The organism is Allobosea sp. Root381 (assembly GCF_001429395.1).
In the GTDB taxonomy this organism is placed as follows: Bacteria; Pseudomonadota; Alphaproteobacteria; order Rhizobiales; family Beijerinckiaceae; genus Allobosea.
Genome location: NZ_LMJT01000021.1, coordinates 1 through 57671, shown reverse-complemented (window position 1 = coordinate 57671; position 57671 = coordinate 1). Strand labels below are relative to the sequence as shown.

The following is a 57671-nucleotide window of genomic DNA, read 5'->3' as shown; positions in this document are numbered from 1 at the left end:
CGTCATGTCGCTGCTCGCGCAGATCCCGGCCGAGCGACGCATCGGCGGGCTGATCATCGACGAGACGGCAGGCCGCCCCTATGCCGAGTTCGCCTATGCCCGGGACTGGCGCGTGATCGCGCGCGAGGCCGGCATTCCCGACAGCGTCTGGAACACCGATGCGCGCGCCGGCGCGATCACCGAGGCCGAGGATGCCGGCGCCGATCTCGACACGATCCGCGGATCTGTCGGCCACGCCCAGGCGACGACCACGGCGCGCTATTCCCGCGGCGCGATCGGCAAGAGCCGCAAGGTGGCGCAGGCGCGAGTCGCGCTGAGAGGCGAGCAGAACAGCCACTGAACAGGCTGGGGAACGCGTTGGGGAACGTGGGGAACGCGAGTTTAGCGGTAGACCGCCATAACATTCTGAAGCTTCAAAGGATTTTGGAGCGGGCGATCGGGATCGAACCGACGACATTCAGCTTGGGAAGCTGACGTTCTACCACTGAACTACGCCCGCATGCCGGTGCGCGGGCAAGGCCAGCCGCCGACGCGGCGATTCATAGCTTCATCCCCGGGGGAAGTCATCACCTATTCGCGCCAAACCGGCGCCTCCGAGAGGATGCGAACAGGGCCCGCGCGCGCGCGTTGCAAAGCTGGATCAGGAGCCCCGCGGCAGCCAAGCCGGGCCGCATTCGCCACAGGGCAAGCTCAATCGTGGAAATGCTTCGAGAGCTTGAGGGCCTGGCCCTGATAGTTCGACTTCAGCCCGGCGCCGTAGAGAGCCTCGGGGCGGCTGGCCATCGCCTCATAGACAAGGCGGCCGACGATCTGGCCGTCCTCGATGATGAAGGGGACGTCGCGCGAGCGCACCTCGAGGACCGCTCGCGCACCCCGGCCGCCGGCGGCGCTGTGGCCGAAGCCCGGATCGAAGAAACCGGCATAGTGGACCCGGAACTCACCGACGAGCGCGTCGAAGGGCGTCATTTCGGCGGCGAAATCGGGCGGAACATGGACCGCTTCCTTCGAGGCCAGGATGTAGAACTGGCCGGGATCGAGGATCAGGGAACGGGATCCGTCCGCAGGGATCGGCTCCCAGAACTCCGAGGCGCGATAGGCGCCGACGCGGTCGACATCGATCAGGGCGGTGTGGTGCTTGCCGCGGTAGCCGATCAACCCGTCGAAGCCGGACAGGTCGACGCTGACGGCGACGCCGCTCTGGAAGGAGGGATCGGCCGCGCTGACCAGCGTCTCGCGCTGGTGCAGCTCGCCCAAGGCCCGGTCGTCGAGCTTCGTCTCGCCGGCGCGGAAGCGGATCTGCGAGAGCCGCGAGCCCGACCGTACCAGCACCGGGAAAGTGCGCGGCGAGATCTCGATGAAGAGCGGGCCTTCATAGCCGTCCTCGATCAGATCGAACTCGCGCGAGCGATCCGTGATGACACGGGTGAAGACGTCTAGCCGCCCGGTCGAGCTCTTGGGGTTGGCGGCGGCGCGAAGGCCAGCCGGCAGCGCAAGACCCTCCATCAGCTCCGCGACATAGACGCAATCGGTTTCCAGGACCGCGCCCCTGGTCAGGTCGATCTCATGCAGCGCGAGCTCGTCGAGCCGCTGGCGGACGGTTCGCTCGGGCCCGGGCAGGAAGCTGGCACGAACGCGATAGGCTTTCTCGCCGAGGCGCAGATCGAGGCTGGCGGGCTGGACCTGCCCCTCGGCCGGCGCATGGGCGAGCCTGATCGCGCCGCCTTCGATAAAGGCGCGGATGCGACTATCTGGCTGGATACCGGGCTTGAAGGGCAGCATGCGATGTCCGGAAAACAATCGGCTACAGCTAGCGAAGCCGGCGACAAAGGCCAAGCTTCGGGCTTCCCCCAATGCGCCCGCGCCAAGGGTTGTCCACGCGAGAATCGAAGGCTTCGCCATTGACCCTGCCGCCGGCCGGTTCATAACAAGGTCCGGAAGCCCCCCGGCCGGGCCATTCAGGGACGGAGCCGTAGCGATGTATCAGGCGGAGACGCATGGCGTGCGCGTGACCGCCGTGCCGAGCTTCATGGAGGCTGAGTCCTCGCATGCGCAGGGCCGCTACTTCTGGGCCTACACCATCGAGATCCTCAATCTCTCGGCGCGCACGGTGCAGCTGATGAGCCGCCACTGGTACATCACCGATGGCCGCGGCGAGGTCCATCAGGTGCGTGGCGACGGCGTCGTCGGGCAGCAGCCCGTACTGCGCCCCGGCGAAAGCTACAGCTACACCTCGGGCTGCCCACTGATGACGCCCGATGGCTCGATGCGGGGCTTCTATGCCATGCTCGGCGAAGACGGCACGATCTTCGATGTCGAGGTTCCGCTTTTCCCGCTCGATTCCCCGTATGTGAAGAAGGTTCTCCATTGACTGCCAGTTCACTGAGCGGGCAGCGCTACGCGCCGCTCGACATGCTCGCCAAGCTCGTCGCCTTCGATACGGTGAGCCACAAATCGAACCTGCCGCTGATCGCCTTCGTCGAGGACTATCTCGCCGGCTGGGGCGTGTCCTCGGTCCGCATCCCCAATGCGGAAGGCGACAAGGCGGCGCTGTTCGCGACGCTCGGTCCGCAGGACAAGGGCGGCATCCTGCTCTCCGGCCACACCGATGTGGTGCCGGTGGAGGGCCAGGCCTGGAGCAGCGATCCGTTCACGCTGCATGTCGCGGATGGAAAAGCCTATGGCCGCGGTGCCGTCGACATGAAGGGCTTCATCGCGCTGGCGCTGGCGCTGGTGCCGGATTTCCTGGCGGCCGACCTGAAGACGCCGATCCACCTGTTCTTCTCCTATGACGAGGAAGTCACCTGCCTGGGCGTGGTCGACGGCATCGCGCGCATGGGCAAGGACCTGCCCAAGCCGCGCGCCGTCATCGTCGGCGAGCCGACCATGCTGGAACTGGCGGACGCGCATAAGGGCATCCGCACCTTCTTCACGACGGTGACCGGCGCGGCGGCTCATTCCTCGAAGCCGCATCTCGGCGCCAGCGCGGTGCATGGCGGCATCCGGCTCTCGGCCGGGCTGGTCTCGCTCGCCGACGAGCGCGAGGCGGAAACCGATGCGAGCGGGCGATATGATCCGCCCTATGACACCGTGCATGTCGGCAAGTTCCATGGCGGCATCGCCCGCAACATCCTGGCGGATCGCTGCGACCTGTCCTGGGAAGTGAGGACCCTGCCAGACTCCGATCCGGAATACGTCCCGGGGCGCTTCGCCGCGCTGTCGCAGGAGGTGCTGGCGCGGATGCAGAAGACGGCTCCGACAGCGAAGATCGAGACGGTGATGAGCTCGGACGTGCCGGGGCTTGCGCCCGATCCCGGTTCGGAGGCCGAGACCCTGGTGATGCGCCTCGCCGAACGCAACCGCACCATCGCCGTCGCCTATGCGACCGAGGCCGGGCATTTCCAGCTGGCGGGGCTGCCGACCATCGTCTGCGGGCCGGGCTCGATAGACCAGGCGCATCAGCCCGACGAATACATCACGCTGGAACAGTTCGCCGCCGGCGAGGCCTTCATGCGTAAGCTGCTGGCGGAGTGCCGGGGACAGGATAGCGCCGCGCCCTCGTTGCGAGCGTGACGCGGGCCGGCCTACCGCGCCGTTTCCGCTTCGATCAGGCGGACCAGTTCATCGAGCGCCGAGAGCCGGGCGATGCGCCGGTAGCGCGGCTCGCCGACCGGCTCCTCGGCATGTTCCAGCACCCAGGTCAGCTCATGGGGGATGTGGACCGCCCATGAGCCGGCCTTCAGCGCCGGCAGGATGTCCGACTTGAGGGAATTCCCCACCATCATCGCGCGCTCCGGCCCGCCGCCATGGCGCGCGAAGATGCGGCGATAGACCTCCGCCGTCTTGTCGCTGACGATTTCCACGCCCTGAAACAGGTCGCCGAGGCCGGATTGCGCGAGCTTGCGCTCCTGATCGAAGAGATCGCCCTTGGTGATCAGTACCAGCCGGTAATTCGTGGCGAGCGCGGCAAGCGTCTCGCGCGCCTGGGGCAACGTCTCGACCGGGTGCGCCGCCATCTCGCGGCCTGCCGCCAGGATCTCGCCGATCACCGAGGCCGGCACCTCGCCGCGCGTGACCTCGATCGCGGTCTCGATCATCGAAAGCACGAAGCCCTTGATGCCGAATCCATAGAAGGCGAGGTTGCGCCGCTCGGCGTCGAGCAGCCGGCCGGAAATCTCCGCCGCCTCGCCATGGGCGCCAAGCAGGGCGACGAAGCGCTCTTCCGTCAGGCGGAAGAACTGCTCGTTCTGCCAGAGCGTATCGTCGGCGTCGAAACCGATCGTGGTGATGCTGCGCGCCATCGTTTTCCCGCTGACGGGTCGCGGACGGTCAGGCGCCGGCGGACAGTCCGGCCTCGACCTCGCTCGCGACGAAGCTGTAGCGCCGCGAGCAGAACTCGCAGGTGACGCCGAGCGTGCCGTCATCCGCCACCATGGCCTGGCGATCCTCGGCCGAGAAGCCGCGCAGCATGCCGAGCACACGTTCGCGCGAACAACGGCAATCCTCACGGACCAGAACGGGGTCGAAGACGCGCGCGCCGCGCTCGTGGAACAGCCGATAGAGCAGCCGCTCGCTTTCCAGCAGCGGATCGAGCAACTCATGGTCCTCGATCGTCTCGACCAGCGAGCGCGCCTCGGCCCAGGCATCGTCGTTGATACCGTCCGGATCGGATGCCTCGAGAATTTCGTGGCCCTTCGGCGCGTCCCCGGGATGCAGGTCGGCGGCGCGCAGCCGGTCGACCGAATGCGGCATGAACTGCACCAGCAGTCCGCCGGCCCGCCATTGCCGCCCGTCCCCGGTCACGACCGAGCCGACACCGAGGCGGACCCGGCTCGGTATCTGCTCCGACTGGCGGAAATACTGGTGCGCGGCCTCCTCGAGCCCCTGTCGCGTCAATACGACGACGCCTTGGTAGCGCGTCGTCGCGGAGCCCTGGTCGACCGTCATGGCGAGATGGCCCTCGCCGAGCAGATCGCCGGTCGAAACCGTGCCTGCGGCGACGGCCTCGGCGACCCTGGCCTCGTCGAAATGCGCGACGGCGCGGTAGACGTCCGGAGCGTTGAAGTCGACGACCAGCATCGAGATCGGCCCGTCGCTCTTGGTCTGGAGCTGGAAGCGGCCCTCGAATTTCAGTGCGGTGCCGAGCATCACGGTCAGCGCCGCCGCCTCGCCCAGCACGCGCGAGACCGCCTCTGGATAGCCGTGACGGGCTAGGACCGTGTCGATCGAGGGCCCGAGGCGGACGACGCGGCCGCGCACGTCGAGATCGGGCACGGTGAACGGCACCACCCGATCGTCGAGCGTCACGCTCGCCGCGGCATTTTCCAGATCGGCCATCAGGCCGCGACTCCACCGAAGCACCAGGCGAGGATGCCCTTCTGCGCATGCAGGCGGTTCTCAGCCTCGTCGAACACGGCCGATTGCGGGCCGTCCATCACGGCGTCGGTTACCTCCTCGCCGCGGCTCGCCGGCAGGCAGTGCATGAAGATCGCATCCTTCTCGGCGCGGCCGAGCAGGCGCTCGTCGACCTGATAGGGACGCAGCAGGTTGTGGCGCGTGCCTTCCTCGTCGCCCATCGAGACCCAGCAATCGGTGATGATGCAGTCGGCGCCCTCGACCGCCGCTTCCGGTCGCGAGGTCAGCGAAATCTTCGCACCCTGCTTCCTCGCCCAGTCGACCAGGGCCGGAGGTGGCGCGAGTTCCTCGGGCGTCGCGATGGCGAGCTCGAAATCGAGCCGGCCGGCGGCATGGACCCAGGAGGTCAGCACGTTGTTGGTGTCGCCGGTCCAGGCGATGCGCTTGCCCTGGATCGGCCCCTTGCGTTCCTCGAAGGTCATGACATCTGCCATGACCTGGCAGGGATGCTGGCGCTTGGTCAGCCCGTTGATCACGGGAACGGTGGCGTATTTCGCCATCTCGACCACGGAATCATGGTCGAGCATGCGGATCATGATCGCGTCGACATAGCGCGAGAGCACGCGGGCGGTATCCGCGATGGTCTCGCGCTCGCCGAGTTCGATCTCGCGCCCGGTCACCATCATCGGCGAACCACCGAGCTCGCGGATGCCGACATCGAAGGAGACGCGGGTGCGCAAGGACGGTTGCTCGAAGACCATGGCGACGACCTTGCCCTCGAGCAGGCGGTCGGCGGCAGCAGCCGGGGTTCGGCGGCGCGCCTTGATCTCGTCGCCGGCACGCAGGATGGCGCGCAGCTCCGTGGCGGAGAAATCGGAAAGGTCGAGGAAATGGCGCGTCACGGGGCGCTTCCTTCGTTTCTCAGGGATGAAGGGGTTTATTCGGCGGCGGGCCGCTTGAGCGTCGCCTCGACCGCGGTCGCGGCGCGATCCAGCCGCGAGACGGCCTCGGCGACGTCGGCATCGCCGATGATCAGCGGCGGCAGCAGGCGCACGACATTGTCGCCGGCGCCGACGACCAGCAGCCCGGCCGCGCGCGCCTCGGTGACGAAATCCGTGTTCGGCGTGTGCAGCTTGAGGCCCAGCATCAGCCCTTCGCCGCGAATCTCGGCGATGATCTCGGGATGCTTGTCCTTGAGCTCGGCCAGGGACTGCTTCAGGCGCAGCGACGTCTTCGCGACATTGTCGATGAATCCCGGGGCCAGGATAACGTCGAGCACGGCGTTGCCGACCGCCATGGCGAGCGGATTGCCGCCGAAGGTCGTGCCGTGCGTGCCGAGCGTCATGCCCGAGGCTGCTTCTTCGGTCGCGAGGCAGACGCCCATCGGGAAGCCGCCGCCGATGCCCTTGGCGACCGACATGATGTCCGGCGCCACGCCCGAAAGCTCATAGGCGAAGAACTTGCCGCTGCGGCCGACGCCGGTCTGGATCTCATCGAAGATCAGCAGCAGGCCGTGCTCGTCGCAGAGTTCGCGCAGCAGCTTGAGGAAGCGCGGCGGCGCCGAGCGCAAGCCCCCCTCGCCCTGGATCGGCTCCACCATCAGCGCCGCCGTCTCCGGCCCGATCGCTGCGCGCAGCGCGGCCTCGTTGTCGAACGGCACCTGGTCGAAGCCCTCGACCTTCGGGCCGAAGCCGTCGATGTATTTCTGCTGCCCGCCGGCGGCGATGGTCGCCAGCGTGCGGCCATGGAAGGCGCCCTCGAAGGTGACGATCCGATAGCGCTCGGGCTGGCCTTTCGCGGCGTGATACTTGCGCGCCATCTTGATCGCGCATTCGTTCGCCTCGGCGCCCGAATTGGTGAAGAAGGCGCGCTCGGCGAAGGTCGCCTCGCAGAGCCGGCGCGCGAGCCGCTCGCCTTCCGGCATCGTGTAGAGGTTCGAGGTGTGCCAGATCTTGCCGGCCTGCGCGCTCAGCGCCTTGACCAGATGCGGATGGGCGTGGCCGAGCGAATTGACGGCGATGCCAGCGCCGAAATCGAGATAGCGCGTACCGTCCGCCGTGATCGCCCAGGCGCCTTCGCCGCGCTCGAAGGCGACGGGTGCGCGGGCATAGGTCGGCAACAGGACGGATGAATCGGCGGAAACAGAGGCGGAGGCCATGGGATGCGATCCTCGCAACGGGCGATGTGGAGATAAGGATTGGCGCTGGACTGAAAACGGTGGTCCGGGGCTGGCCGGTCCGTGCTGCCTGCCAGCTGCACAGCCTGCGGCCCGGCGACGACGTTTATCGTCGCTGCCAGCTCCCGACATCTCGTCGCACCGTCTTCCGCATCGTCGGAAAGCCCTGATCCAAAAACATAAGCGCCGCCCGGAAGGGCGGCGAAGCTGCACAGGGACTATGCTGAACGGTGCCGCCCCTGTCAATTCCGCTGCCCTCGCGGAAGTGTTGCCGAAAGGATTCGCTTGACCTGCGATCGATCAATCGGCTGGGGAAAAGGCTATTTCCGATTCGGCGACTCTTGTGGCCGAGTCCGGGCATCTTGTATGGTCGGCTTCGTCAGATACGACATTTCGTGCGGCGACCCCTGTACCATCAGTCTCGGCTGGAGCGGCTTCCGTTTTTGTGACGGACGCCGAGGGTATCGGATTCCGCCACGAACCCGCCCACGGGCCGGAGCCGCAAGGAACCGGCCGAGAAGACAGGTGAGCCCGATGAACGAAGCCGGAGCATGGACGGAAGAGCGCGTCGAGCTTCTCAAGAAGCTCTGGAGCGACGGCCTGAGCGCCAGCCAGATTGCGGCCGAACTCGGCAGCGTCACGCGCAACGCCGTGATCGGAAAGGTGCATCGCCTCGGCCTTTCGGGGCGCGCCAAGAACCCCGCCACCGCCAGCACCCCACGCGCCAGCGCGCCGCGCAAGGCCCCGCCCCGTTCCCCCAGCCATCCGATGAGCAACCAGGGCGCGGGCGCCGGCCCGATGACGCGCGGCGCCAATGCGCTCGCGCCGCAATATGCCCCGGAGATCGAAGCCGAGACCGCGCGCGAGCCGATGCCGTCCGAGGATGTGGTGATCCCGTTCTCGGAGCGCGTCACCATCATGGACCTGCGGGAGTACATGTGCCGCTGGCCGATGGGCGACCCGACGACGGCCGAATTCCGCTTCTGCGGCGGCCGCTCGGTCACCGGCATGCCCTATTGCGGTTACCACGCCCGCATTGCCTACCAGCCCGCCGCCGACCGCCGGCGCGATCGCAGTCGCGTCCGGGCCTGAAGCGCGCCCCCTAACGATTTTGAGAAAGCCGGCTTTAGAGCCGGCTTTTTTATGCCGCGAGCAGAGGCGAACGCGGCGGCGTCAGCGATGCATGCGGCGCCCGAGCGTCTCGAGATGACGGCTCCAGCGCGAGAGCGCGAAGCAGATCAGCCAGTAGATGCTGCCCGAGAAGACATAAGCCTCCATGTTCATGCCGACCCAGTTCGGATCGGCCAGCGAGGCCTGGGCGATGCCGAGCAGATCGAGGATCGAGACAACCAGCACGAGCGTGGTGTTCTTCACCAGCGCGATGAACTCGTTGGTCATCGCCGGCAGCGAGATACGCAGCGCCTGCGGCAGGATGACGAGGCCGGTCGCCTTCCAGTAGGTCAAGCCGAGAGCGGTTGCCGCCTCGCGCTGGCCGGGCGGCAGGGCCTGGAGGCCGCCGCGCACCGCTTCGGCCATATAGGCGGCGATGACGAGGCCGAGGCCGATCACCGCGCGGGCGAGCCGGTCAATGCCGATGCCGCCCGGGAGGATCAGAGGCAGCAGCAGCGACGCCAGGAAGATCACCGCGATGATCGGCACGCCGCGCCAGAACTCGATGAACAGCACGCTGATCAGCCGGACGATGCGCAGCTCAGATTGCCGGCCGAGCGCCAGCAGGATGCCGAGCGGGATCGCGATCAGGCTGGCATAGACCGAGATGAACAGGGTGAGCATCAGCCCGCCCCATTCGCGCGTCTCGACATGACGCAGGCCGAAGCCGCCCGAGAGCAGCCAGATGCCGAGCGGCGGCAGGACGACCAGCATCGCGATCGCCGCCTTGAGCCGGAGGCGAGCGGGCGCGAAGACGACTCCCGCGATGCCGAGAACGAAGGCGATGCCGGCGAGATCGGCCCGCCAGCGCTCCTCGACCGGATAAAGCCCGTACATGAACTGGCCGAAGCGCGCGCGGATGAAGACCCAGCAGGCGCCGCCGGCCTGGCAGTCCTCCCGGGTCGAGCCCATCCAGGTCGCGTCGACCAGGGCCCAGCGGATGATCGGGATCGCGATCCAGGCCAGCAGCAGTCCGAGCAGCAGCGTGACGATTCCGGTCGCGGGCGTGCCGAACAGGCGCCGGCGCCAGAGAGGAAGCGTCGCGGGGGTCATCGGGTCACCAACGCGATCCTGGCATTGTACCAGTTCATGAAGGCGGAGACGGCGAGCCCGATGACGAGATAGACGGCAAGCGTCATGGCGATGATCTCGATCGCCTGGCCGGTGTTGTTCAGCGCCGAGCCCATGAACAGGCTGACCACGTCGGGATAGGCGATGGCCGCGCCGAAGGACGAGTTCTTCAGCACGTTGAGATACTGGTTGGTGAGCGGCGGGATCATCACCCGCAGCGCCTGCGGGATCGTGACCAGTGTCAGGATGCGGCGCGGCCGCAGGCCGAGCGCGGAAGCCGCCTCTGTCTGGCCATGCGGCACGGCCTGGATGCCGCCACGCACGATCTCGGCGATGAAGCCGGCGGTATAGGTGACGAGTGCCGCCAGCAGCGCCACGAATTCCGGAATCACGACGAAGCCGCCGCGATAATTGAAGCCGCGCAGGACCGGAATGTCCCAGCGCGTGGCCAGGCTCGCCCAGGTGATGGCCAGCGCCGGCACGACGAGAATCAGGAGAACGCCGATCGCCAGCACCGGCGCGTCCTGGCCTGAGCGCTCCTTGCGGCGGCGGGCCCAGCGCACAGCCAGCCATTGCGCGGCCCAGGAGGCGAGGATCACGAAGGCCGCGATCCGGAAATTGGCCGGCGCATCCGGGAGCGGGATGGTAAGTCCGCGGTTGTTGAGGAAGGCGACGCCGAAGATACCGAGGCTGTCGCGCGGGCCGGGCAAGGCAGCGATGACGCCGAAATACCAGAACAGCACGAAGAACAGCAGCGGGATGTTGCGGACGAACTCGATATAGGCCCCGGCCACGGTCGAGAGCAGCCAGTGCGAGGACAGCCGCGCGATGCCGACGACGAAGCCGAGCAGCGTCGCCAGCACGATCGCCACGACGGTCACCAGCATGGTATTGGCGACGCCGGTCCAGAACAGGCTGAGGATGTTGTCGGCGCGGGTGTAGCCGGTGAGGACAAAGGGAACGTCGATGCCGGAATTGCGCCAGAGGAAGTCGAAGCCGGACGCGATACCGGCCTTGACCATGTTCTCCGAGGCATTGCGCACGAAGAAGACGGTCAGGGCAAGCAGGCCGAGGACGAGCGCGATCTGGTAGAGCCAGTCGCGCACGCGCTTGTCGTTGAGGAGGGCGAAGGCTCTGGTCACAGTGACGGCGCCATGGAGTTCGCGGCGTCATTCTCGGGCTGAGCATCGCTCAGGCCCGAGAATCTCGTGACGCGCAGACTGGTTTCCGAGATGGCCGGGTCAAGCCCGGCCATGACGAGGACTTCTCACTGGAACGGCGGCGTGAACAGCAGGCCGCCCTTGGTCCAGAGCTGGTTCTGGCCGCGCTCGAGCTTCAGGGCCGAACCCATGCCGACGGTGCGCTCGAAGCTCTCGCCGTAATTCCCGACCTGCTTGACGACATTGTACATCCAGTCGTTCGGGAGGCCCATCATGGCGCCGAAATTGCCCTCGACACCGAGCAGGCGGCGCACTTCAGAGTTCTTCGAGCTCGCCTTCATCTCGTCGACATTGGCGGAGGTGACGCCCAGCATCTCGGCGGCGATCTGTCCGTTCAGGACCCAGCGCACGATCAGCTGCCAGCGCTCGTCGCCCCAGCGCGTCACCGGTCCCTGCGGATCGTTGGAGATCGGTTGGGTCAGGATGATGTGGTCGCCCGGGACCTTGAGCTTGGCGCGCTGGCCGGCGAGCGCGCCGACGCCAGCGGTATAGGCGTCGCAGCGGCCGGCATCATAGGCGGCGATGGCGTCGTCATTCTTCTGGAAATTGGTGATCGTGACCTTGAGGTTGCGCTCCAGGAACCAGTCGGAGGCGTTCTTCTCCTCGGTCGAGCCGGCCGCGACGCAGACCGAGGCGCCGTCGAGATCGGCCGCCGTCTTGGCGTTGGTCGACTTGCGGACGATGAAGGTCTGGCCCTCGTAGAAATTGATGCCCTGGAAGTTCAGGCCGAGCGAGGCATTGCGCGAGAAGGTGATGGTCGAGTTGCGCGAGAGCAGGTCGACCTGGCCCGATTGCAGGATCGGCCAGCGCTGCTGCACCGAGGTCGGCGTGAACTTGACCTTTTTGGCGTCGCCGAGCACCGCGGCGGCGAGCGCCTTGCAGTAGTCGACGTCAAGCCCGGTCCATTCGCCCTTGTCGTCGGCGAAGGAAAAGCCCGGAAGGCCGAGATGCACGCCGCATTCGATGTGCCCGCGGGCCTTGACCGCATCGAGCGTCGGGCTCGGCGCCAGTTGCTGCGCGCTCGCCAGCGAAGCGCCCATGACGAGCATCGCTGCCGCCGTCGAAATCGTCGTCTTCATAGTCGTTCTCCCCGGAGCCGTCTGCGGCCCTCTGTGTTGCGGGTGCGACTATGCAACAGACGGGCCGCGAGCGGTAGCGGGGAGAGTGCGCTCGCTTCAGTTGCCGAAGATCGTGTTGAGCTGGCTGCCGACCATGATGAAGGTGGTGCGCTTGGCCATCTCCTTGAGGCGGACCGCACCGATATAGGTCATCGCCGAGCGCACGCCGCCCATCAGCTCCTGCATCGTGCCCTCGACCGGCCCGCGATAGGGCACTTCGACGGTCTTGCCCTCGGACGCCCGGTATTTCGCGACGCCGCCGGAATAGCGCTTCATCGCGGTGTCGGAGGACATGCCGTAGAACGTCATGGCGACCGGCACCTTCTCGCCGCCCTGCTCCTCGTAGCGGATGTCGCCTTCGCATTCGTCATGGCCGGCGAGCATGCCGCCGAGCATCATGAAGTCAGCGCCGCCGCCATAGCCCTTGGCGAGATCGCCCGGCACGGTGACGCCGCCATCGCCGCAAACCAGGCCCTTGAGCCCATGCGCGGCGTCGGCGCATTCGATGATCGCGGAAAGCTGCGGATAGCCGACGCCGGTCATCTTCCGCGTCGTGCAGACCGAACCCGGGCCGATGCCGACCTTGACGATATCGGCGCCGGCCAGGATCAGCGCCTCGGTCATGTCACCTGTGACGACATTGCCGGCCATGATCGTCGCATCGGGATACTCGACCCGCGTCGCCTTGACCGTGTCGACGAATTTCTCGGTATAGCCATTCGCGACGTCGAGGCAGATCTTGTCGATCGGTGACTGGGCGTGGACGCGGGCGAGCTTGTCGTGATCGGCCTCGGTGGTGCCAAGCGAATAGAAGGCGTTGGCCGAGTCCGGCTCGCGGAAGAAGGCGATCAGCTCCTCGGGCCCGTAATGCTTGTGGAGCGCAACCATTGCGCCGTGCCTGAATAGCGCGCGCGCCATCGCCATGGTGCCGACGACGTCCATGTTGGCCGCGATCAGCGGAAAGCCGGTCCAGTCCTTGCCGGTATGGGCGAAGCGGAAGGACCGATGGACGTCGACCTCGGCGCGGCTGCCCAGCGTCGAGCGCTTCGGGCGAATCAGCACGTCGCGGAAGTCGAGCTTGGGATCGTTCTCGATGCGCATAATCAGGGCCTTCGCGGCTGGCTTCGGGCACGCGCGGCGGAGGGATGCGTGCGCCGATTCATAACCGCAGGCACAGAGGCGAGGCAATCCGCCTTGGCCAGGCGGCTCAGCTCGAGGCCGGCCCGGCGGGCAGCGTCCGGGCATTCTTGCGGATGGTGTAGAGCGTCGCCGCGATGACGATCGCCGCCCCGATCCAGGTTGAAAGCGCCGGAATCTCGGCGAAGAACACGAATCCGGTGAAGCTCGCGAGGATCAGGCGGCTGAAATCGAGCGGGGCCAGCGCTGCGGCCTCGCCGACCTGGTAGGCACGGGTGATCAGCCATTGCCCGGCGGTGCCGAACAGGCTGAGCACGATCAGCCAGAACCATTGCACGGCATCGGGCGGCACCCACCAGAGCCAGGCGGGAAAGGCGAGCGCGATGACCAGCACGACGCCCTGCCAGATCAGGATCGTGTCGGTGCGCTCGGTCGTCGCCAGCATGCGCACGCTAACCGTGATGCCCGCGCCGAACAGGGCGCCGCCAACCGACATCAGGGCGTAGAAGTCGAGTCCTTCCGTCGTCGGCCTGAGCATGACGAGCACGCCGATGAAGCCGATGATGGTCGCGGCCCAGCGCCTCGCATCGACGACTTCCTTGAGCACGATGACCGCAGCGATGGTGACGAACAGCACCTGGCTGAAGCCGATCGCCGTCGCCTGGGCGAGCGGGATCTTGATGACGGCCGTGAAGCCGCAGAGCATCGACAGCAGCGTGAGCACCCCGCGGAAGACCTGCAGGCCCGGCCGGGCCGTGCGCATCATCAGCCGGACGCTGCCGACCGAGAAGGCGACGATCACGAGGCTCATGATGATCTGGCGGATCAGCAGGATCTGGACCAGCGGCACCGCGCTGCCGACATGCTTGATGGCTCCGACCATCACCGCATAGACCAGCAGCGCTGACAGCATATAGACCGAACCGCGCAGATTGGGGCTTGCGCCCGTCCACCAGCCGCGCAGGCGCCGCCTGCCGTGCCTGAACGGGCCATCCGGCCTGGGGGGCGCCGATCCGACCGGGGTCACAAGTGTGCTGGCCGTCGCCGCCTCGCCCGCAGCCTCGCTCGCATCCCCGCCGAAGGACGGCGGTGCTTCCGTCTCGGCCGAGCCATCCCCCTCCGCCGTGCGATCCTGCCGCCCGGTCTGCCGTTCTTCGCTCATCGACCTCGACCATCGGCCGAAAGCTCGACGCCTCGCCGCTTCCGTCCCTGTCTGGAATTGATCAAGGAAATCGGCGACTTCCGCCATAGACAGCCGGACATGCCGGGGTTGTGCTGGCGCGATACGCCGGCAGGACAGGCAAGCCATGCCGCATCCGTGCTTTGCTCGCCCCTGTGCGCGGTCTAGGAGAACGCGAACCGTGCCGAGACCCCGAACGACAGCATGATGCTTCTTTCACGCTCCGCCGCATGAGACAGGTGATCTCCGATTTCGCCGAAGGCCTGCGCGGGCTTTCACCGGCGCGCTTCCCCTATCGGCGCTTCGCGCTGGCGCTGCTGCTCGGCGGCCTGGGCGGCTGGCTCTTCGTGCAGGCGCGGCTGCCGCTTCCCTGGATGCTGGGCTCGATGGTGTTCTGCACCGCGGCGGCGCTGCTGCGCTGGCCCGTGGCGGCGCCTTCCGTCATCCGCCCGCCGATGACGATGGTGATCGGCGTGATGCTCGGCGCCGGCTTCAGGCCGGATGTCGTGGCGCAATTGCCGAACTGGCTGCCGACGCTCGCTGGTCTCGTGCTGTTCATGATCGCCTGCGCCGTCATCTGCGTCGGCTATTTCCGCAAGGTCGCCGGATTCGATCCCGTGACGGCCTTCTTCGCCGGCATGCCGGGCGGGTTGATCGAGATGGTCACGGTCGGCGAGGAGAAGGGCGGCGATGCCCGCATCATCGCGCTGATCCATTCAGCCCGCATCCTGCTCGTGGTGATGACCCTGCCCTTCATCGTGCAGTGGATCGGCGGGGTGCCGATCGGCGGCAACCGCATCACCGGCCCGTCGCTGATGCAGACGCCGCTCAGCGCCGAGCTGATCCTGCTCGCCTGCGGCATCGCCGGTATCGTCGTCGGGCACTGGCTGAGGCTGCCGGCCAAGTACCTGCTCGGGCCGATGCTGGTCAGTGCCGGCGTCCATGTCTCGGGCCTCAGCGATTCCGTGCCGCCCTACGAGATCGTCAATGCGGCCCAGCTGATTCTCGGCATCACCATCGGCTGTCGCTTCGTGGGCACCGCGCCCGCCACCATCCTGCGCGTGCTGATGCTCTCGGTCGGCTCGACCGTGATCCTTTTGTCGCTGACGCTCGGCTTCGCCTGGCTGGTCGCGAATGTCTCGGTTCACGGCCATGTGCCGCTGATCCTGGCCTATTCACCGGGGGGCCTCGCCGAGATGAGCCTGATCGCGCTGGCACTCCATACCGAGGTCGCTTTCGTCGCGGCGCACCACATCATCCGTGTCTTCCTGGTGATGATCACCGCCGGCCCGCTGTTCGGGCTGATCCGGCGCCGCCGTACGGAAGCGAGCCCGGCCGAGTAACGCCCGCGACGGCGTCAGCGCCGCGCGACCGCAAGCCCCCGCTCCAATGCGTCGGCAAGCGCCTTGCGCTGCTGCGCCATGAAGGCGGCACCGTCGATACGCTGGCGATCGCCGGCACGGATAGCCACCACCCGCGCGACCAGCGCCTCGGCGAAGGCGGCCGGCGTGTCGGCGCGGGTGACATTGTCGGGCATGCCGGTGAAGCCGCGACAGGACAGTGTCGTCGCCACGGCCGGCAGGCCGAGCTCCAGCGCCTCGACCGTCTTGAGCTGCACGCCGGTGCCGGCCCGGCTCGACAGCGCGACGATCCGGCAGGAGCGCAGGAAAGCGTCGGCAGCCGGCACGCGCCCGAGTAGGGTCACCTGCGGCGGGAGTTGGGCCATCGCGGCAGGCAGACGGCCTGCGACCGCGACGCTGAAGTCCGCCGGCAGCAGCGGGCAGACCTCGCGCAGGAACCAGTCCAGGCCGATGAAGTTGGGCGCCCAACTCCAGGTCCCGATCAGGCCGGCATCATAGGCCGGCTTGAGCTCGTCCCCGGCGGCCGGCGGCGGCTCGCGCCGGTTCGAGACCAGTGGCAGCACGGCCGACTTGGCCGCCAGTTCGGGGCCGAGCCCGGCACGGTCCTCATCGGCGAGCGTCCAGACGAAGTGCGCTTCCCGCCATAGCCGCCGCTCGACCCGTTCCAGCGTCCTGGCCTCGCGCGCGAAAAGGGGCCGCATCAGCGGGTTGCGGGCATGCTCGGCGTTCTGCCGTGCCGAGACGTGCTCGATATTGTGCTCGACCAGCAGGCAGGGCCCGAGAGCCAGCAGTTCGGGGAACGCGCCCGGCAGCATCACCGAATTCAGGACGATGGCATCGAAGGGCCCACGCGCCTTCACCGCCTCGACGAGCCGGCCGTCACCCAGAAGGCGCAGCTTGGCGCAGGCGACAGGCAGGCCGTTGGCCAGCGCCGCAGCGATCCAGCGTAGCTTCTGGCCTGCGCCGACCGCGGCGTTCTCGATATCCGCTTGGGCGATCACCACGGCCTGCTCCGGATCCGCCGGCACCTCGCCCGGTCGCTGGAAGCCGAAGGCGATGACTTCGTGTCCTGCCGCGCGCAGGGCGTCGAGGATCGCGGCATTGGCGATCTCGAAACCGGTATCGGGGCGGGCGACGGGGACCAGCGAGGTGAGGAAGGCTAGGCGCAAATGGGCGGTCTCGTGACGGCGATGGGCAGGCGCGCGTAATGGCAGCAAAGCAAGGCCATCCCGACCGATGCGGGTCAAGCGCGGCTCGCGACCATGCTGAACGCCGTCGCGCGCGAAACGACGCCTTTCACAGGTATCGCGATCACCGAACCTTAAGCCGTCCGGGCCCATTCTGGACGGCATGACCATGACCGAACAGGTGCCGGGCGCGAACGGGAACCGCACGGGAGCAGGCGCTGCGCCTCGTTTCCTGGAGCCCGAGAGCTTCAGCGTCGTCGCGGCCTCGCCCGACAGCGCCCTGGCCGGGATCGAAAGCGTGGTCTGCGTCCCGACCTTCCGGCGTCCCGACCTGCTGGAGGCGACGCTTCGCTCGCTTGCCGCCCAGCGCGGCGGCCATGACTTCGCGATCATCGTCGTCGAGAACGAAGGCGAGGAGCGAGCCGGCGCGCTGCGCGCCGCATCTTTGCTGCAGGCCGGCCTGTTCACGGGGCTCGTCATCGTCGAGCCGCGCCAGGGCAACTGCAAGGCCTACAACGCGGCCTGGCGCTGCGCTTTGACGCGCTTTCCGGCTCTCAGGCAGGTGCTCGGCATCGATGACGACGAGACGGCCGAGCCGCTCTGGCTCGACGCCTTCCTGAAGGCGGTGACCAAGGCGCCGGCGCAGCTTTTCGGTGGTTCGGTGACGCCGGATTTCGAAGACGCCTCGCGTGCCTGGCTGGCGGCCCATCCGGTCTTCCGCTCGCATTATGCCGTTTCGGGCCCGGTCCCGATGCTCTATTCGAGCGCCAACTACCTGATCCGGCGCGAGGTGCTGGAGCGCCTGGGCTTTCCCTTCCTCGACGAGAGCTTCGACTTCACCGGCGGCGGCGATACCGATTTCTTCACACGCGCCAAGGCGGCCGGCTTCGGTTTCGGGTGGGTGCAGGAGGCGGCGCAGCGCGAGACCATGCCGGCGCGGCGCAGCGAATTCAGCTGGATCCAGGCGAGGGCGTTGCGCAACGGCGCGATCTCGGCGGCGATCGAGCGGCGCAGCCGGCCGGGCCTCGCCGGGCGGCTGCGGGTCCTCGCCAAGTCGCTCGCGCTGCTGGCGGCCTCGGGGCCGCGCGGGATCCGCCTGGGGCTAAAGACGGGCTCGGGCCTGATCGGACTGTATCATGCGCAGGTCGCGATCGGGCGACTCCTCTCCGAGATCGGCGTCCGCAACGAGCAGTACCGCAAGCCCGAGAAGAACTAAGGCAAAAGGGCTTTCCGTCCCCGTCGCGGTCAGGCCTCGTTGACGACGAAGCCGCGGAGTTTTGGCGCATTGGGGCCGAGCGCCGCCGTCGCCCGCGCCAGATCGCCATTGCCGATCCCGCCGTCGCGCAGGATGAGGACGATGTCGTCGGCCGCGTCGGCGAAGCGTTGCGCGAGGGCGTCAGTGCCGATCGTCCCGCCATCGATTACGATCGGCCCGAAACGCCGTGCCTTCTCGAAAAAGCCGCTGTCGATTTGCGCCGCAGAGACCTCATCGGCGCGGCCGGCGCGCGGCAGGAAGAACAGCCCCGTGCCCTCGTCCTGCAAGGCCGCCCGCACCAGGCCGACCGAACCGGTCGCGATCTCGTAGAGCCCGGCGCCGGCCTCAGGCGCGAAGACCCCCGTCAGGCTGTCGTCGCCCGTCCCGACATCGACCAGCATGGCCGGCAGGCCCGCCAGCGCGGCATCGAGCGCAAGGTTGAGCGAAAGCGTCGAGGCGCCGGCATCGGGCTTCAGGCCAAAGACGAGGATGCGGCGATGGCTGGCGCCCGAGGACTGGGCAACGAGTGCTTCCCGCGCCGCCCTCACGGCCTTCGCGAAGCCGGCATTGGGCTTGTCGATGGTGTCGACGAGATGGGCCTTGGCCTGGAAGACGGAATGGGCCTCCGTGTCCTGCCGCCGCCAGCGCCGATGCCTGACCACCGGCAGCCGTGCCAGCAGCGGCGCGTCGGCCGTCTGGGCGATTTCGGGCGCGCGCTGGGCCTGTCCGCCCTGAATCGCCAGAAAGCGCCGCCATCCGGCCTTCGGTAAATCCGGCGCTCCGGATATCTCCGCCTTCGCCGCGGCCGGGGCGACCGGCGGGGGCGGGACGGTCGGGGACGGGGGTGCCGCCACGGCTTCGGGCACGGGCGCAACCGCGGCGGCGCTGCCCAGATCCGGCTGCTTGCGCCCCGGCCTGGGGCGCGGCGCGAAGCCGAACAGGGCGAGCCCGAGCGCCAGCACGACACCGAATCCGCCGCCGGCGATGCCGCCGAGCATGGCGAGCGTGCGCCGGCTGACCCCGCTCTTCTGCAATGGTGGCATGGCCGCGCTGATGACGCGGGCATTGGTCGTGTCGATGCCGGCGAGTTCGCCGGTCTCGCGGGCGCGGCGCAGGAAGGCGTCATAGACGACGCGCGAGGATTCGACCTCGCGCTCGAGTTCGCGCAGCTCGACCGAGGCCCGGCCGGCCGCATACTGGTTGGCGGTGAGCTGGTCGCCCCGGCGCGCGATCTGGCGCTCCGCCTCGACGGCGCGGTCGAGCTCTGCCTTGGCGGAGCGAGCGATGCGCGACAGTTCGTCGGCGATCTGGCGACGGGCATCGCGCGTCTGGGCCTGGGCCGCCACGAGCGCCGGGTGACGGGCGCCGAGCGAGGCCAGCAGATCGGCTTCCTTTGCCAGGGCCGCGCCGAGCTGGGAACGCAGCGCCGTCATGGTATTGGACGAGACGGCCTCGGGGATGGCTCCGGCCTCGATGCCGGCGGGACGGGCCGCGATGATCTGATCGTATTTCGCCCGCGCCTCGGCGACGCGGGTTCGCAGGCCGACGAGCTGGGCGCTGTTGAGGGTGAGCTGCTCCTCGGTCATCGACTTGCCGGGGCCGAGGCCGACGATGTTGTTGGCTTCCTTGTAGCGCTCGGCCTTCTCCTCCGCGACGCGCAGGCGGTTGCGCAGCTCCTCGAGGCGCCCGGTCAGGGCGGCCGTGGCGCGCTGCGCCGCATCGGCGCGAACCTCGGCCTGGTTTTCCAGATAGGCGTTGGCCAGGGCATTGGCGATGCGCGCGGCCTTCTCCGGCTCGCGCGCGGTCACCGAGATATCGATGACGAAGGTGCGCTCGCCGCGCCGGACGGCGACGCTGCGGTCGAGCGCCGCCAGTGCGTAGAGCATGCCGTCCCGCGACGGCGACGCATCGCCCGGCAAGAGGGCGCCGAGGATGCGCGACAGGCCGGAGCGCGGCACCTCGCCGCCGAACTCCGGGTCCTTGTCCAACCCCTGGCTTTCGACGACACGCATCTTGATGCTGTCGGAGGCGATGATGCGGGCCTGGCTCTCGAGATAGCTGGTGATCGAGGTCGGGTCCCCGCCCGTGACATTGGGCGAGACCTCGTTCTGGAGTACCCGCAGGTCGCGCGGATCGATGAAGAGCTGCGCGGTCGAGATGTATTTCGGCGCGATCGTCAGGCTTGCCAATGCGCCCAGCACGACGCCGAGGACGGCACAGAGCAGGACTAGCCCCTTCCGCGCCCATAAGGCCCGGAAGAGCCAGGCGGGATCGGTCAGCCGCGCCATCATCGCCTGGGCGGGTGCGGGCGTGGCGCGCCGCTCCCGGCGCTCCTGCACCGGCTCCGGCTCGCCGGCTGCGGTCTTGGTGGTGAACATGACGCTACGCTTCACTCTTCAAGTCCTCGTCTGCACCGTGACGGAGCCGTCGCGGCGCAGGCCTGTCCCGTCTGTGCCCGGCCGAGCCGGTCAGGCACGGCCGCGCCGATAGCGGTCCAGCACCGCCATCATCGGCTTCGGCTTGAAATCGGCATCCAGCGGCAGGGGGCGGGCCTTGGCCTTGTCCTTGCGCGGGAAGGTATCGTGAATCCAGGAATAGCGGTCGCTCAGGCCCCAGGTGACGATCGCCTTGGGCCGGCGCACGGAAACGATAGCGTTCAGGAAGCTTCCGACCAGACTTGCGGCCGCGCGATCACGCGTTCCGGCATCAGCCGGCAGCTTCCAGTCGATGACGTCGAGTTCGGTGATCTCGACGTCGAGGCCGAGCTTGCCGATTTCTACCATGAAGGCCTGGAGGCCGTCGATATCGAGCGAGTTCTCGGCATAGAGATGCGCCTGCATGCCGATCCCGTGAACCGGGATGCCCTTGTCCTTGAGCCGGCGGCAGATATCGAGGGCGACCCTGCGCCGCTCCGCCGTGCCCGGCCAGCCTTCCTCGAAATTGAAATCGTTCAGGACCAGTCGAGCCTTAGGGTCGACGCGCGCCGCGGTGCGGAAGGCGATCTCGACATGCTCCGGCCCGAGCAGGCGCTGCCAGATCGTATCGCGCATCGGCCCGCCTTCGAGCGGATCGAACTTGATGACCTCGTTGACCACGTCCCAGGTCGCGATCCGGCCCTTGTAGCGGTCGACGACGGTCTCGATGTGCTCGACCAGCTCGCGCTCGGCTTCGGCGCGCGTGCTCATTTCCCTCGCCCAGGGGGGAAGGGCCTCGCCCCAGAGCAAAGCGTGGCCGCGCAGCGCCTTGCCGTTGCGCTCGGCGAAGCCGACGAGCTCGTCCGCGCCCGAAAAATCGAAGCGTGAGCGGTCATGGCGGATCGCTTCCCATTTCAGATCGTTCATCGGCACGATGACGTCGCAATAGGTCAGCAGGGCCTGGCGATAGCGCGGATCGGCACGGAACGTCTCGATCTGCGCGGCGGAGCCGAACGGGATCGGCGCAGGCGCCGCCAGCGCCGGCCCCAACGCCGCGGCGGAGGCGAGCCCGGCGGCGGCGGCCAGCGCGTCGCGTCGCGTCAGGCCGGCGGCATTGTCTCGATCGCGTTTGCGCAGTGGCATGGGCCGGGACGATTCCGTTTCGTTTAGGGTCGCTCAACGCCTGTCGGCTTAAGACAGATCGACATGCTGCTCCGGGCAGGCACGCGCCGCGCCAGCCCCCCGCAAGACCAGGCCTGCGCGGCCGGAACGGACTCGATGCTGCCAGACCGCGCCGCCATTCTCGCCTACCTCACCATCCTGAGCGGCTCCGCCGGCCGGCTCGTCATCGCCCTTGTCTACTTCCTCATCGTTGCGAATGCGTTGACCCTCGGTGAATTCGGCCTGTTCGCCACGGCTTCTGCAACAGGGCTGATCCTGTCGCGCCTGCTGGCCTTCGGCTTCATCTCGCCGCTCTACCGCGTCGCCACGGTCAAACCGCGCCTGTTGGGCACCTATCTCGCCGGCTTCGCCGGGCTCGCGGCCTTGTCGCTGCCGTTGATCGCCGGTGTCGCCGCCTGCATCCACCTGCTGCTCTTCGCCGACAGGCTCAGCATTGTCTCCTTCTCGGCGATCATCGTCGCGGAAGTGCTGGGCTGGCGGGTGGTCGAGGTGGTGGCGATCGTCAACAACGGCTTGCGACGCTTTCGGCAGGCCGCCGTGCTGGTGATCATCGGTTCGTCGCTGCGCACGGTTGCGGCACTGCTCTTTATCGCCTTCGGCCATGCCAGCCTCGATGCATGGGCCTTCGCCTATTGCGCGGCAACGCTGGCGAGCGCTGCGATCGCACTCCTCGCCTTCCTGCCGAGTACGCGGTGGCGGTTCGTGCGCCGACTCTATCCGCGCCGCATGGCCGACGCAGTCTTCGCCGGCGCGGCCGACATCGTCTTCTACGTCCAGTCGGAACTCGACAAGCTTCTGGTGCTCGGCCTCGCCGGGGAGCGCATCGCCGGACTTTACGCGATCGCGCTACGGGTGATCGACCTCACCGCGATGCCGGTGCGCAGCTTCAACCAGATGCTGGTGCAGAAGATCATGCAGCAGCGCGCGCTGTGGGGTCTGAAGCGGCTGGCCGTCTTCGAGATCGGCATCGCCGCAGTCTCGGTCGCCGGGCTGCTGGCGGTCGTTCTGGTGCTGAAGCCCTTCCCGGGGCTGCTCGGCCGTAACGTCTCGGAGGCGGCCTATCTGCTGGCGCCAATGCTGCTGGTCCCGGCCTTCAGGAACCTGATCGAATACCATGCCGAACTGCTTTATGCCCGCGAGCGCACAGGGTCGCGGATCCTGCTGCTGTGCCTGGTGACCGCGCTGAAGGCCGCGCTGATTTCGGCCGTCATGATGCATTTCCAACAGGACGGCGCCTGGGCGGCCTGGATGAACGGCGCCTTCGCCGCCGCCTATCTCGTCTCTGCCGGGCTCACCTACCGGCTCCTGGGCACGGCGCGCTGACGCCGATCAGGCGGCCGCTTCCTGCCGTTCCATCAGGGTGCGCAAGCGTTCGAGCGGCTGGTCGATGAAGGACTGCACGGCGACCGCGACCTGCCAGGGCTCGAGCACCTCCTCGAAGGAGGCGACACGGTCGAAGCCCGCGACCTCGTGGTCGAACCAGTAATAGCGGCAGAGCTCGCGCTGATCGGCCCAGTGGCCGGCAGCTTCGAGGCCGAGCACGCGTTCGACGTAATGACCGTAGATCACATATTCGGAGAAGCGGCGGCGGCGCGCCATCGCCGAGACCCAGTCGCGCCCGCTCAGACGCTCGATGCGATCCAGCAGGGAGAGGACGATCCTGCGGCGCCAGCTCACCATGTTGATGTAGTCCGCGCTCGGGAATGCAGGAGGTCCGAGCCCGAGCAGCAGCGAGGCGTTCTCGCACCAGGGCACATGACGCTCCACCATGTCGGCGGTGATGGCGCCGGGCTTGCTGTAGAGCCTGATCGCGCCGTCCCGCTCCAGCGCCTCCAGCGCGAAGGGCCGAGCGAAGATCATGTCGGAATCGGCGAAGAGGAGGACGTCCTCCGAGCAGGTCCTGGCGATCGCGAACTTGCGCAGCTGCTGCGCATGCCAGCCACGCAGCGGCGGCACGCTGCGTGCCAGCGCGCCGAGGCCGGTCCAGACGCGACGGCGGCCGAGGCTCAGAGGATCGGGCCACGACTTGAGCCAGGACGGCAGCAGCTCGGATTCGGCGATGACATGCCGCTGCGGGCCCTCGAGCCCTCTGAACAGTGCGACATCCCGGTCTTCCACCAGCAGGTAGTGCACGGCATGACCGGTGACGAAGCGGTCGATGCTGGCGCAGAGCAGGCGGCAGCGCTCGAGATCGCCGGCATAGCTCGGCGTCGCGATGGCATAGCTTTGGCTCACGGCGGCGATCTGCGGGAGAAAAAGCGCTGCCGCAAGATGCGAAGCAGAAAGGCCGGGTTGCCGAGCACGTAGCGGCGCCAGAGTCGGCGCGGCTCGCGACCAAGCCGATAGACCCATTCGAGCCGGGTCCGCCGGATGAGCTCCGGTGCGCGCGGCACCTCGCCGGCCAGGAAGTCGAACAGCGCGCCGATGCCGGCCGCCACCGCACAATGCTGCGGCCCCAGCCTGTCGGCGATCCAGTTTTCCTGCCGCGGATTGCCGAAGGCGACGAGCAACAGGTCCGGCGGCGCCGCCTTCAGCCGCGCCAGCAGGCCGGCTTCCTCGGACAGTTCGAAATAGCCATGGCTGACGACCTCGAACGCATGCTGCGGGAATTGCTGCCGGAGCTGCGCGGCTGCGCGGTCGGCGACGCCGGGGCGACCACCGATCATGCCCACGCGCAGCGGCCGATGCTCGACGCGCAGCAGAGCGGGGATGAAGTCGCTGCCATTGAGGTTGGCCGGGAAGACGGAGCCGTGCAGCACCCGGCTGCCGATGTCGACGCCGATGCCGTCCGGCAGCACGAGGAAGCCGGCGAGGCGGCGTGACAGCGCCGGGTCGCGGGCGGCGAGATTGACCAGATTGGCGTTGCAGAAAGCGAGCTTGACGTGCCGGCCTATCGCCATCGCCTGCGAAAGCTCGGCTAGCGCACCGGCCTCGGTCAGCACCGCAATGCCGACGCCGCCGACATCGCGCAGCGCGAAGCCCGTCGGAGCCCGGGCCGCAGCTTTGGTCGCGAAGGTGAGGGAGAGGCTGGCAGGCACAGGCGGCAATCCGGACCGGGTTCGTGACAGCGAGGTTCACAGCACCTCATGAAGCAATCGCTGCAAGCGTCAAGCCGAAGCTGGCCGGACGGTGAACGGCTGCTTCAGGGCAAGCGCACTGCGCAATCACCACCCGCAAACACCGGATCGGCCCGAGATTCGATGCGGACGGCCTGCGAAGGCCGAGCCGCGCGCAATGTACCGGTCCGGGACGATCGCAGCGCCTCCGCACCGTTTCGGCACATCCTGCCGTTTTCCGGCACGCGCTTGGCCGGCGGGCAACCCCCGTCGAAGGCGTGGCCACCGACGGGAGACGCAGTCTCCGCGTCTTGTCCATTCTCCCCGACAGCCTCTAGGGTGCGATCAACGTGTCAGGGGCCTGCAATGAACCAGATCGATCTCAAGGGAAGAACCGCCATCGTCACTGGAGGCGCGCAGGGTATCGGCCGTGCCGTCGCCGAACGCTTCGCCGCCAGCGGCGCCACCGTCGCGATCTGGGATCTCGATGCGAAGCTGGCGCAGGACACCGCCGCCGAAATCGGCCATGGCGCAACCGCGCTCGGTATCGACGTCACCGATGCGAAAGCGGTGAAGGCTGCGGCCGATGCGCTGGAGGCCAAGCAGGGCAGCGTCGACATCCTCGTCACCAGCGCCGGAATCGCCGGCGCCAACCACAAGACCTGGGAGTATCCGCTCGACGAATGGGCGCGCGTGATGCGGCTCAATGTCGACGGCACGCTGCATTGCTGCCAGGCGGTGGTGCCCGGCATGATCAAGCGCAATTACGGGCGCATCCTGATGGTGGCCTCGATCGCCGGCAAGGAAGGCAACCCCAACGCCTCGGCCTATTCGGCCTCGAAGGCCGCGGTGATCGCGCTGACCAAGTCGCTCGGCAAGGAGCTGGCGACGCATGACATCGCGGTGAACTGCATCACGCCGGCCGCCGCCCGGACCCGGATCTTCGACCAGATCACGGAAGAGCATATCGGCTACATGCTCGCCAAGATCCCGCGCGGGCGCTTCCTGCTGCCGGACGAGGTCGCCTCGATGGTCGCCTTCCTCGTCTCCGCCGAGAATAGCTTCACCACCGGCGGCGTCTTCGACCTGTCCGGCGGCCGGGCGACCTACTAGAATCATCCCATGACCCAGTCGCTTCCTTCCGCCGGCGTCCTCGGAGCGCGCGCCTTCGCCGCGCTACAGGGCCTCAACCGCTTCACCGACGAGCCCGGAAAGCTGACGCGGCTCTATCTCTCGCCGGCGCACCGGCAGGCGGCGGAATGGACGAAGGGGGCGATGGAGGTCGCGGGCCTCTCCGCCTTCATCGACGCCGCCGGTTCGGTCCAGGGCCGGCGCGAAGGTTCCGCGCCCGGCGCTCCCTGCGTGCTGATCGCCTCCCATATCGACACGGTCAAGGACGGTGGCCGCTTCGACGGCAATCTCGGCGTCGTCGCCGGCATCCTGGCGGCGCAGGCCCTGCGCGACGCCGGCATCGTCCTGCCCTTCGCACTCGAGGTCGTCGCCTTCGGCGACGAGGAGAATGTCCGTTTCCCGACCCATCTCTCGACCTCGGCCGCGCTCGCCGGCGACTACGACCCGGCCTGGCTCGATGCGCGCGACACCGAGGGAACGCGCCTGGGCGACGCGCTCACCGCCTTCGGAGGCAACCCTGCGGGCATCCCCGCGCTCGCGCGCAAGCCCGGCTCGATCAAGGCCTATCTCGAAGTCCATATCGAGCAGGGGCCTGTGCTCGAAGTCGAGAACGAGCCGGTCGGCATCGTCACCACGATCACCGCCCAGAGCCGGGCTCGCATCCGCGTCACCGGCGAGGCCGGCCATGCGGGCACCGTGCCGATGCGGCTGCGCAAGGACGCGCTGGCCGCCAGCGCCGAGATGGCGCTCGCACTCGAGGCTATCGCCTCGGGCCATGAGCAGGCGGTCGGGACGGTCGGCGTGTTCGACGTCGATCCTGGCGCGACCAATGTCGTTCCCGGCGCGGTCGAATTCACCGTCGACTTCCGCAGCCCCTCGAACGAGACGCTCGACGCCATGGAGGCCGCAATCCGCGCCCGCTTTGGTGAGATCGCGGAACGGCGCGGCGTCGGTCTGACGATCACCCCCTATGCGAAGGCGGCGGCGGTGCCGATGGAGCCAGGATTGCAGGATGCGCTCAGCATCGGCGTCGCGCGGACCGGCGCCAATCTGACCGCACGGCGCATCCCCTCCGGCGCCGGCCATGACGCGATGTCGATGGCGGCGATCTGCCCGACCGCCATGCTCTTTGTGCGCAACGAGAAAGGCATCAGCCACTCGCCGCTGGAGAACATGACCGAGGCGGATGCGGGCATCGCCATCCGGGTACTGCTCGAGGCGATCCTGGAGCTGGCCCGCCGCGAAACCTGATCCGCATCAAGGAAGGCCGCGACACCGCGTGCCATTTCCCGCTTCCGGCGCTAGGCTTAGAAAGCGCGCGCCGCAGGAGGCTGGCGATGGATTACGAGACATTCTTCCGGAACGAACTCGACGGCCTGCGCCGCGAAGGCCGCTATCGCGTCTTCGCCGACCTCGAGCGCAAGGCCGGCCGGTTCCCGCGCGCGACCTATCACGGTGAGGATGGCCCCCGCGAGATCACCGTCTGGTGCTCGAACGACTATCTCGGCATGGGCCAGCATCCAAAGGTGCTCGCGGCGATGCGCGAGGCGCTCGATGCGTGCGGTGCCGGCGCAGGCGGCACGCGCAATATCGGCGGCACTAATCATTATCACGTCCTGCTTGAGCAGGAGCTTGCCGCGCTGCACGGCCAGGAATCAGCGCTGCTGTTCAACTCCGGCTACATGTCGAACTGGGCCTCGCTCGGAACGCTGGCCGCGCGGATCCCCGGCTGCGTCGTCCTGACCGACCAGCTCAACCACGCCTCGATGATCGAGGGCATCCGCCATTCGCGGGCCGAGCGGCATATCTTCGCGCATAACGACGCGGACGATTTGCGCCGCAAGCTCCAGGCGATCGACCCGGCGCGGCCGAAGCTGATCGCCTTCGAGTCGGTCTATTCGATGGATGGCGACATCGCGCCGATCGAGACCTTCTGCGACATCGCCGACGAATTCGGTGCGATGACCTATCTCGACGAGGTCCACGCCGTTGGCCTCTACGGCCCGCATGGCGGCGGCATCAGCGAGCGCGAGGGCCTCAGCCAGCGCCTTACCGTGATAGAGGGCACGCTGGCGAAGGCTTTCGGCGTGATGGGCGGCTATATCACCGGCTCGGCGGCGCTCTGCGACTTCATCCGCAGCTTCGCCTCCGGCTTCATCTTTTCCAGCGCGCTGCCGCCGACGGTCGCGGCTGGGGCGCTCGCGGCGATCCGCCATCTCAAGGAAAGCTCGGCCGAGCGCGAGGCGCAACAGGCCAATGTTGCGGCGCTGCGGCGGCTCCTCGATCAGGCCGGCATCCCGCATCTCGACAATCCCAGCCATATCGTGCCGGTGATGGTCGGCGAGGCGGCGGCCTGCAAGCGGATCAGCGACGAACTGCTCGCGCGCTTCGACATCTATGTCCAGCCGATCAACTACCCGACCGTGCCGCGCGGCACCGAGCGGCTGCGGATCACGCCTTCGCCGCTGCATTCGGAAGACGACCTCCGGCGCCTCGTCACGGCGCTGAGCGAGATCTGGAGCCGTTCCGGGCTGAAGCACGCCGCCTGAGGCGACCGCGTTTCACGTGAATCCCTTGCCGCGCGCCGAGGCCGCGCGAGGAGGCGTTCGCTGCGACGCCCCTTGATACCGCGCGCCGGGCTGAACATGTTGACGGCTTCCGCCGCGCCAACCTCCGAGCCCGATTCGCGATGTCAGACACCAGCAACGTTCCCTTGATGCACGCGACCACCATCTTGATGGTGCGCAAGGGCGGGCGGGTCGTGATCGGCGGCGACGGCCAGGTCTCGCTCGGCCAGACGATCATGAAGGGCAATGCCAAGAAGGTCCGCCGCCTCGCCAAGGGCGCAGTGATCGCGGGCTTTGCGGGCGCAACCGCCGATGCTTTCACCTTGTTCGAGCGCCTGGAGAGCAAGCTGGAGCAGTATCCGACGCAATTGCTGCGCGCCTGCGTCGAGCTCGCCAAGGATTGGCGTACCGACCGCTATCTGCGCCGGCTGGAAGCCATGCTGCTCGTCGCCGACAAGGACGTGTCGCTGCTGATCTCCGGCACCGGCGACGTGCTGGAGCCTGAGGCAACCGAGCACGGCGCCGTGATGGCGATCGGTTCGGGCGGCAATTACGCGCTCTCGGCGGCGCGCGCGCTGATCGATGTCGAGGCCGACGCGGAAGCCATCGTGCGCAAGGCGATGAAGATCGCCGGCGACATCTGCGTCTATACCAACCATAGCCTCGTGATCGAGACGCTGGAGGCGGCATGATCGCCGAGGAGGATCTTCAGGCCGCTGTCGCCGAGGGCATCATCGACCAGGCGCAGGCGGTGCGGATCGCGCATCTGGCCAGGCTTCGGCTCGAAGGGCAGGCTTCCGCGCCGCCGCGCCTGGGCGAGAGCGTGGCGGCCGAAGCCCGGCTCGCGATCGATCCCGACGACGAGCGCTTCCGGCTGATCGGCGGCTTCAACGACATCTTCGTCGCGATCGGCGTCGGGCTGCTGGCGAGCGCCCTGCTCGGGCTGTCGCGGATCGTCGGCTTCGGCGACGCCTTTGCGGCGGTGGCTCTGGTCGCCGCCTGGGGGCTGAGCGAGATTTTTGCCCGGCGCATGCGGCTCGCTTTGCCCTCGATCCTGCTCGCGGCGATGTTCTGCGCTGCCGCGGCGCTGCTGATCGCCCAGCTCACGGCCGACCGGGCGCTGCCCTCCATCCTCTATGGCGGCTGGGTCATCGCCGCCGCCGCCTTTTCGGCAGCGGCCTTGTTGCACCACTGGCGCTTTCGCGTTCCGGTGGACATGGCACTGGTGGCCGGCGGGGGCGTCGGCGTGCTGCTCGCCCTGCTCTCGGCGGTCGCCCCCTCGCTGGCGCAGGACTATCTCAATCCGATCCTGCTGATCTGCGGCCTCGTCGTCTTCGTGCTCGCACTCAGGCTGGACATGCGCGACCCGCGACGCCTGACCCGCCGTTCCGACGCCGCGTTCTGGATGCACCTGCTCGCGGCCGGGCTGATCGTCCATCCGCTCTTCAGCGGCATGGTCGGTGCGCAGGCGAGCTTCGGCACGGCCAAATCCCTTATCATCCTCGGCGTCTTCGTGGTGATCGGCATCGTCGCGCTGGTCATCGACAGGCGCGCGCTGCTCGTCTCGGCGCTGAGCTATGCCGGCATCGCCGTCGCCTTCCTGATCTCGCAGAGCGTCTCGCAAAATCTCAGCCTGCCGCTGACGCTGCTCGGCCTGGCCGTGCTGGTGCTGGCGCTCTCCGCCGGCTGGCGTGGCTTGCGCGGCGCCCTGCTCGCGGTGCTGCCGCTCGGCCGCTGGCGCGACAGGCTGCCGCCGGTTTCGCCCGCGTGACCGCGCCCGACATCGACGCCGTCGCGTTCCGTCCGGTGATACCGGGGGATCTGCCGATGCTCGGCGAATGGATGGCGCGCCCGCATTGGCAGGAATGGTGGGGCGAGCCGCAGACCGAGCTCGGCTATATCAGCGACATGATCGAGGGGCGCGACCCGACCTGCCGGCCCTATCTCTTCCTGCTCGGCGGCGAACCGGCCGGGTACATCCAGGTCTGGCAGGTCGCGCCGCACCAGACACCGGAATGGGCAGGAGACAATCCCTGGCTCATGGAATTGCCGGCGGATGCCGTCGGCGTCGACCTCTCGCTCGCGGACGGAGCCAGCCTGTCGCGAGGCATCGGCTCGGCCGTGCTGCGCCGTTTCGCCGAGGATCTGACGGCGCAGGGCCACAGGACCATCATCATCGATCCCGATCCCGGCAATGCGCGGGCCGTGGCGGCCTATCGCAAGGCGGGCTTCCGCCCGCTACCCGGCGTCACAGCCGGCGCCGACAAGGCGCTCATCATGCAGTTTCATCCGGACATGGCGTTGCAATGACCAGCTTTTCCCCCCGCGAGATCGTTTCCGAACTCGACCGCTTCATCGTCGGCCAACACGACGCCAAGCGCGCCGTCGCCATCGCGCTGCGCAATCGCTGGCGGCGCCAGCAGCTCGAAGGACCGCTGCGCGAGGAGGTCTCGCCGAAGAACATCCTGATGATCGGGCCGACCGGCTGCGGCAAGACCGAGATCGCGCGGCGCCTCGCCAAGCTCGCCAACGCCCCCTTCCTGAAGGTCGAGGCGACCAAGTTCACCGAGGTCGGCTATGTCGGCCGCGACGTGGAATCGATCGTGCGCGACCTCGTCGAGGTGGCGATCGCGCTGGTACGCGAAAGCCGGCGCAAGGATGTGCAGGCCAAGGCCCATCTCGCCGCCGAGGACCGCGTGCTCGATGCGCTGGTCGGCGCCACCGCTTCGGCCGCGACCCGCGATTCCTTCCGCCGCAAGCTGCGCGCCAACGAACTCGACGACAAGGAGATCGAGATCGAGGTCGCCTCCGGCGGCAGCGCCGCGCCGATGTTCGAGGTCCCCGGCATGCCCGGCGCCTCGATCGGCGCGATCAACCTCTCCGACATGTTCGGCAAGGCCTTCGGCCAGAAGGGCAAGCCCCGGCGCGTCCAGGTCAAGGACGCCTATGCGCCGCTCCTGACCGAGGAAAGCGACAAGCTGATCGACCAGGAGGCGATCGTGCAGGCCGCGATCCGCGAGGTCGAGGAGAACGGCATCGTCTTCCTCGACGAGATCGACAAGATCTGCGCTCGCGAGGGCAAGGGCGGCGCCGATGTTTCGCGCGAGGGCGTGCAGCGCGATCTGCTGCCGCTGATCGAGGGCACGACCGTCGCGACGAAGCACGGCGCGGTGAAGAGCGACCATATCCTGTTCATTGCGTCCGGTGCCTTCCACGTCTCGCGGCCATCGGACCTGCTGCCCGAGTTGCAGGGGCGGCTGCCGATCCGCGTCGAACTCAACCCGCTCGACATCGAGGACTTCAAGCGCATCCTGACCGAGACGGAAGCCAGCCTGATCAAGCAGTCGGTGGCGCTGATGGCGACGGAGGAGGTCACCGTCGCGTTCACGCCCGATGCGATCGACGCGATCGCGCGCATCGCCGTCGATGTGAACTCGACCGTCGAGAACATCGGGGCGCGCCGCCTCCAGACCGTCATCGAGCGCATCCTCGACGATATCTCGTTCACGGCGCCAGACCGCTCGGGCGAGGCCGTGACGATCGATGCCGCCTATGTGCAGGCGCGCATCGGCGACCTGGCCAAGAACGCCGATCTCAGCCGGTTTATTCTGTAGCGCCCTTCCGTCATTGCGAGCGCAGCGAAGCAATCCAGCGGGCTCGCTCGCCGCTTCCTGGATTGCTTCGCTGCGCTCGCAATGACGATATGCTCAGGCAACCAACTCAAGCCATGAGCGGCCGGCGGAAAGAACGCGCTTGAACGAGACTTCGCCGCCACCGCCCTCTCGCCTCGCCGGCGATTCGCTTATCGTCGGCGCAGCCACGATCCTGTCGCGGCTGCTCGGCTTCGCGCGCGACGTGCTGATCGCGCGGCTTCTCGGCGCTGGGCCGGTGGCGGATGCCTTCCTGGCGGCGCTGCGCCTGCCCAATCTCGTTCGGCGGGTGCTCGGCGAGGGTGGGCTGAATGCCCCCTTCGTGCCGCTCTATCTCGCGATCAAGGAGGAGAGCGGCGACGGTGAGGCGAAGCGGTTCGCGGGCGACGCGCTCGGCCAGCTCGCGCTGCTGTTGCTGGTGCTGGTCGGGCTCGGCGAGCTCTTCGCCCCTTGGGTCGTGCTCGGCCTCGCCGGCGGTTTCGCCGCTGAACCGCAGACGCTGGCGCTGGCGGCCGATTACACCCGGCTGATGCTGCCCTTCCTGCTGCTGACCGCGCTGGCGGCGATGCTGGCGGCGATGCTCAACGCCGAACGGCGCTTCGCGATGGCAGCGCTGGCGCCGGCCCTGATGAACGCGATCCTCATCGCGATCCTGCTGGTGCAGCTGCTTCAGGGCACGGAACCGGCGCTGGCTGCGCGATGGCAGGCGATCGCGGTCAGTGCGACCGGGCTCGCCCATCTCGCGCTCGTGCTGGTCGCGCTGCGGCGGATCGGCCTGCCGCGGCCGCGATTGCGCTGGTCGCCCGCGATGACGCGCCTCGTCACCACCGGCGGCGCGACCCTGCTGGCGGCGTCGAGCGCCCAGCTCGTGCTCCTCGTCGCGACGCAGATCGCCTCGACCGAGCCGGGCGCGATCTCCGCGCTCTATTACGCCGACCGGGTCTTCCAGCTGCCGCTCGGCTTCGTCGGCGTGGCGATGGGCACGGTCGTGCTCTCCGACATGGCCCGCGCGAGCGGCACAGAGAACGACGCGATGCTCGGGCAGGCTCTCGCTCTCGGACTGGCGCTGGCCCTTCCGGCCGCCCTCGCGCTGATTGTCCTGGCGCAGCCGATCGTCTCCGTCCTGTTCGAGCATGGCCGCTTCGATGCCGACGATCGGGAGCGCACCGCGGCTGCGCTCGCAGGCTTCGCCGCGGGCCTGCCCTTCGCCGTCGTCGCAAAGGTATTCGGGCAGGTCTATTTCGCCCGGCAGCGGCCGCACCTGCCGCTGCTAACCGGCTGCCTTGCCGTCGGCGTCGCAGCAGTTGCGGGCCTTGCCTTGGCGCGCGGTGGCAACGCGGCCCCGATGGCGGCTCTCGCCGCCAGTATCGCCTTCGCGCTGCAGGCGGTCCTCCTCGGGGTGAAGCTCGCCGGCGAGGGGCTCTGGCGGCCCGGCGCCGCGCTACGCCCGCTCGCGCGGACGGCGCTGGCCAGCCTGGCCATGCTCGGCATTCTCGTCTGGCTGCAGCCACTTCTCGCGCCGGCCATGGCCCAGGACCAGCCGACGCTCTGGCGAGCGGCGGCGCTGGCGCTGCTCTGCGGCGCCGGACTCGGTGGCTATGGCGTGGCAGGCCTCCTGTTCGGTGCCTTCGGGCCTCGGATCGTACCCCGCATCTTGCCGCGCTTCTCGCCCTCCCCCTTGCGCAACCGGCGGGGTTGAGCCAGAAGCCCCCCTTTCCTTCCCGTTCGTGACGACGGAGCGCCCCGATGGCGAGTTTTCACCAGCGCGTCTTCTCCGGCATGCAGCCGACCTCGACGCTGCATCTCGGCAATTATCTGGGCGCGCTGACCAATTGGGTGGCGATGCAGGAGACGCATGAGTGCATCTACTGCGTCGTCGACATGCACGCGATCACGATGTGGCAGGACCCGGCCGATCTGAAGCGGGCCATCCGCGAGGTCACGGCGGCCTATGTCGCGGCCGGAATCGACACCAAGAAGAGCATCATCTTCAACCAGAGCCAGGTCTCCGGCCATGCCGAGCTCGCCTGGATCACCAATTGCGTGGTGCGGCTGGGCTGGATGAACCGCATGACCCAGTTCAAGGAAAAGGCCGGCAAGGACAAGGAGAACGCCTCGCTGGGGCTCTACGCCTATCCAAGCCTGATGGCCGCCGACATCCTGCTCTACAAGGCGACGCATGTCCCCGTCGGCGAGGACCAGAAGCAGCATCTCGAGCTGACACGCGACACCGCCCAGAAGTTCAACAACGACTTCGCGGCGCAGATCGCCGGGCTCGAACTCGGCACCGGCGATCTTGGCTTCTTCCCGCTGCCGGAGCCGATGACGCAAGGCCCGGCGCCGCGCGTGATGAGCCTGCGCGACGGCACCAAGAAGATGTCGAAATCCGACGCCTCCGACAATTCGCGCATCAACCTGACCGATGACGCCGAGACGATCGCAACTAAGATCCGCAAGGCCAAGACCGATCCCGACGCCCTGCCTTCCGAGGAAAAGGGCCTGGAAGGCCGGGCCGAGGCCGAGAACCTCGTCGGGATCTATGCCGGGCTGAACGGCCAGACCAAGACGCAGGTGTTGGCCGAATTCGGCGGCAGCCAGTTCTCCGGCTTCAAGGCGGCGCTTGTCGATCTCGCGGTCGCCAAGCTCAGCCCCATCGCCGGCGAGATGCGCCGCCTGCTGGACGACGTCAGCCATATCGACGCCATCCTCGGTCGGGGAGCAGAGCGGGCGGAGGCCATCGCGGCGCCGATCATGCGCGACGTCAAGGACATCGTCGGCTTCGTGAGGCGCGGTTGATGCTGTGCGCGCCATCGCTGCGACATCAGCAGGCTTGCGCTGACGTTGCGGTGAGGGCCACGATGGCCCCTCCTGAGGCGGCGGCAGGGCGAGCGACATGGTGAAGCGACGGCGGTCCTATGAAACGGGCCATCGCCCGAAATTCCTCGCGGTCGTGGACGACAGCGCCGAATGCGCCAAGGCCGTGCGCTTCGCCGCGCGACGCTGCGCGCGCGTCGGCGCGGCGATGGTGCTGCTCGGCGTGGTCACGCCGCCCGAGCACGAAACCTGGCTCGGCGTCGGCGAGGTGATGCAGGCCGAAGCCGAGGCCGAAGCCGAGAAGCTGATCGAGGGCGCGGCGGCAGCCGTCCGCAGCCTCGCCGGGCTCGAGCCCGAGCGCGTCGTCCGCACCGGCGACAAGGCCGACGAGGTCGTCAAGCTGATCGAGGCGGACGAGGACATCTCGCTGCTCGTGCTGGCGGCCGGCACGGGCCGCGACGGGCCCGGCCCGCTGGTCAGCGCGCTGGCCGGCAAATCGGCGGCGAGCTTCCCGATCCCGGTCGCGATCGTTCCCGGCCATCTCGAGGACGAGGAAATCGACGCGCTGGCCTGACCGCGGCCAAACGCCCGGCGGGTGACCACGCTTCGCGCTGGAATGATTCCACGCAGGCGCCTATATCGAAGCTTGGAACGGCGGCCTTGAACCGTCCGGAACCGGAGATTCGACCATGTTCATCCAGACCGAAGCCACACCCAATCCCGCGACGCTGAAATTCCTGCCCGGCCGCGCCGTGATGCCGGAAGGCACGCTTGAGCTGCGCGATGCCGAGCAGGCCGAGCGCTCCCCGCTGGCGCAGCGCCTGTTCGGCGTGAACGGCGTCTCCGGCGTCTTCCTCGGCGCGGATTTCATCACGGTGACGAAGTCGGATGGCGAATGGCCGCATCTGAAACCCGCGATCCTCGGCGCGATCATGGAGCATTTCATGTCGGGCGCGCCGGTGCTCGCGAACGGCTCGCAGGCGGATGTCATCGAGGAGGGCGAGTTCTTCGCTCCCGAGGACGCGCAGACCGTCGAGACGATCAAGGACCTGCTCGAGACCCGCATCCGCCCGGCGGTCGCGGGCGACGGCGGCGACATCACCTTCCGCGGCTTCAAGGACGGCACCGTCTATCTCGCGATGAAGGGCTCCTGCTCCGGCTGCCCCTCCTCGACCGCGACGCTGAAGCACGGCATCCAGAACCTGCTGCGCCACTTCCTGCCGGATGTGCGCGAGGTCGAAGCGATTTGAGGAGCCCAAGCCTGTTTCGGCTTGATTGGTCCTTGATTATGGCTTTGGTGGAATTCCCATCCGCGCCGTCATTCCGGGTGCAGCGAAGCGGCGCTGGTCCGGAACGACGGCGCGTTCCTATTGGCGTCCTGACTGGTTGACCCGAACCTGATGCGTATCCTCGCGATCGACACTGCGCTCGGCGCCTGTTCGGCCTGTGTGCTCGACGCGGGCAGGCCTGAGCCGCTCGCCATCGAGCAGACCGCGATGGACCGCGGTCATGCCGAGGCGCTGATGCCGATGATCGAGCGCGTCATGAGTGCGGTCGAGGGCGGCTTCTCCTCGCTCGACCGCGTCGCGGTAACTATCGGGCCCGGCAGCTATACGGGCCTGCGCGTCGGCGTCAGCGCCGCGCGCGCCATCGCGCTGGCGGCCGAAATTCCCGCCGTCGGGGTCACCACGGTCGCCGCCTGCGCCGCCCCGCTGGTCGGGCGCGAATCGGGCCGGGTGATCGCCGCGGCGCTCGACGCCAAGCACGGGCAGGTCTGGTTCCAGGCGCTGAGTTCGGAAGGCAGGCAGATCGTGGCGTTGCGCCAGGTCAGCTATCGCGACGCCGCGCGCGCCATCGGGGCCGGACCGGTCAGCCTGGTCGGCTCGGCGGCGCTTTCGGTCGCCAACGAGGCCTGGGCGATCGGGCTCGACGCGCTGGTGCTCGACGATGCGCGGGCGCCCGACGTCACCTGGGTGGCCCGGCTCGGCATAATCGCCGACCCGCAATCCGCACCGGCGCGACCGCTCTATCTCAAGGCGCCGGAGACGACGCCGCAGGACCGCGCCCGCCTGCCCCGGCGCTGATCTTGGGTATTGCTGGGCCATACGGGGCTTGCCAGCCGGCGCGGCTGTGCCATCAAGCGGCATGAACTGGTTGCAGAGATTGCTCCACCCGACCGCGACCCCGGCCCGGATCGCCCATCTCGATGCACGCCATGCCCGCGACGTCGCGGCGCTGCACCAGCAGGGCGGCTTCGCTCGCGGCTGGGAGCCCGGCGAATGCGCCGCCCTGCTGGCCGATGCCAGCGTCGCGGGCGACGGCGTCTTTCCCGGTCAGGCCTCGCGACCGGCCGGCTTCGTGATGTCGCGCAAGGCGGCCGACGAGGCCGAAATCCTCTCGATCGTGATCGCGCCCGGCCATCGCCGCAGCGGGCTGGCGGCGATCCTGCTCGGTACCCATCTGTCGCGGCTCGCCGGCAGCGGCGTCGCCCAGGTCTTCCTCGAGGTTGAGGATGGCAATGTCGCGGCCGAGCGACTTTATCGGCATCTCGGTTTCCGGGAAGTAGGCCGCCGCAAGGGCTACTATCCCAAGCCGGACGGCAGCCGCGTGGCGGCGATCGCGATGCGGCTCGATCTCGGGTGAGCGAGGGACGACGCGAATGAAAGGGTTCTCTCCCGGCGCGATCCTGCGGCTCTCGCTCCTGAGCCTGGGCACTGCAGCGCTGATACCGGCGCAGCTTCTCGTGATGCGACTGGCACCGAAGCACGGCACCAGGCTCCCCCTGTTGTTCCACCGGCTGACCTGCCGCTGTCTCGGCGTGAAGCGCCGCGTCCGGGGCACGCCGCCGCCGCCCGGCAGCAGCGGGCTGATCGTCGCGAACCATGTCTCCTGGCTGGACATCTCGGTGCTCGGAGCCGAGCGGCCGGTCTGTTTCGTCGCGAAAAGAGAGGTGGAGGGCTGGCCGGTGATTGGCTTTCTCGCCGATCTGCAACGCACGCTCTATATCGACCGCTCGCGCCGCGCGGCGACCGCCGATGTCGCAGCCCAGATGGGCGCGCGCCTCTCGGACGGGGAAGCGGTCGTTCTGTTCGCCGAAGGAACGACCGGCGACGGCACGCGGATCCTGCAGCTGCGCTCCTCGCTACTGGGAGCGGCTCATGAGGCTCTCGGACGGGGCGAAAGCGGGCAGGACGGGGAAGCGGATATCGCGGTCTATCCACTGACGATCAGTTATACCGGCTTCCATGGCATGGCCGGCGGGCGGTTCGAGCGCAGCGCGCTGGCCTGGTATGGCGATACGGAACTCGGCCCCCATCTCAAGACGGTGCTCGGCATCGGCGCAATCGATGTCGAGCTGGCCTGGGGCGCACCGATCACGATGGGCCGCCAGACCTCACGCAAGGAGGCGACGCGGCTCGCCGCGGCGGCGATCCGCAAGGCCCGCCAGGAAACCGTGAGCGGATGGCCGCCGATCGCTTGACCGAAGGATGAGGCGGGCGGACATTTCCACAGGCCGCGATCCGGAGTAAGGAGACGGTTTGGAGACCAGACCCGGCGCAATGAAGAAAGTCCACATCAAGTCCTTCGGCTGCCAGATGAACGTCTATGACGGGCAGCGCATGGCCGACATCCTGGGCGAGCAGGGTTTCGAGGAAACGGCGACGCCGGAAGGCGCGGACCTGATCCTGCTCAACACCTGCCATATCCGGGACCGGGCGGTTCAGAAGGTCTACACCGAGCTCGGCAAGCTGCGGGACATCAAGAACGCGCAGAAGGCCGAGGGGCAGGACACGCGCATCGTCGTCGCCGGCTGCGTCGCGCAGGCCGAAGGCGCGGAGATCCAGAAGCGCCAGCCAGCAGTGGATCTCGTCGTCGGCCCGCAGGCCTATCATCGCCTGCCGGAACTGCTTGAGCAGGCGCGCAGGGCCCGCGTGGTCGATACCGACCTGCCGATCGACGACAAGTTCGGGCATCTTCCGGCACCGCGGCCCCAAGTGATCCGCCAGCGCGGCATCTCCGCCTTCGTCACGGTGCAGGAAGGCTGCGACAAGTTCTGCGCCTTCTGCGTCGTGCCGTATACCCGCGGCGCCGAATTCTCCCGGCCGGTCGATCAGGTCATGGCCGAGATCGAGCGGCTTGCGGGGGCGGGCGTGCAGGACGTCACGCTGATCGGCCAGAACGTCAACGCCTATCACGGCGAGGGGCCGGACGGGCGCGTCTGGGGGCTGGCGCGGTTGATGCATCGCGTCGCCGATGTCCCCGGCATCAACCGCATCCGCTACACCACCAGCCATCCGCGTGACATGGACGACGATCTGATCGCCGCCCATCGCGACTTGGCCCAGGTGATGCCGTTCCTGCATCTGCCGGTGCAGGCGGGGTCCGACCGCATTCTCGCGGCGATGAACCGCAAGCACACCGCCGACGAGTATCGCCGGCTGATCGGGCGCATCCGCGAGGCCAGGCCCGACATCGCGCTGTCCTCCGATTTCATCGTCGGTTTCCCCGGCGAGAGCGATGCTGATTTCGAGGACACGATCCGTCTCGTCGACGAGATCGGCTTCGCCTCGAGCTATTCGTTTAAATACTCGTCGCGGCCGGGCACCCCGGCTTCCGATTTCGGCGATCAGGTTCCGTCGGCGGTGATGGACGAGCGGCTCTATCGCCTGCAGGAGCGTATCGAGCATCACCGGCAGGCCTTCAACCATGCCATGGTCGGGCGCACCATCGAGATCCTGCTCGAGCGGGCCGGGCGTCATCCGGGACAGCTTGCGGGAAAATCGCCCTACCTTCAGGCTGTGCAGATCGAGACGCAGACGAATCAGATCGGCGACAGGGTTCAGGTGGTGATCGAGCGGGCGGGGTCCAACTCGCTGTTCGGCCGCAAGGCCGACGCGGAACCGGCAGTTCAGCCGTCTGGAGCGGAGGCATCGCCGCGGCAGGGCTCGGCCAAGGAGATGGCCGCTTGATCGCCCTCCAGACGTGCAAGCCGGCCGCGGCGGTCGATGCCTGGACTTCCTGTCATCAGGCTGAAACCGACGCAGCCGCTGATAATGACGACGCTTCCGCCAGACCACCCGGCCCCACAATTCCGTCCGGCCGGAACAGGCGCCAGGGAGACGACGCTTTTGGCACAGCCTGACTCCCCCAATCCAAGGCCGGAACGCGGATCGCGGCGCGATCTCGCCCCTGCGACCATGGACGTGCTGACCCGCGAGGGCCTGCCGGCGACCGAGGTCCTGCTCTCCTTCGATGACAACCGGCTGGCGAGCCTGGTCTTCGGCCATTACGACCAGAATCTCGCGCATCTCGAACGCCGGCTCGGCGTGGTGATCAGCCCGAACGGCAACCATGTCACCGTCAAGGGGCCGCGCGAGACTGCCGAGCAGGCCGGCCGCGTCCTGAAAACGCTCTATGCCCGGGCCAAGGCCGGCGCCTCTGTCACGCTGGGCGAAGTCGACGGCGCAATCGAGGAGAGCAATGTCCAACGCTCGCTCTTCCCGGCCGCCGACACCGGAAAGGCCTCGTTCGACGCCATCGTGACGCGCAAGCGCGGCCCGGTAAGGGCGCGCAACGCGGCGCAGGACGCCTATTTGCGCCAGCTCAAGCGTAACGAGCTCGTGCTCGCGGAAGGCCCGGCCGGCACCGGAAAGACCTGGCTCGCGGTCGGCCACGCCGTCTCGCTGATCGAGCAGGGCGTGGTCGAGCGGATGATTCTGTCGCGCCCGGCGGTGGAGGCCGGCGAACGGCTCGGCTTCCTGCCGGGCGACATGCGCGAGAAGGTCGATCCCTATCTCCGGCCGATCTACGACGCGCTCAACGACTTCATGGAGGCGCGGCATCTCGAGCGCGCGCTGCAGACCGGCATGATCGAGATCGCGCCGCTCGCCTTCATGCGCGGCCGCACCCTGACCAACGCCGTCGTCCTGCTCGACGAGGCGCAGAACGCGACCTCGGTCCAGATGAAGATGTTCCTGACCCGCCTCGGCGAGGGCTCGCGCATGATCATCACCGGCGACCCGTCGCAGATCGACCTGCCGCCGGGCCAGCGCTCGGGGCTGATCGAGGCGGTGAAGCTGCTCTCCGGCGTCGAGGGCGTCGGCCATGCCCGGTTCGAGGAAGGCGATGTCGTGCGCCACGATCTCGTGCGCCGCATCGTCATGGCCTATGAGGGCGCGGCCCGGCGCGAACGCGACGAACGGGAAGAACGGATGCGCAGCGCCGCGAGCGACACCCCGCTCGAAGGCGACGCCGAGGGGCTGAAACGAACCCTCTCGCGGGAGCGCCCGCGATGACCGACCGACCTCGCGCGCGGCGTCAGGCGCCGCGCCCCGAGACCCCGCTGCCCAGCCTCGCCGTTGCGCTCCGGGTGCAGTCGCGTAAATGGCGCGCGCTGGGCGACACGGCGGCTTTGCGCCAGTGCGCGCTCCAGGCGATCCAGGCCGCGCTGGCGGTCGCGCCCGTGCGGCCGAGCGAGGGCGCCGAACTCAGCCTGCTCCTGACCGACGACAAGCGCATCCGCGTCGTCAACCGCGACTGGCGCGGCTTCGACAAGGCGACCAACGTGCTGTCCTTCCCTGCCGCGCCGCCCGCCCGGATCGCGACCAGCCCGGTCCTTGGCGACATCGTGATCGCCTATGAGACCGTCGAGCGCGAGGCGCAGGCCGAAGGCAAGAGCCTGAGCGACCATTTCAGCCATCTCGTCATCCATGGCCTGCTGCATCTGCTCGGCGAAGATCACGAGACCGACGCCGAAGCCGAGCGGATGGAGGGCCTCGAGATCGCGGCCCTCGCCGAGCTCGGCATCGCCGACCCCTATGCGGAGGGCGAACTCGTCGCCCACCCTGCCGCCCCAGCGGCTTCCAACCCAGCCCCTTCCGGAAACCAGTCCCCCAGATCATGAGCGACGACAGTCGACAATCCCCGAACGAAGCCGGTCGCGGCCTCTCCCATTGGCTCGGCCAGTTCCTCGACAGGCTCGGCCTGCGCGGCGGCGGCACCATCCGCGAGGACATCACCGAGGCGCTCGCCCAGAACAGCGACCAGCTTGCCGATCTGAGTACGCAGGAGCGCGCCATGCTCTCCAATGTGCTGAGCCTGCGCGAACGGCGCGTCGGCGACGTGATGGTCCCTCGGGCAGACATCATCGCGGTCCCGGCCGATGCGACGCTCGACGAGCTTCTGGCACTCTTCAGGACGGCCGGGCATTCGCGGCTGCCGGTTTTCGACGATTCCCTCGATGACCCCCGCGGCATGGTCCATATCCGCGACTTCCTCGAGTTCATCGCCGGCCAAGCCAAGGCCGAGTCCACCGCCGGACTGTCGGAGCCGGCCTTACACGACCTCTCCGCCGTCGATCTCTCGATGATGCTGGCCGACACCAAGATCCTGCGCCCCGTTCTCTATGTGCCGCCCTCGATGCCCGCGGTCGACCTGTTGGTGCGGATGCAGGCGACGCGGACGCATATCGCGCTGGTGATCGACGAATATGGCGGCACGGACGGGCTGGTCACCATCGAGGACCTGATCGAGATCGTCGTCGGCGACATCGAGGACGAGCATGATCAGGAGGAAGCGCCGGCGATCGCACCGGCCGAGGACGGTGTCTACATGGCCGATGCCCGCGCGACGCTCGAAGATTTGAAGCTCGCGACCGGAATCGACCTGTCGGAGACGGCGATCGCCGAGGATGTCGATACGCTCGGCGGCCTGATCGTGACGCTGGCCGGCCATGTCCCGGCGCAGGGCGAGATCGTCGACGGCCCCGAAGGGCTGAGCTTCGCCATCGTCGAGGCCGATCAGCGGCGCGTGAAGCGCCTGAGCATCCGCCACGGCGCCCCCGCACCATCCGAAACTCCAGAGCCGGCGGAACGCGATTGATGCGCATCGCTGCGCTGGCCGACAGCGTCATCCTCGCCTGGGGCTGGCGAAAATGGCTGATCGCGCTCGTGGCCGGAGCCTGCGGCGCACTCGCCTTGCCGCCGCTCGATCTCTGGCCGCTGCTCGTCGTGCCGATGACGATGGCCGTCTGGCTTATCGACGGCGCCGTGGGCACGAGCAGGGCGGCTCGTTTCCGCGCCGCGGCGGTCGTCGGCTGGTGGTGGGGGTTCGGCTTCTTCCTCGCCGGCTTCTGGTGGCTGGGGGCAGCCTTTCTGGTCGAGGCCGATAAATTCGCCTGGGCGATGCCGCTCGGCGTCGTCGCGCTGCCGGCCGGTCTTGCCATCTTCCCGGCGCTGGCGTTCGGTTGCTCGCGGCTCGCCTGGCCGGCCGGGGCGGGGCGCATCCTCGTACTGGCGGTCGTGCTTTCGCTCAGCGAGTGGCTGCGCGGCCATGTGCTGACGGGCTTCCCCTGGAACGTCTACGGCATGATGCTGGCGGGACAATTCCAGATTGCGCAGTTCGCCTCGATCGCGGGGCTCTACGGGCTGACGCTCGTCGCGATCGCGATCGGTGCCGCACCGGCGACGCTGGGAACCGCGGAAACCCGCGCCGGCCGCTGGCGCGCGCCGGCCACGGCAGCGCTTGTCCTGATAGGCCTCGTCGGCTTCGGCCTCTGGCGCGTGCCGGCCGCGCCGGTGCCGCTGGTCGCAGGCGTGAAGCTGCGGCTGATGCAGCCCAACCTGCCGCAGGACGCCAAGTTCAACCCGCGCAATGGCGAGGCGATCCTGAACAACTATCTGGCGCTGAGCGACCGGGCGACGAGCCCCTCCACACCGGGCGTCCAGGCCGTCACCCATCTGATCTGGCCGGAATCGGCCTTTCCCTTCCTCCTCGGACGCACGCCGCAGGCGCTCTCGCGGATCGCGACATTGCTGCCGCCGGGCACGACGCTGATCACCGGCGCCGCCCGCGCCGGAGAGGCGCTGCCGGGCGAGAGCCGGCCGCCGATCTTCAATTCGATCCAGGTGGTCGACGACGAGGGCTCGATCGTCTCGAGCTACGACAAGGTGCATCTCGTGCCGTTCGGCGAATACCTGCCGGCCGTGTTCGACCGACTGATCCGCAGCCTCGGCCTTTCGGAATTCGTCGCGATACCAGGCGGCTTCGCCGCCGGAACACGGCGGCTACCGCTCACGATCCGCGGCCTGCCGCCGGCGGCTCCGCTGATCTGCTACGAGGTCATCTTCCCGGGCGCCGTCGCACCTCAGGGGCCGCGCGCCGGCTTCCTGCTCAACCTGACCAATGACGGGTGGTTCGGCCAGACCAGCGGCCCCTATCAGCATTTCGCCCAGGCGCGGCTGCGGGCGATCGAGGAGGGGCTGCCGCTGGTGCGGGTCGCCAATACCGGAATCTCGGCCGTCACCGACGGTTATGGGCGCGTCATCGCGAGCCTGCCGCTCGGTAACGAGGGCGTGCTCGATGCCGGCCTGCCGCGCGGGGGACCCGCCACTTTGTACGCACAATTCGGCGACTTGATCTATGCGGTCCTTCTCGCAGGTTTCCTGCTTCTCTCACGCCTGCTGCCGCGCGGCTGATCGGCCCCGCGACGCCTTAAACTAATTGACTACGCCGCTCCGGGCGATCATGCATCCGGGGGTGGCAAGATGAGCCAAGGCTGTCGTTCATGCTGAAGAAAGTCCCGAACCCGATCGACCGCCATGTCGGCAGCCGCGTGCGCATGCGCCGCATGCTCGCCGGGGTGAGCCAGGAAAAGCTTGGAGAAGGGCTCGGGCTAACCTTCCAGCAGATCCAGAAATACGAGAAGGGCTCGAACCGGATCAGCGCGAGCCGGCTGCAGCAGATCGCCAAGATGCTCGACGTACCCGTGTCGTTCTTTTTCGAGGGCGCACCGACCGGCGACATGCCGACCGGCGGATTTTCGGATGCCGCCTCCAGCGCCTATGTCCCCGACTTCATGGGAAGCAGCGAAGGCGTGCAACTGACGAAGGCCTTCGTGCGCATCAAGGACAGCAAGGTCAGGCGGCGGATCATCGACCTGGTCGAGGCGCTCGCCGAAGAAGGCGGCGAAAACGCCTGATTCAGCATCATTTTTGTTCGTCCTGACGAACAATCCTCCCGATAAACGGATTACGGTGCTTGACGGCGAACGCATCCGCTGCAAAGAGGGTGGCCGTTTTCGCCGATCGGTTCCGTCATGGCGCCGGTCACCCGCTTTCTGCGCATAAGGGCTGCCCGATCGTGTCACGCCAGAATTACCTGTTCACCAGCGAGTCCGTCGGCGAGGGCCATCCCGACAAGATCTGCGACCGGATTTCCGACGAGGTCGTCGATCTGTTCTTCAAGGAAGCGGCCAAGGCCGGCATGGACGCCGCCCAGGTTCGCGTCGCGTGCGAGACACTGGCGACGACCAACCGCGTCGTCATCGCCGGCGAGGTCCGCACCTCGCTCGACGAGAAGGCGATGAAGAGCAAGGTCAAGTCGGCCGCGCGCAGGGCGATCAAGGCGATCGGCTACGAGCAGGACGGCTTCCACTGGAAGAAGTGCAAGATCGACGTGCTGCTGCACGCCCAGTCTGTCGATATCGCCCAGGGCGTCGATGCCTCCGGCAACAAGGACGAGGGCGCGGGCGACCAGGGCATCATGTTCGGCTATGCCTGCCGCGAGACGCCCGAGCTGATGCCGGCCCCGCTCTATTATTCGCACAAGATCCTCGAAGTGCTGGCCAAGGCGCGCCACGCCAAGGAAGGCGGCGCCGCCAAGCTCGGCCCCGACGCCAAGAGCCAGGTCACGGTCAAGTACGAGAACGGCAAGCCCGTCGGCGTGACCCAGATCGTGCTGTCGACCCAGCACACCGACGAGAGCCTGACCTCGGCCGACGTCCGCAAGATCGTCGAGCCCTATATCCGAGAGACTCTGCCCGAGGGCTGGATCTCGAAGGAGACCGTCTGGCACGTCAACCCGACCGGCAAGTTCGTGATCGGCGGCCCTGATGGCGACACCGGCCTGACCGGCCGCAAGATCATCGTCGATACCTATGGTGGCGCGGCCCCGCATGGCGGCGGCGCGTTCTCCGGCAAGGACCCGACCAAGGTCGACCGGTCGGCCGCCTATGCGGCACGCTATCTCGCCAAGAACGTCGTTGCGGCCAAGCTCGCCGAGCGCTGCACGATCCAGCTCTCCTATGCCATCGGCGTCGCCAAGCCGCTGTCGATCTATGTCGACCTGCATGGCACCGGCAAGGTCGACGAGGCCAGGCTCGAGGCCGTGCTGGGCGAAGTCATGGACCTGACGCCGCGCGGTATCCGCACGCATCTGGCCCTCAACAAGCCGATCTACGCCAAGTCGGCGGCTTATGGCCATTTCGGCCGCAAGGCCGGCCGCGACGGCAGCTTCTCCTGGGAGAAGACCGATCTGGTCGACGCTCTGAAGAAGGCCGTCGCCTGAACAGGCCCGGCGTAAAGCCCGTATCGAGAAGGCCGGGCTCAACCCCGGCCTTTTTCTTTTGAGAGGTCGCGCTACAACCGCATCGTCATTCCGGACGCAGCGAAGCGAAGACCCCAAATCCATCGTAGAGTTCGGTGGCCTCCGATGGTTTCCGGATCGGCGCGGCTTGCGCCGCCTGTCCGGAATGACGACGTGTTTCCACCGCGATGACAAGGCTGCGAGAACGATCCGCAATGACAAACGACTACGATCCCGATCGCGCCTTCTTCGGCCGCCGCAAGGGCAAGGCGCTGCGCGACGGCCAGAGCACGATGATCGACACCGTACTGCCGCGGCTGCGGCTGCCGGAGGGCGAGATCGCCAATCTCGGCGCACTGTTCCCGCAGCCGGTCGAGGCCATCAGGCTGGAGATCGGCTTCGGTGGCGGCGAGCATCTGCTCAGCCGCATGCGCGAGAGCCCGGAGATCGGCTTCATCGGTGTCGAGCCGTTCATCAACGGCATGGCCAAGTTCCTCGCCGTCATCGAGCGCGAGGGACTGACCAATATCCGGATCTGGGACGGCGATGCGGCGCTGATGCTGCCGCGCCTGCCCACCGGGTCGCTCGACGCGATCGACCTGCTCTACCCCGATCCGTGGCCTAAGCGGCGGCAACGCAAGCGCCGTTTTGTCTCGGACAGGACGCTGTCGCTGTTCGCCCGCGTCCTGCGGCCGGGCGGGCGCTTCCGCTTCGCCAGCGATATCGACGACTATGTCGGCTGGACGCTCTCGCGCCTGGCGAGCTCGCCCGATTTCGACTGGGCGGACGAACGTGCGGACGACTGGCGCCAGCCCTATCCCGGCTGGATCCGCACCCGCTACGAGGCCAAGGCGGTCGCGGCGGGGCGCGTGCCGAGCTACCTCACTGCTGCGCGTCGCGCATCCTGAGGAAGCCGAGGACGCGCTGCGCCGTCGGCAGGGAGAGGCCGCGGAAATGCTGGCGGGCCCGTTCGATCGCGGGCTCCGACTTGCCGAAATCCTTGCGCAGGCCGATCAGCGCGGCCGTGGTCTCCCATGACCAGCCCAACCCCCTGGCGACGATCAGCACCGCGTCGCGGTCGGCGCCGAGGATGATCTGCTCCGTCGCCGGCAGCCCGAGCTGGGCCATCACGGCGACGGCACAGATCGCGTGCTCGGTCGCGCCGGCCCTGGCGAAGCCTGCTACCTTGTTCTCGTCGAGCTCGCCGGCCTCGTTCAGGCGAGCGACCTCGACCAGCGCCGCGTTCACAGTGTCGAGATCGCCGCGGATCTGCGCCTGGGCGGCGACAGCCAAAGCGCCGCGCTCGACCGCGCCGTCGACCGCACCGGCGAGAGCCGGCTCGAGGCTGGCGGTCAGGCGGCGACGGGCGGAGCTTTTCGCCGCCGCCATCAGCTGGGCGGCGAGCTCGGCTGGAATGTCGCGCCGCGCGCCCAGGGCCATCTGCAGGGCGTCGTCCTGGACCGCGCGCATGACGAGCACGCCCATGCCATGGTGCGAGAAGCGCGCCGTGTGGTTTGCGGCGATGGCGTGGGTGACAACCCGGCCACCGCGCAGGATCAGGAAATCAGTGACAGGTTCGCCCAGATCCTGCCGTTCGGTGATCGCGAGCATGTGGTCTCGCCCCTTGGCCGCCGAAATCGCGACGAGATCCTGATCGGTCAGGCGTGCCGAACCGACCAGGACGGGACGTGCCACGGCGATCTCATCGAGCGCCAACTGCCGGACTACCCCCGTCGGAGCGTTCGGAACCGGCGCGAGTCGCTCCGAAAGCTCTATCCGGGCCCTCAGCTCGATCGCGCGCGAGAGCCGGCCGATCACGACATCGAAAATGCCGACCTGGTCCTCGTCCATGGCCGGAGCCGCGCTCAGGAACAGATCGGTCAGACGCGAAACGATCTGGGCTCGGTCGTAGACCGAGCCGCGCAGCATCGTCGCCTCAAGATCGCGCAACAGCGTACCGACAGAACTCATACTCATCCCCGAACAACGCGCGGCGCGAGGAGCATGACGTAGAAGGATGACCAGCCGGTTAGCGTCCGGAGGAAAGCGCGCCGGCGCGCCGCACCGCCGAGGACGCTTGCATGCATGAGCGATGCGGATTAAATAACGGCGTAACAGCTCTGGTTTCGGTATCAGCCGATGATCAAGAGCGGGCCTGCCGGCCCGCTCTTTTTTATTGGCTAAAGCCCAGCCAGGCTGGGCATGATGCCGGACAGGCGTCGGCCGCGCTTCAAGCGGCCCGTCTCGACGATCATCTGCCGATCCTTCGGTCGGAGCTGGGTCCTTGCCCACTCCAGACAGGCAGTCAGGACATGAACGAGCCGACAGCGACGGACCAGGACAACGACAGGCGCATCGTCGTCGAAAGCGGCGTCGCGGGACGCGTGGCTGCGATCGTGGAGCCAGCCATCGCCGATCTCGGTTATCGGCTGGTGCGCGTCCGCGTCTCCGGTCAAAACGGCTGCACCGTGCAGATCATGGCCGAGAGGCCCGACGGCACGATGAATGTCGAGGGTTGCGAAGAGGTCAGCCAGGCTGTCTCGCCGGCGCTCGACGTCGACGATCCCATCCAGGCCGCCTATCACCTCGAGGTGTCTTCGCCGGGAATCGACCGGCCGCTGGTGCGCGCGGGTGATTTCGCCCGCTGGGCCGGGCATCTCGCCAAGATCGATACCGAGCCGGCGCATAACGGGCGCAAGCGCTTCCGCGGCATCCTGCGCGGCGTCGAGGGCGGCAATGCGCTGTTGTCGCGCGACGATGCCAGGACGGAAGAGGAGCGCGACGTCGCGATTCCGATGACGCTCATCGCCGATGCCCGGCTGGTGCTCACCGACGCGCTCGTGACCGAATCGCTGCGTCGCGGCAAGTCCGGCCTGCCGCCCGAGATGCCGGCGGCCGAAGAAATCTCCGGCCCCAGGAAGGGCCGAGGAAAATCGCTGGGACCCCGACCGGGCACGAAAGCCCGCGGACCGGCTCCGCACGAAGACAAGAACGAGGAGGAGTGAGCGTCATGGTCGTCAGCGCCAACAGGCTCGAACTGCTGCAGATCGCGGACGCGGTCGCCCGCGAGAAGTCGATCGACCGGCAGATCGTCGTCGACGCGATGCAGGATGCGATCGCCAAGGCCGCCCGCTCGCGCTACGGCGCCGAGACGGACGTCCATGCCGAGATCAACACCAAGACCGGCGAGCTCCGGCTCGCGCGCCACCTCCAGGTGGTTGACCAGGTCGAGAACGGCGCCGTCGAGATCACCGTCGACGAGGCCAAGCGCCACAATCCTGCTGCGCAAGTCGGGGATGTCATCGCCGATCCGCTGCCGCCCTTCGATTTCGGCCGCATCGCGGCGCAGTCGGCCAAGCAGGTCATCGTGCAGAAGGTGCGCGAGGCCGAGCGCGATCGCCAGTACGACGAGTACAAGGACCGCATCGGCGAGATCGTCAACGGCGCGGTCAAGCGCGTCGAATACGGCAACGTCTTCGTCGATCTCGGCCGCGGCGAGGCGATCATCCGCCGCGACGAGATGATCCCGCGCGAGACCTTCAAGGTCGGCGACCGGGCGCGGGCCTATGTCTACGACGTGCGTCGCGAGCCGCGCGGTCCGCAGATCTTCCTGTCGCGCACCCATCCGCAGTTCATGGCCAAGCTGTTCGGCCAGGAAGTGCCGGAAATCTATGACGGCATCGTCGAGGTGAAGGCTGTCGCCCGCGATCCGGGCTCGCGCGCCAAGATCGCCGTCATCAGCCGCGATTCCTCGATCGACCCGGTCGGCGCCTGCGTCGGCATGAGGGGCTCGCGCGTTCAGGCCGTCGTCGGCGAATTGCAGGGCGAGAAGATCGACATCATCCCGTGGTCGCCCGATGTCGCGACCTTCGTCGTCAATGCGCTGCAGCCGGCGGAAGTCGCCAAGGTCGTGCTCGACGAGGAAGCCGACAAGATCGAGGTCGTGGTGCCCGACGAGCAGCTCTCGCTCGCCATCGGCCGGCGCGGCCAGAACGTGCGCCTCGCCTCGCAGCTGACCGGCTGGGACATCGACATCCTGACCGAGGCCGAGGAATCGGAGCGCCGCCAGAAGGAGTTCCTGAGCCGCACCGAGATCTTCATGAACGCGCTGAACGTCGACGAGACGGTCGGCCAGTTGCTCGCCTCGGAAGGTTTCCGGAGCGTCGAGGAAGTCGCCTATGTCGACCCGTCCGAGCTGGCCTCGATCGAAGGCTTCGACGAGGATACCGGCGCCGAGATCCAGTCGCGCGCCCAGGAGTATCTCGCTGCTGTCGAGGCCGAGTTCGACGAGAAGCGCCGTGCGCTCGGCGTCGAGGACGCCTTGCGCGAGGTCGCCGGCATCACCACTTCCATGATGGTGGCGCTGGGCGAGAACGACGTGAAGACCGTCGATGATCTTGCCGGCTGCGCCACCGACGATCTCGTCGGCTGGACCGAGCGCAAGGATGGCGAGACCACCCGCCACTCCGGCTATCTCGATGGTTTCGACCTGTCGCGGCAGGATGCAGAGGCGATCGTCATGGCCGCTCGCATTCATGCGGGCTGGGTCGAGGCGCCGCCTGAAGAGATTGAGGAGGCCGCTGAGCCCGACCTTCCGGCCGCTGGCGAGGCGGCCGAGGCCTGAGCCGGACGGAAGCGATGAAAGCGGCCGCAGCAGGCGGCGAGCGCGGCACCCGCGCGGAGCGCAAGGACGGTCCGGAGCGTAGCTGCGTCGTCACGCGGACGGTCAAGGCGCCTGAGGACCTGATCCGCTTCGTGGTGGGCCCGGACGGCATCCTGGTTCCGGACCTGCGGCGCAAGCTGCCGGGTCGAGGCGTTTGGATCAGCCTCAGCGCCTCGATGGTCGGCGAGGCGATCAAGCGGCGCGCCTTCGAGCGATCGCTCAAGGCCAAGGTCGTCGTACCGCCCGATTTGGCTGCGATGATCGACAGCCTGATGCTGAAGGATGCGCAGCAGGCGCTGGCCATGTCGAACAAGGCAGGGCTGGTGCAGGCCGGTTTCGCCAAGGTCGAAGCGGTGATCGGCTCCGGGCGCTGCGCAGCGGTGATCGAGGCCAGCGACGGCGCCGAGGATGGCCGCCGCAAGATCGGCCAAGCCCTCCGGCGGGCCGAACTGGCCCGCGCGGAGGCCGGCCTGAAGCCGCGCAAAGTGCCCGTCGTGTCAATTTTCGCGGGCGAAGATTTGGAATTGGCGTTGGGGCGGGCACATGTGATACATGCGGCCCTTGCTCCGGGGCCGGCGGCCGAGGGTTTCCTCTCCCGCTGGCGTCGACTCGTCCGCTACCGGACGGACGATGCCGGCGCAATCCACCCGGATGAGCCGGCTTCCCCCGGCTCGATCGATGACGATTCCGTAGACCAACGAACGACCGAACCGGCTGGACCGAACGCGGCAGGACCGAGCACAGAATGAGCGATACCAAGACCCCGGGCGACAAGACCTTGACCGTCAGCCCTCCGAAGACCCTGACCTTGAAGCGTCCTGTCGAGCAGAGCACTGTCCGGCAGAGCTTCTCGCATGGGCGCTCCAAGCAGGTCGTCGTGGAGGTCAAGCGCCGCGTCCCGGGTACCGAGGTCAAGGAGCAGGCGCCCCCGCGCCCGGCCGCCCCCCAACCCCAGCAGGCGGCACCTCGCCCGGCTCCGGCCGCGCCGCCCGCGCGCCCTGCGTCCGGCATGCTGCTGCGCACTCTGTCCGAAGAAGAGAAGGACGCCCGTCAGCGCGCACTCTCGGATTCGCGCAGCCGGGAGGCTGAAGCGCGCCGGATCGCCGAGGACGAGGCACGCCAGCGCGCGATGGCTCTCGAGCGCGAGCGCCAGGAGCGTGAAGCCGCCCTTGCTCGCCAACGCGAGGAAGAGGAGCGCCGCCGCCAGGAGGACGACCGCAAGCGCCGCGCCGAAAGCACGGCGCGCCAGCGCATGGACGAGCCCCAGGCTCCGCAGCCGCCGCGCGAGTCGGCGCCGCCGGCGCCGCGGCCCGAAGGGAGCGCTCCCCAGGCTCCCGCCCATGTTCAGGCTCCGCGGCCTGCTCCTTCCGGCCCGCGTCCCGATTTCGCCCCGCGCAGCCCGATGCGCGATGTCGGCGCTCGCCCGCCGCGGCTCGACTCGCGGCCGCCGCGCCTCGATACACCGCGGCCGCCGCGCCCCGTCGATGCAACGGCTCCGGCCGAGCCTGCCGTCGTTCGCCCGGCACGCCAGGCGCCCTCGACCGCTGCCCCGCGTAGCCGTCCCGATGATGGCGAAGCGCGTCCCGCCTTCCGCCGTCCCGGCGGTTTTTCCGGCGGTCCGCCGCGCGGCGCGCCCGTGCCCGCCCCCAAGACACCCAAGGTCGGCGAAAAGCCGCGCGGCCGCCTGACGCTCTCCACCGCGACCGGTGGTGACGACGAGCGCACCCGTTCGGTCGCCGCCTTCCGCCGCCGCGTCCAGCGCATGACCGGGCACCGCGCTTCGGATGTCGCCAAGGAACGCGTGATGCGCGAGGTGATCGTTCCCGAGACGATCACCATCCAGGAACTCGCGAACCGCATGTCGGAGCGCGGCGTCGACGTCATCCGCCTGCTGATGAAGCAGGGCGCGATGCACAAGATCACGGACGTGATCGACGCCGACACGGCCCAGCTGGTGGCCGAGGAAATGGGTCACACCGTCAAGCGCGTCGCCGAATCCGACGTCGAGGAGGGCCTGTTCGACACGCCTGACACCGACGAGATGCTCGCGCAGCGCCCCGCCGTCGTGACGATCATGGGGCATGTCGACCACGGCAAGACCTCGCTGCTCGACGCGATCCGCCAGACGCATGTCGTCTCGGGCGAGGCCGGCGGCATCACCCAGCATATCGGCGCCTATCAGGTGACGACGCCGTCCGGCGCCAAGGTGACCTTCATCGACACGCCCGGCCACGCCGCCTTCACGGCGATGCGCGCCCGCGGCGCCAAGGTGACGGACGTCGTCGTGCTGGTCGTCGCGGCCGATGACGGCGTCATGCCGCAGACGGTCGAGGCCATCAATCACGCGAAGGCCGCCGGCGTTCCGCTGATCGTGGCGATCAACAAGATCGACAAGTCCGACGCAAACCCCGACCGGGTCCGTTCCGAACTGCTGCAATACGAGATCCAGGTCGAGACGCTCGGCGGCGAGACACTGGAGGTCGAGGTTTCCGCCAAGACCCGCATGAACCTCGACAAGCTGCTCGAGGCGATCGCGCTGCAGGCCGAACTGCTCGACCTCAAGGCCAACCCCGAGCGTCCGGCCGAAGGCACCGTCATCGAGGCCAAGCTCGACCGTGGCCGCGGCCCGGTCGCGACCGTGCTCGTCCAGCGCGGCACGCTGCGCACCGGCGACATCGTCGTGGCGGGTGCGGAATGGGGCCGCGTGCGCGCGCTCATCACCGATACCGGCGCGCAGATCAAGGAGGCTCCGCCCTCCATGCCGGTCGAGGTTCTCGGCTTCAACGGCACGCCTGAGGCCGGCGACCGCGTGGCGGTCGTCGAATCCGAGGCGCGCGCTCGCGAGGTCACCGATTATCGCGAGCGCCAGCGCCGCGAGCGTCTGGCCGTGCGCGGCGGAGCTTCGGGCGGCGGGCGTTCGCTCGCCGAGATGATGCGCGACCTCAAGGAGGGCGCGGGCCGCAAGGAGTTCCCGCTCGTCATCAAGGGCGACGTGCAGGGCTCCGTCGAAGCCATCGTCGGAACGCTGGAGAAGGTCGGCAACGACGAGGTGCGCGCTCGCGTGCTGCAGTCGGGCGTCGGCGCGATCACCGAATCCGACATCACGCTTGCCCAGGCATCGGGTGCTGCCGTGATCGGCTTCAACGTTCGCGCCCACAAGGAAGCGCGCGAGGCGGCCGAACGGGCCGGCGTCGAGATCCGTTACTACAACATCATCTACAACCTCGTGGATGATGTAAAAGCGGCGATGTCGGGCCTTCTGGCCCCGACCCTGCGCGAGACCATGCTCGGCAATGCGCAGATCCTCGAGATCTTCGCTGTCTCGAAGGTCGGCAAGATCGCCGGCTGCCGCGTCAGCGATGGCACGATCGAGCGTGGCGCCAATGTTCGCCTGATCCGCGACGGCGTCGTGGTCCATGAGGGCAAGCTCGCCCAGCTCAAGCGCTTCAAGGATGACGCCAAGGAAGTCGTGGCGGGCCAGGACTGCGGCATGTCCTTCGAGAACTACCAGGACATGCGTGTCGGCGACGTGATCGAGTGCTACCGCGTCGAGGAGATCAAGCGCACGCTGTAAGGCGTCCGCTTGCCCAAGAAGCACGTCATGGCCGGGCTCGACCCGGCCATCTCGTGACGAGCAGAGCACAGCGCAACGGCTCATCCTGCAAGAGATGGTCGGGTCACGCCCGACCACGACGTTTGATCCGGTCCGATCCCGGAGAACGAGAACCATGGCAAAAACATCAAGACCTTCCGGCCCTTCGCAGCGGCAATTGCGCATCGGCGAAGTCATTCGACATGCTCTCGCCGAGATGCTTTCGCGCGGGGACATCCATGACGACGTCCTCGCCAAGCACGTCGTGACGGTGCCAGAGGTGCGCCTGTCGTCCGACCTGAAGCTCGCGACCTGCTTCATCATGCCCCTCGGCGGCGGTGACGCGAAGCCGGTGCTCAAGGCGCTGAACGACCACAAGCGCTATATCCGCGGCGAGATCGCCCACCGGGTGAACCTGAAATTCGCGCCCGATATCCGCTTCCTCCAGGATGAGAGCTTCGCCGAGGCGGAGCGCGTCGACGCCATCCTCCATTCCGAAAAGGTGCGCCAGGATCTCCTGAAGCAGCCGCTCAGGATCCAGCCGGACGACCAGGACGATGACTGAACCGACCTCACCGGATGCGCTCGAAACGCAGGGGCAGAGCTTCGCGCCTCGGCCGAAGAGGCGTGACGTTCATGGCTGGGTGGTGCTCGACAAGCCTGTCGGCATGACCTCGACCCACGCGGTCGCGGTGGTCAAGCGCGCCTTTGCCGCGAAGAAGGCCGGCCATGCCGGCACGCTCGACCCGCTCGCCTCCGGCCTGCTGCCGATCGCGCTCGGCGAAGCGACCAAGACCGTCCCCTTCGTGATGGACGGGCGCAAGGCCTATCAGTTCACCGTGGCCTGGGGCACGCAAACCGATACGGACGACACCGAGGGCAAGGTCATCGCGACCGCCGATGGGCGCCCCGACGAGGCGGCGATCGCGGCGCTGCTGCCGCGCTTCACGGGTACGATCCAGCAGGTGCCCCCCAAATTCTCGGCCATAAAGATCGCCGGCGAGCGCGCTTATGATCTCGCGCGCGACGGCGAGGACGTCGTGCTGGAGGCCAGACCCGTCGAGATCGACGCGCTGCGCATCGTCTCGCATGACGGTGCCACCACGACCTTCGAGGCCGAATGCGGCAAGGGCACCTATGTCCGGGCGATCGCGCGCGACCTCGGCATCACGCTCGGCTGCCTCGGCCATGTCGCCCATCTGAGACGCACCCGCGTCGGCCCGTTCGACATTGCGGATGCCGCCAGCGTCGAGGCGCTGCGCGAGAGCACCGAGAGCGCCGCGGCGGCGCTGCTGCCCGTCAAGGCCGCGCTCACGCTGATCCCGGAGATCGTGGTCCATCGCGACGCGGCGCTCCGGCTGAAGCGCGGCCAGAGCGTGCTGCTGCGCGGGCGCGACGCGCCGGTCGAGAGTCAGTCGGTCTATACGACCTGCGGTGGCGTCCTCATCGCCACGGGCATGATCGACCAGGGCGAATTCGTGCCGCACCGGGTCTTCAATCTTTGATCGGCGCCCAGTAGCCGCCGATCTCGCAGGACCCGCGCAACTTGCGCGAAGCTTGCGGAGCGACGGCAATCGCCGTTCGGGCGCGCTGCGCGGGCCCGAACTTAAAGGCGCCGTTAACGGCCGGCCCGCTATGCCCGCCAGACAACGCTCCAGCATCCTGAAAGTCCCGCATGGTTGCGGCTCGACTGCGTGCCGGATTCGAGGCGGCGGCCGTAGGGACACAACGCCATGCGCGTAACGCATTTCCTGATCTGCACCATCGCGGCCGGTGGCGCAGCGATCCTTGCCAGCGGCTTTGTCGCTTACAACCAGATGCAGGCGCTTTCCACCGCCCGCGAGGCCCGCGACCTGGTCGTCGCATCGGAGAGCATCAGCCGGGTCATCGAGCGGGCCGCGATCGAACGCGGCGCGATGACCCAGGTGATCCTGGCCGCGGACCCCGACGGCAGGATCGCAGCCGCGGAGGCCGAGGCAGCGCGGGAGACGGATGCACGCATCATTCAGATGCAGCAAAGCGTCGCCGAGACCTCGTTGATCGAGCGTCCGGAGATCGCCGATCAGCTGAAGCAGATCGGCCAGCGTCTCGGCGAGGCGCGACGTCTGGCGCGTGTCGAAGGCGCAAAGCCACGGGACCAGCGCGACCCGAAGGCCGCCCAGGCCTTTAGCGCTTCGGTGCTCGCTTTGCTGAACGAGCAGGCCGCGCTGCAGCGGCGCATCGGCGCGACGATCGGCATGATCAGCCCCGACGTCAGCAACACGATGACGCTCGGAGAGCTGGCGACCACGATGCGCGAGGCTGCCGGCAGCCGCTCGGTGCACTATACCCAGTTCGTCGGCAGTGGCGTGAAGCTGACGCCGGAGGCGATCTCGCAGGTCAACCGCCTGGGCGGCCGCATCGAGCAGCTCTGGGAGCTGGTCGACCAGTCGCTGGCGCAGATGGCGGCGACGCCCCAGCTCCGCGCCGCCATCGAGGGCGCGAAGACAGGCTTCCGCGACGAGGAAACCCGGACCTATGCCGCGATGTATGAGGCGGCTCGCGAGGGCAAGCCTGCCGGCATGAGCCTGGCAGATTGGCGCGCCTGGACCCAGAAGTCGCTCGCGACCATTCTGCAGATGCGCGACGCCGCCTTCGAGCAGGCGCGGGCCGAGATCAACGCCGATCTTTCGGTCGCCGGCTGGCGCTTGGCGCTCTCGCTGCTCGCGATCCTGGTGGTGACGGGCGCTGTCGTGACCGTCGTGCTGCTGTTCAATCGCGGCGTCGTCCGTCCGCTCGGCCGGCTGGCCCGGTCGGTCGAACTGATGCTGTCCGGTGCCGACGACGCCCAGATTCCGGCCAGGGTCGGCATGGTCGAGGTCGATGCGATCAGCCACGCGCTCGGCGATTTCCAGGCCAATATCCAGCGCGTTCGCGCGCTTGAGGCCCAGGAGCAGGCAGCGGCTGAGGCGCGTCTCGCCCGGGCGCAGTCGATGGAGGCGGTGGTGTCCGATGTCGGCGAGGTCGTGGCT

General features: G+C 68.1%; 52 protein-coding genes and 1 tRNA gene (1 of these 53 running past the window's edge). 36 read left to right on the top strand and 17 right to left on the bottom strand.

The window, feature by feature from the left end; genetic code table 11:
* On the top strand, positions 1–340 hold the 3' end of the coding sequence (locus tag ASE63_RS16795) for a hypothetical protein (protein ID WP_210169321.1). Its footprint begins 425 nt before the window's first position; the window shows 340 of its 765 coding nt (coding positions 426–765); the start codon falls outside the window, past its left edge; its stop codon occupies positions 338–340.
* An 84-nt stretch (positions 341–424) separates the two neighbouring features.
* Here the strand turns inward: ASE63_RS16795 and ASE63_RS16790 are convergent.
* Together ASE63_RS16790 and ASE63_RS16785 are read right to left on the bottom strand one after the other, a co-directional pair.
* Positions 425–499 (bottom strand) — tRNA-Gly (locus ASE63_RS16790).
* Positions 500–690: 191 nt separating this feature from the next.
* Positions 691–1779, bottom strand: coding sequence for a 2'-deoxycytidine 5'-triphosphate deaminase (locus ASE63_RS16785; RefSeq protein WP_056803596.1), 1089 nt, complete (start codon positions 1777–1779; stop codon positions 691–693).
* A 196-nt stretch (positions 1780–1975) separates the two neighbouring features.
* Here ASE63_RS16785 and apaG point away from each other — a divergent pair, with 196 nt between their 5' ends.
* A complete protein-coding gene (apaG, locus tag ASE63_RS16780; protein ID WP_056803594.1) occupies positions 1976–2368 on the top strand; it encodes a Co2+/Mg2+ efflux protein ApaG in 393 nt (130 codons plus the stop codon).
* Positions 2365–3570, top strand: coding sequence for an acetylornithine deacetylase (argE, locus tag ASE63_RS16775; protein ID WP_082610033.1), 1206 nt, complete (start codon positions 2365–2367; stop codon positions 3568–3570). The genes apaG and argE overlap by 4 nt, the downstream gene beginning before the upstream one ends.
* A gap of 11 nt (positions 3571–3581) precedes the next feature.
* On the opposite strand, the gene ASE63_RS16770 is transcribed toward argE, so the two are convergent.
* The 4 genes from ASE63_RS16770 to ASE63_RS16755 are packed head-to-tail and all read right to left on the bottom strand — an operon-like array spanning position 3582 to position 7510.
* Positions 3582–4298 (bottom strand): HAD family hydrolase, encoded by a 717-nt coding sequence (locus ASE63_RS16770; protein WP_056803588.1) that lies wholly within the window; start codon positions 4296–4298, stop codon positions 3582–3584.
* 28 nt (positions 4299–4326) lie between these two features.
* Positions 4327–5334 (bottom strand): Hsp33 family molecular chaperone, encoded by a 1008-nt coding sequence (locus tag ASE63_RS16765; protein ID WP_056803584.1) that lies wholly within the window; start codon positions 5332–5334, stop codon positions 4327–4329.
* A complete protein-coding gene (argF, locus tag ASE63_RS16760; RefSeq protein WP_056803581.1) occupies positions 5334–6254 on the bottom strand; it encodes an ornithine carbamoyltransferase in 921 nt (306 codons plus the stop codon). Before argF ends, ASE63_RS16765 begins: the two co-directional genes overlap by 1 nt.
* A 35-nt stretch (positions 6255–6289) precedes the next feature.
* A complete protein-coding gene (locus ASE63_RS16755) occupies positions 6290–7510 on the bottom strand; it encodes an aspartate aminotransferase family protein (RefSeq protein WP_056803579.1) in 1221 nt (406 codons plus the stop codon).
* 552 nt (positions 7511–8062) lie between these two features.
* Here ASE63_RS16755 and ASE63_RS16750 point away from each other — a divergent pair.
* The gene (locus tag ASE63_RS16750; RefSeq protein WP_056803575.1) at positions 8063–8620 is read left to right on the top strand and encodes a GcrA family cell cycle regulator; all 558 of its coding nucleotides are present in this window, start codon (positions 8063–8065) and stop codon (positions 8618–8620) included.
* Positions 8621–8701: 81 nt separating this feature from the next.
* Here ASE63_RS16750 and ASE63_RS16745 read toward each other — a convergent pair whose 3' ends face one another.
* From ASE63_RS16745 to ASE63_RS16725, 5 genes are all read right to left on the bottom strand, one after another.
* Complete coding sequence (locus tag ASE63_RS16745) at positions 8702–9751, bottom strand: amino acid ABC transporter permease (protein ID WP_056803572.1); 1050 nt, start codon at positions 9749–9751, stop codon at positions 8702–8704.
* The gene (locus ASE63_RS16740) at positions 9748–10911 is read right to left on the bottom strand and encodes an ABC transporter permease subunit (RefSeq protein ID WP_056803569.1); all 1164 of its coding nucleotides are present in this window, start codon (positions 10909–10911) and stop codon (positions 9748–9750) included. The genes ASE63_RS16745 and ASE63_RS16740 overlap by 4 nt, the downstream gene beginning before the upstream one ends.
* Positions 10912–11036: 125 nt before the next feature.
* Positions 11037–12068: an amino acid ABC transporter substrate-binding protein gene (locus ASE63_RS16735; protein ID WP_200962580.1), complete on the bottom strand. Its 1032-nt coding sequence runs from the start codon at positions 12066–12068 to the stop codon at positions 11037–11039.
* A 96-nt stretch (positions 12069–12164) separates the two neighbouring features.
* Entirely contained in the window at positions 12165–13208 is a 1044-nt protein-coding gene (locus tag ASE63_RS16730) for a GMP reductase (RefSeq protein ID WP_056803566.1), read from the bottom strand.
* A gap of 106 nt (positions 13209–13314) precedes the next feature.
* A complete protein-coding gene (locus tag ASE63_RS16725; protein WP_056803563.1) occupies positions 13315–14406 on the bottom strand; it encodes a DMT family transporter in 1092 nt (363 codons plus the stop codon).
* A gap of 248 nt (positions 14407–14654) precedes the next feature.
* Here ASE63_RS16725 and ASE63_RS16720 point away from each other — a divergent pair, with 248 nt between their 5' ends.
* Entirely contained in the window at positions 14655–15767 is a 1113-nt protein-coding gene (locus ASE63_RS16720; RefSeq protein ID WP_056803560.1) for an AbrB family transcriptional regulator, read from the top strand.
* Between the two features lie 14 nt (positions 15768–15781).
* Here ASE63_RS16720 and ASE63_RS16715 read toward each other — a convergent pair whose 3' ends face one another.
* Positions 15782–16954 carry a glycosyltransferase gene (locus ASE63_RS16715; protein WP_056803556.1) on the bottom strand — a complete coding sequence of 391 codons (1173 nt, stop codon included), beginning with the start codon at positions 16952–16954 and terminating at the stop codon, positions 15782–15784.
* A gap of 181 nt (positions 16955–17135) precedes the next feature.
* Between ASE63_RS16715 and ASE63_RS16710 the strand changes: the two genes are divergently transcribed.
* Complete coding sequence (locus ASE63_RS16710) at positions 17136–18188, top strand: glycosyltransferase (RefSeq protein WP_244491429.1); 1053 nt, start codon at positions 17136–17138, stop codon at positions 18186–18188.
* 29 nt (positions 18189–18217) lie between these two features.
* Here ASE63_RS16710 and ASE63_RS16705 read toward each other — a convergent pair whose 3' ends face one another.
* Together ASE63_RS16705 and ASE63_RS16700 are read right to left on the bottom strand one after the other, a co-directional pair.
* Positions 18218–20620, bottom strand: coding sequence for an exopolysaccharide transport family protein (locus ASE63_RS16705; protein ID WP_156410424.1), 2403 nt, complete (start codon positions 20618–20620; stop codon positions 18218–18220).
* Positions 20621–20695: 75 nt separating this feature from the next.
* Complete coding sequence (locus tag ASE63_RS16700; RefSeq protein ID WP_056803550.1) at positions 20696–21784, bottom strand: endo-1,4-beta-xylanase; 1089 nt, start codon at positions 21782–21784, stop codon at positions 20696–20698.
* A gap of 135 nt (positions 21785–21919) precedes the next feature.
* On the opposite strand from ASE63_RS16700, the gene ASE63_RS16695 reads away from it, so the two are divergent.
* Complete coding sequence (locus ASE63_RS16695; RefSeq protein WP_056803616.1) at positions 21920–23146, top strand: hypothetical protein; 1227 nt, start codon at positions 21920–21922, stop codon at positions 23144–23146.
* Between the two features lie 6 nt (positions 23147–23152).
* Here ASE63_RS16695 and ASE63_RS16690 read toward each other — a convergent pair whose 3' ends face one another.
* The gene (locus ASE63_RS16690) at positions 23153–24058 is read right to left on the bottom strand and encodes a DUF6492 family protein (RefSeq protein ID WP_056803547.1); all 906 of its coding nucleotides are present in this window, start codon (positions 24056–24058) and stop codon (positions 23153–23155) included.
* Positions 24055–24861, bottom strand: coding sequence for a WecB/TagA/CpsF family glycosyltransferase (locus tag ASE63_RS16685; RefSeq protein ID WP_244491428.1), 807 nt, complete (start codon positions 24859–24861; stop codon positions 24055–24057). The genes ASE63_RS16690 and ASE63_RS16685 overlap by 4 nt, the downstream gene beginning before the upstream one ends.
* Positions 24862–25245: 384 nt before the next feature.
* Between ASE63_RS16685 and ASE63_RS16680 the strand changes: the two genes are divergently transcribed.
* The 22 genes from ASE63_RS16680 to ASE63_RS16575 all read left to right on the top strand — a co-directional run bounded on the left by ASE63_RS16680 (position 25246) and on the right by ASE63_RS16575 (position 47313).
* Positions 25246–25992 carry an SDR family NAD(P)-dependent oxidoreductase gene (locus ASE63_RS16680; RefSeq protein WP_056803544.1) on the top strand — a complete coding sequence of 249 codons (747 nt, stop codon included), beginning with the start codon at positions 25246–25248 and terminating at the stop codon, positions 25990–25992.
* A gap of 9 nt (positions 25993–26001) precedes the next feature.
* Positions 26002–27261 carry an allantoate amidohydrolase gene (locus tag ASE63_RS16675; protein WP_056803541.1) on the top strand — a complete coding sequence of 420 codons (1260 nt, stop codon included), beginning with the start codon at positions 26002–26004 and terminating at the stop codon, positions 27259–27261.
* Between the two features lie 86 nt (positions 27262–27347).
* Positions 27348–28559, top strand: coding sequence for a 5-aminolevulinate synthase (gene hemA, locus ASE63_RS16670; RefSeq protein ID WP_056803538.1), 1212 nt, complete (start codon positions 27348–27350; stop codon positions 28557–28559).
* A 140-nt stretch (positions 28560–28699) separates the two neighbouring features.
* Complete coding sequence (gene hslV / locus ASE63_RS16665) at positions 28700–29269, top strand: ATP-dependent protease subunit HslV (protein ID WP_082610030.1); 570 nt, start codon at positions 28700–28702, stop codon at positions 29267–29269.
* Positions 29266–30348, top strand: a complete 1083-nt coding sequence (locus ASE63_RS16660) for a hypothetical protein (protein ID WP_056803530.1) — start codon at positions 29266–29268, stop codon at positions 30346–30348. Before hslV ends, ASE63_RS16660 begins: the two co-directional genes overlap by 4 nt.
* The gene (locus ASE63_RS16655; RefSeq protein ID WP_244491427.1) at positions 30345–30887 is read left to right on the top strand and encodes a GNAT family N-acetyltransferase; all 543 of its coding nucleotides are present in this window, start codon (positions 30345–30347) and stop codon (positions 30885–30887) included. Before ASE63_RS16660 ends, ASE63_RS16655 begins: the two co-directional genes overlap by 4 nt.
* Entirely contained in the window at positions 30884–32191 is a 1308-nt protein-coding gene (gene hslU / locus ASE63_RS16650) for an ATP-dependent protease ATPase subunit HslU (protein WP_056803526.1), read from the top strand. Before ASE63_RS16655 ends, hslU begins: the two co-directional genes overlap by 4 nt.
* Before the next feature lie 139 nt (positions 32192–32330).
* Positions 32331–33926, top strand: a complete 1596-nt coding sequence (gene murJ, locus ASE63_RS16645; protein ID WP_056803523.1) for a murein biosynthesis integral membrane protein MurJ — start codon at positions 32331–32333, stop codon at positions 33924–33926.
* Between the two features lie 47 nt (positions 33927–33973).
* Entirely contained in the window at positions 33974–35023 is a 1050-nt protein-coding gene (trpS, locus tag ASE63_RS16640; protein ID WP_056803520.1) for a tryptophan--tRNA ligase, read from the top strand.
* Positions 35024–35120: 97 nt separating this feature from the next.
* Positions 35121–35615, top strand: a complete 495-nt coding sequence (locus ASE63_RS16635) for a universal stress protein (RefSeq protein WP_056803517.1) — start codon at positions 35121–35123, stop codon at positions 35613–35615.
* A 115-nt stretch (positions 35616–35730) separates the two neighbouring features.
* The gene (locus ASE63_RS16630) at positions 35731–36291 is read left to right on the top strand and encodes a NifU family protein (protein WP_056803514.1); all 561 of its coding nucleotides are present in this window, start codon (positions 35731–35733) and stop codon (positions 36289–36291) included.
* A 150-nt stretch (positions 36292–36441) separates the two neighbouring features.
* Positions 36442–37125 (top strand): tRNA (adenosine(37)-N6)-threonylcarbamoyltransferase complex dimerization subunit type 1 TsaB, encoded by a 684-nt coding sequence (tsaB, locus tag ASE63_RS16625; protein WP_056803511.1) that lies wholly within the window; start codon positions 36442–36444, stop codon positions 37123–37125.
* Positions 37126–37186: 61 nt separating this feature from the next.
* Entirely contained in the window at positions 37187–37684 is a 498-nt protein-coding gene (locus tag ASE63_RS16620) for a GNAT family N-acetyltransferase (protein WP_056803508.1), read from the top strand.
* Between the two features lie 16 nt (positions 37685–37700).
* Positions 37701–38522 carry a lysophospholipid acyltransferase family protein gene (locus tag ASE63_RS16615; RefSeq protein WP_056803505.1) on the top strand — a complete coding sequence of 274 codons (822 nt, stop codon included), beginning with the start codon at positions 37701–37703 and terminating at the stop codon, positions 38520–38522.
* Between the two features lie 79 nt (positions 38523–38601).
* Entirely contained in the window at positions 38602–40011 is a 1410-nt protein-coding gene (gene miaB, locus ASE63_RS16610; RefSeq protein WP_082610029.1) for a tRNA (N6-isopentenyl adenosine(37)-C2)-methylthiotransferase MiaB, read from the top strand.
* 228 nt (positions 40012–40239) lie between these two features.
* The gene (locus tag ASE63_RS16605; RefSeq protein ID WP_082610028.1) at positions 40240–41337 is read left to right on the top strand and encodes a PhoH family protein; all 1098 of its coding nucleotides are present in this window, start codon (positions 40240–40242) and stop codon (positions 41335–41337) included.
* Positions 41334–41945 carry an rRNA maturation RNase YbeY gene (gene ybeY, locus ASE63_RS16600; protein WP_082610027.1) on the top strand — a complete coding sequence of 204 codons (612 nt, stop codon included), beginning with the start codon at positions 41334–41336 and terminating at the stop codon, positions 41943–41945. The genes ASE63_RS16605 and ybeY overlap by 4 nt, the downstream gene beginning before the upstream one ends.
* Entirely contained in the window at positions 41942–42922 is a 981-nt protein-coding gene (locus tag ASE63_RS16595) for a hemolysin family protein (protein WP_082610026.1), read from the top strand. The genes ybeY and ASE63_RS16595 overlap by 4 nt, the downstream gene beginning before the upstream one ends.
* On the top strand, positions 42922–44517 hold the full coding sequence (lnt, locus tag ASE63_RS16590; RefSeq protein ID WP_056803502.1) for an apolipoprotein N-acyltransferase: 1596 nt from the start codon (positions 42922–42924) through the stop codon (positions 44515–44517). Before ASE63_RS16595 ends, lnt begins: the two co-directional genes overlap by 1 nt.
* 92 nt (positions 44518–44609) lie before the next feature.
* A complete protein-coding gene (locus tag ASE63_RS16585; protein ID WP_082610034.1) occupies positions 44610–45020 on the top strand; it encodes a helix-turn-helix transcriptional regulator in 411 nt (136 codons plus the stop codon).
* Positions 45021–45181: 161 nt separating this feature from the next.
* Complete coding sequence (gene metK / locus ASE63_RS16580; protein WP_056803603.1) at positions 45182–46387, top strand: methionine adenosyltransferase; 1206 nt, start codon at positions 45182–45184, stop codon at positions 46385–46387.
* Between the two features lie 233 nt (positions 46388–46620).
* Positions 46621–47313 (top strand): tRNA (guanine(46)-N(7))-methyltransferase TrmB, encoded by a 693-nt coding sequence (locus ASE63_RS16575; RefSeq protein WP_056803497.1) that lies wholly within the window; start codon positions 46621–46623, stop codon positions 47311–47313.
* Here ASE63_RS16575 and ASE63_RS16570 read toward each other — a convergent pair.
* Positions 47288–48376 carry a DUF2336 domain-containing protein gene (locus ASE63_RS16570; protein ID WP_162261792.1) on the bottom strand — a complete coding sequence of 363 codons (1089 nt, stop codon included), beginning with the start codon at positions 48374–48376 and terminating at the stop codon, positions 47288–47290. The two genes, ASE63_RS16575 and ASE63_RS16570, sit on opposite strands and share 26 nt — an antisense overlap.
* 341 nt (positions 48377–48717) lie before the next feature.
* Here ASE63_RS16570 and rimP point away from each other — a divergent pair, with 341 nt between their 5' ends.
* From rimP to ASE63_RS16535, 7 genes are all read left to right on the top strand, one after another.
* Positions 48718–49410 (top strand): ribosome maturation factor RimP, encoded by a 693-nt coding sequence (gene rimP / locus ASE63_RS16565; protein ID WP_082610024.1) that lies wholly within the window; start codon positions 48718–48720, stop codon positions 49408–49410.
* Positions 49411–49415: 5 nt separating this feature from the next.
* Entirely contained in the window at positions 49416–51029 is a 1614-nt protein-coding gene (gene nusA / locus ASE63_RS16560; RefSeq protein WP_056803490.1) for a transcription termination factor NusA, read from the top strand.
* 14 nt (positions 51030–51043) lie between these two features.
* Positions 51044–51817, top strand: a complete 774-nt coding sequence (locus ASE63_RS16555; protein WP_056803487.1) for an RNA-binding protein — start codon at positions 51044–51046, stop codon at positions 51815–51817.
* Positions 51814–54642, top strand: a complete 2829-nt coding sequence (gene infB / locus ASE63_RS16550) for a translation initiation factor IF-2 (protein ID WP_056803483.1) — start codon at positions 51814–51816, stop codon at positions 54640–54642. Before ASE63_RS16555 ends, infB begins: the two co-directional genes overlap by 4 nt.
* A gap of 154 nt (positions 54643–54796) precedes the next feature.
* Positions 54797–55225: a 30S ribosome-binding factor RbfA gene (gene rbfA / locus ASE63_RS16545; RefSeq protein ID WP_056803480.1), complete on the top strand. Its 429-nt coding sequence runs from the start codon at positions 54797–54799 to the stop codon at positions 55223–55225.
* Positions 55218–56165, top strand: coding sequence for a tRNA pseudouridine(55) synthase TruB (gene truB, locus ASE63_RS16540; RefSeq protein WP_056803477.1), 948 nt, complete (start codon positions 55218–55220; stop codon positions 56163–56165). The genes rbfA and truB overlap by 8 nt, the downstream gene beginning before the upstream one ends.
* A gap of 228 nt (positions 56166–56393) precedes the next feature.
* Positions 56394–57671, top strand: a 1278-nt coding sequence (locus ASE63_RS16535; protein WP_156410422.1) for a hypothetical protein, incomplete at its 3' end; no start/stop codon positions are given.

Bases quoted from the DNA above. Each gene is read 5' to 3' on its own strand.
- ASE63_RS16745 (WP_056803572.1), bottom strand. From the start codon at position 9,751: ATGACCCCCGCGACGCTTCCTCTCTGGCGCCGGCGCCTGTTCGGCACG.
- truB (WP_056803477.1), top strand. From the start codon at position 55,218: ATGACTGAACCGACCTCACCGGATGCGCTCGAAACGCAGGGGCAGAGC.
- hslU (WP_056803526.1), top strand. From the start codon at position 30,884: ATGACCAGCTTTTCCCCCCGCGAGATCGTTTCCGAACTCGACCGCTTC.
- ASE63_RS16630 (WP_056803514.1), top strand. From the start codon at position 35,731: ATGTTCATCCAGACCGAAGCCACACCCAATCCCGCGACGCTGAAATTC.
- rimP (WP_082610024.1), top strand. From the start codon at position 48,718: ATGAACGAGCCGACAGCGACGGACCAGGACAACGACAGGCGCATCGTC.
- ASE63_RS16605 (WP_082610028.1), top strand. From the start codon at position 40,240: ATGGACGTGCTGACCCGCGAGGGCCTGCCGGCGACCGAGGTCCTGCTC.
- tsaB (WP_056803511.1), top strand. From the start codon at position 36,442: ATGCGTATCCTCGCGATCGACACTGCGCTCGGCGCCTGTTCGGCCTGT.
- ASE63_RS16720 (WP_056803560.1), top strand. From the start codon at position 14,655: ATGAGACAGGTGATCTCCGATTTCGCCGAAGGCCTGCGCGGGCTTTCA.
- ASE63_RS16770 (WP_056803588.1), bottom strand. From the start codon at position 4,298: ATGGCGCGCAGCATCACCACGATCGGTTTCGACGCCGACGATACGCTC.
- ASE63_RS16555 (WP_056803487.1), top strand. From the start codon at position 51,044: ATGAAAGCGGCCGCAGCAGGCGGCGAGCGCGGCACCCGCGCGGAGCGC.
- hemA (WP_056803538.1), top strand. From the start codon at position 27,348: ATGGATTACGAGACATTCTTCCGGAACGAACTCGACGGCCTGCGCCGC.
- trpS (WP_056803520.1), top strand. From the start codon at position 33,974: ATGGCGAGTTTTCACCAGCGCGTCTTCTCCGGCATGCAGCCGACCTCG.
- ASE63_RS16570 (WP_162261792.1), bottom strand. From the start codon at position 48,376: ATGAGTTCTGTCGGTACGCTGTTGCGCGATCTTGAGGCGACGATGCTG.
- ASE63_RS16735 (WP_200962580.1), bottom strand. From the start codon at position 12,068: ATGAAGACGACGATTTCGACGGCGGCAGCGATGCTCGTCATGGGCGCT.
- ASE63_RS16700 (WP_056803550.1), bottom strand. From the start codon at position 21,784: ATGCCACTGCGCAAACGCGATCGAGACAATGCCGCCGGCCTGACGCGA.
- ASE63_RS16680 (WP_056803544.1), top strand. From the start codon at position 25,246: ATGAACCAGATCGATCTCAAGGGAAGAACCGCCATCGTCACTGGAGGC.
- rbfA (WP_056803480.1), top strand. From the start codon at position 54,797: ATGGCAAAAACATCAAGACCTTCCGGCCCTTCGCAGCGGCAATTGCGC.
- ASE63_RS16635 (WP_056803517.1), top strand. From the start codon at position 35,121: ATGGTGAAGCGACGGCGGTCCTATGAAACGGGCCATCGCCCGAAATTC.
- ASE63_RS16695 (WP_056803616.1), top strand. From the start codon at position 21,920: ATGCTGCCAGACCGCGCCGCCATTCTCGCCTACCTCACCATCCTGAGC.
- ASE63_RS16785 (WP_056803596.1), bottom strand. From the start codon at position 1,779: ATGCTGCCCTTCAAGCCCGGTATCCAGCCAGATAGTCGCATCCGCGCC.
- ASE63_RS16620 (WP_056803508.1), top strand. From the start codon at position 37,187: ATGAACTGGTTGCAGAGATTGCTCCACCCGACCGCGACCCCGGCCCGG.
- ASE63_RS16765 (WP_056803584.1), bottom strand. From the start codon at position 5,334: ATGGCCGATCTGGAAAATGCCGCGGCGAGCGTGACGCTCGACGATCGG.
- ASE63_RS16660 (WP_056803530.1), top strand. From the start codon at position 29,266: ATGATCGCCGAGGAGGATCTTCAGGCCGCTGTCGCCGAGGGCATCATC.
- ASE63_RS16755 (WP_056803579.1), bottom strand. From the start codon at position 7,510: ATGGCCTCCGCCTCTGTTTCCGCCGATTCATCCGTCCTGTTGCCGACC.
- ybeY (WP_082610027.1), top strand. From the start codon at position 41,334: ATGACCGACCGACCTCGCGCGCGGCGTCAGGCGCCGCGCCCCGAGACC.
- ASE63_RS16675 (WP_056803541.1), top strand. From the start codon at position 26,002: ATGACCCAGTCGCTTCCTTCCGCCGGCGTCCTCGGAGCGCGCGCCTTC.
- lnt (WP_056803502.1), top strand. From the start codon at position 42,922: ATGCGCATCGCTGCGCTGGCCGACAGCGTCATCCTCGCCTGGGGCTGG.
- ASE63_RS16725 (WP_056803563.1), bottom strand. From the start codon at position 14,406: ATGAGCGAAGAACGGCAGACCGGGCGGCAGGATCGCACGGCGGAGGGG.
- ASE63_RS16595 (WP_082610026.1), top strand. From the start codon at position 41,942: ATGAGCGACGACAGTCGACAATCCCCGAACGAAGCCGGTCGCGGCCTC.
- ASE63_RS16710 (WP_244491429.1), top strand. From the start codon at position 17,136: ATGACCATGACCGAACAGGTGCCGGGCGCGAACGGGAACCGCACGGGA.
- ASE63_RS16575 (WP_056803497.1), top strand. From the start codon at position 46,621: ATGACAAACGACTACGATCCCGATCGCGCCTTCTTCGGCCGCCGCAAG.
- ASE63_RS16615 (WP_056803505.1), top strand. From the start codon at position 37,701: ATGAAAGGGTTCTCTCCCGGCGCGATCCTGCGGCTCTCGCTCCTGAGC.
- ASE63_RS16730 (WP_056803566.1), bottom strand. From the start codon at position 13,208: ATGCGCATCGAGAACGATCCCAAGCTCGACTTCCGCGACGTGCTGATT.
- ASE63_RS16750 (WP_056803575.1), top strand. From the start codon at position 8,063: ATGAACGAAGCCGGAGCATGGACGGAAGAGCGCGTCGAGCTTCTCAAG.
- miaB (WP_082610029.1), top strand. From the start codon at position 38,602: ATGAAGAAAGTCCACATCAAGTCCTTCGGCTGCCAGATGAACGTCTAT.
- infB (WP_056803483.1), top strand. From the start codon at position 51,814: ATGAGCGATACCAAGACCCCGGGCGACAAGACCTTGACCGTCAGCCCT.
- hslV (WP_082610030.1), top strand. From the start codon at position 28,700: ATGTCAGACACCAGCAACGTTCCCTTGATGCACGCGACCACCATCTTG.
- apaG (WP_056803594.1), top strand. From the start codon at position 1,976: ATGTATCAGGCGGAGACGCATGGCGTGCGCGTGACCGCCGTGCCGAGC.
- nusA (WP_056803490.1), top strand. From the start codon at position 49,416: ATGGTCGTCAGCGCCAACAGGCTCGAACTGCTGCAGATCGCGGACGCG.